Genomic DNA, 57671 nt, shown 5'->3' on the forward strand with positions numbered 1-57671 from the left:
TATCTAGCAACCTAAAGACAGTTTTCATTGAGAGAGATTCACCAACAAAATCTTGGTTTTTATCGCTGCTTTCAACCAAGGGTTGCACTTTGATTTGCTCTTTAGGGGTAAACGCACTTTCAACTGAACTAATAAGTCGTTGACTTGTGAAGGGTTTTTCTAAAAAATCAAAGCCACCTAAACGCATAGCTTCCACAGCAATATCAATAGAGCTATTAGAGGTGATCATGACTACATTGGCTGGATTTTTTTGTTTATTTACAAATTGTAAAACTTCTAGCCCACTTATATCAGGCAAGCATACATCTTGTACTATAACCGCAGGCATTTTTTCTTTAATACCAACCAAAGCAGAATAGCCATCAGCGAAATGCTTACATTCGAAACCTGCTTGCTCAAGCTGACTTGCGTACAAAGCACCACTTGCAATGCTATCCTCAACGATGTAAACGAGGCCTTTATTTATCGTATCTGACACGGCTTTCTCCTAGATAGCTATACTATTACTCATTATTTGATATGCATCCCGGGTTTTATCCAAGTTATGCTTAATAACAAGTGCTGCGTGCAAGTTTTCTTCTGTAGTTGGTGGTGGTGAATCGTGTAACTGTGTTGCCAATGCAGCCAGAGGAGCAGCTCCATATAAAGCAGCCGAGTTTTTTAAAACATGCATCACTTCTTTAATTTTTATAATATCTTCACGAGTAATTGCCGTATCTAATTGGTTCGCCATAGTAACTAATTCATCGATAAATAAGTTTATCAGTCGAGCTAAAACGTTTATTCCAACATCCTTTTCAAGTTGGGTTAATACATTTAGTTCGGTAATACTTTTATCGATAAACTGCTCTGATATAGGCATAGATAACCTTTGTGTAAGTTTAAGCTTCGTACACTAATAACATGTAGGGGTTGTAGTTTAAGAGTAATTTGTTTTTTGCATTTTGCAAATCAAAATGAATATAAACAGTTAAAGAGCCCAGGTATCAATACTTTTGGTTAATGTTTGTGGCTTATCGAGCAAATATCCTTGAGCGATATCACAACCAAGTTGCTCTAATATTTGTAATTGCTCATTCTCTTCAATTCCTTCTGCTACGGTTTGTAAACCCAATCGCTGAGCCATTGCAATTATTGCGCTGCATAGCGTAAAGTCTTCATTATTAGTTGAAATCCCACTAACAAAACTGCGATCAATTTTTAATCCGTCAATATTAAATTGACGAAGCAGACCTAAAGACGCGTACCCGGTGCCAAAATCATCTATCCACACTTTTACGCCTTCTTTATGGAAGTTTTCAAATGCTTTAGCTATTTTTTCAGGGCTATGGATTAGCGCTGTTTCCGTTAATTCTACTTTGATAGCCTGTGGTGGTATTTGATACTTCTCAAGCAAGTACATTACTTTTGAAAAAACATCCCCATCTAAAATTTGTACCGGTGAAATATTCAAAGAAACAGAAATGTCTGTCATACCAAAATGTCGCATATGTTTTAAATCGGATAAACACTGCTCAAAAATCCAGTCACCTAATTCTAAAATCATTCCCGATTGCTCTACATGAGGTATAAATTCATCAGGGCCTACAACTCCAAAACGCGGTGATTGGCATCTTACTAATGACTCAAAGCCGACCAGCTTTCCAGTCCCTAACGATACAAGCGGTTGATAAACCATTTTAAAATAATTATTTTGCATTGCATCAGTCATGATTCTTTCTAACTCATGCCATCTTGCGAGGTTAACTGGACTTTCTGATTCTAGGTATTTAAATGCATTCATGATCTGCTCCGATTTTCACCCTTAGTGACTTGTATAGTTAACAGCAAGTTACAGACCACTTTTCAAAAATAAAACACAAAGTAAAACACAATTAATTCAATTGGTTACATTTTTTGAGTTTAGTCTTAAAATTTTTTACTGTTATTTGCATTTTGCAATTCAGTTTGCAATGCAACTAAATTGATAGATGAGCGTTTATTTAAGCCTAACAAGTAAGAAGGTGGAAGTTGGTTATAATTGACTAAGAATTGGAGTTAATCATTGAAGGTATGCACAAGAGAAGATTCAATAAAATAGGCTAGGTTACATACAATCTAAATTTAAAAACATATAGCTAATTTTATAAGTAGGAACGAAAATTGAAAATGACAGTAAGAAATATAAAAAAACGCAGGCAACAATAAATTATTACCTGCGCAAAAGTCTCTAGTTTGAAAGAGTGTCGTTATTTTCGTTTTTGGATGCTGTTACATTTTGTGCGTAATTTATATTTTGCGAATCAAATGTATTACTCATAGACTGTGCATTTTCAACATCAGCTTGTGTAAAAGTAATAGGCTGTATATCCGCTAACGGCTCTAAAGAAGCGCTGCCACGTAAAACTGTTATACCGATAACTAAAGTAGCAACAAGCAAAATGGACAAAACCATAATTTCAGGTGTAAGTACCCAGTTGTTACCTTTAGGTTGTTGTTTAGCTTTTGTGTTTGTTTGCATATTGCACCCCTTAAAATTTAACTAATTCATCTCGGTTTGATATCTAACTTGTTGCGAAAGCCATGCCAACCAAACAATAATTTATAAAAAAATAAAATAACCAATAAAATTAATCCTTTAAAATAAATTAATAAGCCATACCGGGAACTTAAAAGCAGTTCGGAACATCTTATTTTTATTTTGAATTGCAATTTGCGAATCAAATTGAAAAACCTAAAAAGAAACCATTAAATACTAATAAAAAATTACAAACTACGCTCAAAATACTAGTTTAACTTCTCTATTTATCAAGTTTTATACTACAAAACCTACTTTTTATATTAAGGTCTGTTGATCTTTGCAAATTAAAAGTTGTTCAAACTAGAGGCGGTTTAATCGCGACGTGTGGTTTGTAACCTAGTGGGCTCGATAACTACTCCTGCGTTATTCTACTGGCTTACATCCATGTAATAATAAGTAAAACCGAGCAAAGCTTCCGCATCCTGCTCACGCCCCTTATCTACATCCATGTAAGCAACAAGGAGTAAGTAGCCCCTAGGAAGAACCCTTTGGGTAGCGCCTGTTTGGCATTAATACTACGTTATCGCACATTTAAAGGGAGTACTGCATAGGCTCTGCCTTGCCTAAATACCAAACAGACTACTGCAAATTTAACCCTAAAAGTTCAACAGACCCTAGCTTTCGATTGCTCAACCCAGCTTTTCCCACACTTGCGCTAAACGAGTTAGCTTTAAATCTTTAGGTTCAACAACGTGCTCTGGTGCATATGTATCAAGTAATAGATAAAGCGTTTCACTTACTATTGGTTTAGCTAAATAATCATCCATCCCCGCTTCTATAAATCGCTCTTTATCACCATGAATCGCATTAGCTGTGAGTGCTATTATAGGAGTTTCTATACCTAATTCCCTGATTGCTTTAGTTGCTGAAATCCCATCAAGTATTGGCATTTGTATGTCCATAAAAATAATATCAATTTTATCGTTTTTCGCCTTAGTTATTGCCTCTTGCCCATCGCTAGCAATATGTACCCGGCAACCTTTTTGTTCTAAAAACTCCCTTATTACTATTTGATTATTAGTATTATCTTCAGCAACCAGTACATTGACCCCATTCAACTGAGTTAACCCTGGAGGGCTTTCTAATGCATCTTTTTGTTCGCGATTAGTAAATATAATATCTAAATGAAATAACTGCTCTTCCAATAAACTAATTGCTCGCGGTACATGGGAAACTTTAAATGGGCCATTTAGCCTAAGCTCTCTGTCGTTAATATTTTGCGGTAATAAGCTTTCACCTTGTAAATCTATGAGGAGTAAACACGGTGAATTAAGTGAGTTATATGTGTTTATACGCTCACGTGTTTGGGTTAATATTTGTGGGTTAGTTAATACTATTGCATCTGGAAAGTTATTGTATTCGGGTCTTTTTGGACATATTTCATAGTGTTCAAAAGCAATAGAATACCGTGTGAGCGTGTGCTCCAGCGCTATTTTTAGGACTTGGTTACTACCTATAATCCATACTTTTGGTTTTTTACTTCGTGCTGCAAACCCTTCTCTTAATATTGAATCGGTTGTGTCTATTTGTAATGGATAATTGACGATAAACTCACTCCCTTTATTGAGCTCAGAACTAACTGAAATATCTCCTCCTACCACATCACAGATTTGCTTACATATCGCAAGCCCCAAGCCACTGCCGCCATGTTTTCGAGTAATTGAATTATCGGATTGAATAAAAGGCATAAACATACTTTCAATTTTATTTTTTGCAATCCCCATTCCGGTGTCTTTCACAGATAAATGAAGATTTAAATTATTACCTTTGATGTGAGTGCACCTAACAGTGACCGTTATTACGCCATGCTGAGTAAACTTAATCGCATTGGCTAATAAATTTATAACTATTTGCCTTACACGTGCATGATCACCAATTACTTGAGCGGGGACATCAGGATAAAAATCAAAAATAACCTCAAGCCTTTTTTGCAAAGCGCTTTGGGTAATGATATCGATCGCTTCTTCGATACACGTATCAATACTAAATGGCTGATTATCGAGTGTTATGGCTTGTGCTTCAAAACGCGAATACGTTAATACATCGTCCAATACACTCAGTAGTGCATCAGAGCTTGTTTTAATCATTTGTGTATAACGCATTTGCTCAGAAGTTAAACCGGTATGATGCAAAATATCTGCAGAGCCAATCACAGCATTTAATGGGGTGCGAATTTCATGACTAATATTTGCCATAAATCGGCTTTTTGACTCAGCTAATGTTTCTGCCTGATGTTTAGCTTCAAGTAATATTTGCTCGCTTTCTATACGTTCCTGTATATCAACAAGTGTTGCAGCAATAGATGATAAATCACTTTCATAGCCACCCACAATTGGAGTGAGAGTAATTTCAACCCAATTATTTATACCTTGTGCGTTAATTAAACGTATATCAAAGCGACGTATATCACGCTTACCTTGGTTATAATCAAGCAAAGTACTACTAATTTTTTCTACATCTTCTTTTGCTATAAACTTAATTATAGGCAAGCCAAGGCTCTCATTTACATTGCTTTGCAGGACCCGTTGCCATGCTTGATTTATAAATAGTAAATTGCCAAATGTATCAAGGCGTAAAACAATATCAGGAATATTATCTACGACAGAGTGGTAGTTATATTCTATCTCTGCCATTGCTTGTTCAGCTTTAACTCGTTGCGTAATATTCGTTTCTATAGCGATAAAATGCTTTACTTGGCCTTCATCATCTCGCACCGGGTTTGCATCAATAGCAACCCAATAAACGTTACCATTTTTATCGTAATTTATAGTTTCAACTTGAAAAGGAAGCCCATTTCTTACAGCGTGAGACATAACCTTACGGCTTTTTTCACATGTCTTTGGCCCTTGTAGCAATTGGCCTGGGCTAGTGCCTACAACCTCATCACAGGTGAAACCTGTAAGTACTTCAAAACTTTTGTTAACCCACTCAATTACACCAAATTTATCTGTAATAATTACTAAGTTATTTGTATGGCTCGCTACGAGCGATAAACGTTTTACATATTTTTGTTGTTGGGTTAGCAAAAATTGAGAATCTTTATGGCGTTGTATGTCATAGAACGAGCCTATAAAACCGCTTTTCTCATCATAAACCAATCTCAGCTCAAACCAGTTCATGAGTCCAAGACTATTTTTTATTTGTATTTCTACACTGGGAGCCTGCTTGCCTTCAAGCAGACAGCAACTGTATGCGACAAAATGCATAATATCTTCACAATTCATTAGTTTAGTAATGTTAGAGCCAATTAATGAATCGTTTGAATAACCTAGTTTCTTCTCCCAAGCTTCATTAATATAAGTGAAATTTAAATGCTTATCGCACTCAAAAATACACTCATCTAAAATAGCTAATAACTTTGCCTGACGTCGATTACTATTGGAGAGTTTTTCAACCAGCGCATACTGGATTTGCACTTGTAGTTCATCATTTTTATCCATGCCCTCTCCAATGCTTTATAAAAGTATCACTCTCACAAACACTTGCATAAAGGGGGAAAACCTCTTCACAGTAAAATGTTTGTTCAAAAGGAGTGCGGCTCGATGTGCAGTCGCTTAAAATGGCAACATTAAAACCCAGCTCAACAGCGGTGCGTGCAGTTGAATCAATACAGATAGAAGTCACAGTACCCGCTAAGATTATATTGGTTACGCCATGTTTTTTTAATTTGCTGGCCAAAGCAGTATGTGTAAAAGCATTTAAACCTCTTTTTCCAGGTACAACTTCTATAATATTATTAAAGGGGTCTAGCTGCTCTATTGTTTGAGCGCCATAGGAGCCAGCTTTAAATGCACCTACATCGGCAATTACTTTTAATATACTAATCGGGTTTTTTAGCTCACTGTAATTTTGCGTAAAATGAATAGGTGTATTAACAACTAAAGCAAAATGCTTTGCACAAGAAGTTAATAAAGAGACTGTATTTTCTACAACACCAGTAATTCTTGATGATTCCTCAACCACGTCATATAAAATACCTTTTGGGGAAAAATAGTCATTTTGAAATCCAATTAAAACAAGTGCTGTTGTAGATAAATCATCCATAGCCCTCTCCTTATTAATCAATTTAAGATGCTATCTGCCAAGGTTTAATAAACTTCTCAAGTACTGCTTTTGTCACTGGTTTTTGTAAATAGTGAGTTATTCCTTTTTCAAATAACCCAGCTATTTCATCATCCCCTGTTAGCCCTGTTAAAATAACTTTAGGTGTGTTGTTGTTAGGAGTATTTTCCCTAACTAATTGCTGCGCAACATCACTACCAAACATTCCTGGCATGCGCTCATCTAAAAGCAGTAAGTCAAATGATTCATTCTGGGCGAGGGTCAAAGCGCTAGCACCATTTTCTGCACATGTTACTAAACAGCCCAGCATTTCAAGCATTACCTTTGTAGCAATTTGGCTCGGTAAGCTGTCATCCGCAACCAATACCGACAAACGTGTTTGCGTGTGAAATGTTGTTAAAATAGTAATTAAATCAGTATCAAAAAATGGCCAACCCAATATTTTTTTAGATAATTTATGAGCTTGACTTAACTCATTAATGTCGTTAATTGTGCACAACTTTATGTGTGTATTTAAACTGTCACTATTCAACCTATCTATTAACGCGTTACCACTAAGGTGGCGTAAATCTTCTAGCTGTACCGACTCTCTAAAGTTACTATTAAATAATTTAAAATTTAAACCAAAACGGTTATGAGTATTGGCCGACATTTTTAAGCAGCTTTTAAGTAACGCCTCACAATCAGTTAAAACGTCTACATTCTGGGTAATATCAAGCGCTAAACTAACTGATTCTTTTGTAGCTAAAAGTCCGTGGAAATCGAATATATTTACTTGTTCAGAATCATCAATTTGGTAATGAAAACTAATCCCTTGGATATTTGCTTCAAGCGTAAGTAAAAAGCTCTCTTTTGTAGAAGCCAGCGCCGGTATAAGAAACTCTTCGCATTGCGCAATCATATGCTCAATCGGAATTTGCAAACAGACGTAGTTACATTGCAGCTTATTGATTAAGGTAATAGAGAAATTTCGATTTTGGGTTTCACAATATTTACCTATTATCCCTTGGATAATTTCTAAAACGTGACTATTAATATTCATAAAGTACTCTTGTTAACCCAATGTATGGCTCTATATCATCAAGTTGTGTGCCACAAATTAATTCTTGTAAACACACTTGCATTCATAGACTTAAGTATTAGACAGGCGCGCTTTAGTTCCTCATTCGCATTTTGCAAATCATATTGCTATGCATAATATGATTTATGATTTTATTAGAATGGTGCAATCGATTTTTTTCGCTTTAAATAATTTTTTAATCATTTAAACTGATATTAATCAAATTGAGGAGAAAACTATGCTAACTGTAATTTTTGGCCGTGAAGGCTGTCCATTTTGTGTTCGTGCGAAAGATGTGGCTGAGCAACTATCAAATGAACGTGATGACTTTAAATTTCGTTACATCGATATAATTAAGGAAGGTATAAGTAAAGCCGATCTTGAAAAGTCAGCGGGTAAGCCTTGCCCAACAGTTCCACAAATTTTTGTAGATCAAACACACGTTGGTGGGTTTACCGAATTTGAAGCTTACGCAAAAGAAAACCTAGGCTTGTATAAGTAAGCTTTGTATCAAATTTGTTAACCAGTTTAATAAAGCTCAAATTAGACTGGTTAAATTTCGACCAACATCAAACACATACAAATTAGTTTCAATTTATACAAGCATTTGCCTCGCGAATCCTATATAATGCGCGCCTCTTTAAATTCGTTGAGGCGTATTAATGTCAGAACCAGTCACGTTTGAATCTCTAAATCTTTCTCCTGCAATTTTGAAGGCAGTTGAAGAGTTGGGTTACAAGACACCATCTGAAATCCAAGCTCAATGTATACCGTTATTGCTAGAAAGAAAGGACGTACTGGGACTAGCTCAAACGGGTACAGGTAAAACCGCAGCATTTGCACTGCCATTACTAAATAATATTGACCCGTCTGTGAAACAGCCACAGATCCTTGTACTCACACCAACACGTGAGCTTGCGATCCAAGTTGCTGAGGCATTCGAACAATATGCTAAACATGTTCGTGGTATTGAAGTATTGGCACTATATGGTGGCCAAAGCTACAGTATCCAATTAAGCGCACTTCGTCGTGGCGCTCAGGTTATTGTTGCAACTCCAGGTCGTTTAATCGATCACATTAACCGTGGCACTATCAAGTTTGATGCTCTACAAGCACTTGTACTTGATGAAGCCGATGAAATGTTACGTATGGGCTTTATCGATGATGTAGAAAGCATCATGGAAAAAACACCGCGCGAAAAGCAAACATGTCTTTTCTCTGCGACTATGCCTAAGCAAATTCAAAACATCAGTAGCAAATATATGAACAATCCTGAACAGGTTCATATTTCTGCGCGTAACTCTACAGTATCATCTGTTGAGCAAGTGTTTTGGAATGCAAGCGTACATAAAAATAAAGCGATTGTTCGCTTCTTAGAAGCTGAACAGTATGAAGGTGCTATTGTTTTCGTACGTACGCGTAACGATACAGTACAACTTGCTGAGTTATTAGAGCGCGAAGGTTTCTCTGCAGCTCCACTTAATGGTGACATGAACCAGCAAGCACGTGAACGCACTGTAGAACGCTTAAAAAGCGGCATGCTAAATGTTGTTATCGCAACAGACGTTGCTGCTCGTGGTCTAGATGTTGACCGCTTAAGCTTAGTTATCAACTACGATATCCCACAAGATTCTGAAGCCTACGTTCACCGTATTGGCCGTACAGGTCGTGCTGGTCGTACTGGTAAAGCAATTTTATTCGTAAAACATAACGAACGTTATTTACTTAAAAATATCATTCGTCATACGAAGTCTGAAATTGCACAAGTTGAATTACCAACTGCAAAAATCGTTGAAGAAAAACGTATCGAAGCGTTACAAGCAAAATTAACTATTGCGCTTGAAAACAAAGACATCACGTTCTTCAATGAAGTAGCTACTAACATGGCTGAAAAGCTTGAACTTCCTCTTGAAAGCTTAGCGGGTGCGTTACTGTGTTTAGCACAGCAACAGTCTCCAATTAAAGTTGAAGAAGTTAAGATTCAACCTCGTGAACGTAACGAGCGTAACGACCGTAACCCACGTAATGACCGCAACGATCGTGGACGTCGTAACGAGCGTGGCGGCGAACGTGGTGGTGAGCGCGCTGAGCGTAAACCTCGCGAACGTAACAGCCGTGATGCAGGTCCTATGGATACTTACCGTATCGAAGTAGGTCGTGAACATGGTGTTCAGGTTAAAAATATTGTTGGCGCTATCGCTAACGAAGCTGACATCTCAAGCAAGTTTATTGGTGATATTCGTTTACACGACAATCACAGTACGGTTCAATTACCGCAAAACATGCCTAAAGATGTACTTGATCATTTCCAAAAAGTGTTTATTTGTAAACGTCCTATGGGCTTAACAATTACACAAGATCAAGGTCCTGCTGAACCACGCGGCGAGCGCTCTGAGCGCCCAGCTGGTGACAAAAAACGCAGCTTTAACAAAGATGACAGCGCGCGCGGTGATAAGCGTACCGGTCCTCGTAAAGAACGTCGCCCAGTGAGCTTCACAGCTAAATAAGCAACGACTCTTTAATAAAAAAACCTTGCCACGAAAGTGACAAGGTTTTTTTGTTTTTAAGCTGTTGCTACAATGAAAAAAGATAAACTTTCGCGTCAATTCAATAGCAGCTAGGGATAGTTTTTTTAGCCTGAGTTCGGGTTACTTAATGCCTATAAATACATTTCTCTGATTTTAAAATAACAAAAATTCTGTAAACTAGACAAAAGCTATAATTCACGGACGAATTAAAAATTGAAAAAGATTTACGACAACTTGCTCTTTGTAGCAATAGTACTCCCGATTTTATTATGCATCACTATACCTATTTTAATGGACTTTACAGATCCACCATTCATCTCAAATGAACTATACGACGTTGTTTTCTTTATAACCCTCCCTATTATCTGTTGTGCACTATTTATCTATTTAAATATACTTATATTCAATAAATATAAACGCTGCAGTAAATATAGAGAATCACTCAAATACAATTTCTCAGATACTAAAATGAAATTAGCATCCATTTTCATGTACCCATTACCCCCTTTATTAATCTATGGAATACTTTATATTTTTATCTCTGATCCTATTAAATTATGGGCTTACTACACGCAGGGCGACTATTGGTATAAAGAATACATCCTGACCGATGTACAAGAGTGTGGCACTGAGTATGAAGATAGCTGTACTCGTTTATACTTCAAAGACCCTAAAACGAATAAAATTCATGATTTTAGGTGGTATGACGATAAGTCTACAATAATGAACAACAAAAATGATTATGTGTACATTGTTGGAGAGGCCAGCTTATTTGGCTATATAGTGAGAGATTTAGAGAGGTAACTTAGACTTACTTTTACATTACAGGACTTTTATTTAAAAACCTCACTCAAGTGAGTGAGGTTCATAAAGGTTTAGGTTAAGGTAATGCTGGATAAATGTAGCTTGCATCTAAACCTAAAGGAATACCAAGTGCCCAATAACCTAATAAAAAGATACTCCAGCCAATCATAAAGGCGATTGAGTACGGTAGCATAATAGCAATTAAAGTACCTATACCTGTGCCTTTGACATACTTTTGACAGTACACCACCACTAATGGAAAATAAGGCATTAACGGTGTAATAATATTAGAACTTGAGTCACCTACACGATAAGCGGCTTGAGTTAAGTCTGGCGAAATGCCAAGTTGCATTAACATCGGTACAAAAATAGGGCCAAGTAACGCCCATTTTGCTGAACTTGAACCTACAAACAAGTTAACAAAGCCTGTTAAAAAGATAATGCCCACAACCGTTACTGCACTTGGCAATTCCATTGCCTTTAATAACTGCGCACCTTCGATTGCGAGTAATGCACCTAAATTTGATTTACTAAATGCAGCAATAAATAGCGAACAGAAAAACGCCATGACGATATAATATGCCATGCCACTCATCGCTTTACTCATAGCATCAATCATGTCTTTTGAAGTTTTAAAGGTACCTACCGTAAAACCATATACAGTGCCTGGAATCCAAAAAAGTAAAAATATTAGTGGGACAATTGATTGCATTAAAGGAGAGCTGAAATTAGTAAGGGATCCGTCACTACTGCGCATTGCAGAATCGTCTGGAGCAGATACAAATGCTAATAACGCAAGTCCTGCAATCATTACTGTACTGGCTATATAAAAAGCACGTTTTTCATCACTACGTGCATCTTCAAATACAGGTAAATCCTCTTTAGCGCCATCAACCGCGGTTTTTTGCAAACGTGGTTCAATAATTTTATCGGTAATGTACCAGCCTAATGCCACAATAAATAAGCTAGATGCTGAAGCAAATGCCCAGTTATTTAACGGGTTAATTGTCATTGCAGGATTAATTATTTGCGCCGCACTTTGGGTAAAACTTTGTAGCAATGGGTCGATACCCGATGGAATAAAGTTAGCCCCAAAACCACCACTGACTCCTGCAAATGCAGCTGCAATACCCGCAAGCGGATGGCGTCCTGCGGCGTAAAAAATCACACCGGCAAGTGGAATAACTAATACATAACCTGCGTCAGTAGCGGTATGGCTCACAATGGCCACTAAAATGATTGAAGGCGTTAATAGCTTTTTAGGAGTGACTTTAAGCATTAACTTAAGGCCGGTATTAATAAAGCCCGAATGCTCTGCAACGCCCACACCTAACATAGCCACTAAAACGACACCTAAGGGAGCGAAGCCAGTAAAGGTTTTTACCATAGAGGATAAAAAGGTAGCGAGCGAATCACTTGCCAGCATATTATTAATGATAATCGCTTCACCGGTACGTGGGTCTATTGCATCAAAACTCACGCCTGAAAACCACCACGACAAAAACCAAATTAATAACATTGCAAATAGAAATATTACGGCTGGATCAGGAAGCTTATTTCCTACTCGCTCAACAAAATTTAAAAAACGCGCTACAACCCCTGAAGGTAAAGCGTCTTGATTATTATTCATTCTTATTGTTCCTAAAATTTATTTTAGTAACAATATCGCATAAAAACAAAACAGTAAATTAACATAAAAATCTACTTTAAAGTTTCGGGCACAAAAAAACACGATAGTGATAAACAAATCGTGTTTTTATATTGTGCTAAAAAAGGTGTTAAGCGAGTGCTTTAACTTCTTCCCATAGGCGAGCAACTAATGTTTTATCTTCTTCATTAAGCTCACCGTTGCGATATGCTTTAACTAAGCTTTGCTCTACAGTTTCGTTTAGCTCATCTATACTGATTGTCAGCTTTTCTACTTCGGCATAACCAACTGCAAGATCAAAATGACCTCGTAAATAGCCGCCTGCAAATAACTCATCGTCAGTTGCTTTTATTACTAAATCATCGAAGTACTGCTGGGCTGCATCGATATAGTTCACTAAACTCATTTATTAATCTCCTGGTTTTGCAAAGCACCTGTATTTTCAATGTTGTGGTGCCCTACTGCATACATAATATGGTCGTTAAATCCGGTGGTTACTTTAATATAACCGGTTAATTCATCATCTAATTCGCCATCGCCTGTATCACAAATAAGGGGACGACCATTAAGCGCTTGTAGTTTAGTTTTTGTTGCTACTACAATAATATTTTCTTTGCCAATTGCACGTATAAGCGCAGGGCTCAATTGCTGGTTACCACGGCCAAATATATGCCCTTGCCCGCCAATGAGCGTAATAACTAACTTAGTACTTTGCTCATGAGTAAGCTCAAATAGTTGCTTAGCCGTTAAATCTTGAGCAACTAAGGTTTGATCTTTTATTAAGTCAACACCAAGTAACGTATTCTCAAGCCCCATTTCTTCCATTATGGCTTCAACAGTTGAGCCGCTACCCATTATATAAAATGTGTCTTCATCCATTTGCGACACAACATGCGCTGCAATGTCGGCAAGTACGAGTTCGTCGGTTTCTTTACCGCCATTTTTAACCGCTTGCATATAACGTACTTCGCTAGGTGTTTGCATTTCGCCGTAGCGTTTGGCCTTTACTGTGCCTTGTCTGAAAGCATCTTCATCTATATCCATTACATCTGCATCGGCTAAGGTAACTAACTCACCCTTAACCAGCATTTCAACTACGCGCCCTGCAGCCTTTGGCGTAATAGCGTAAACACCAGAATGAATTTTACAACCTGCGGGAATACCAAGTACGGGAATAGTATCCTCGATTGCATGGCAAATATTACGCGCTGTACCGTCGCCTCCAGCAAATAAAACTAAATCAACACCAAAGTCTTTAAGTACTTTTGCTGCTTGTTCTGTGTCATCTGGGGTTGTTATTACTGCAGAGTTGTATACAACCTCTACCTTAAAGCCCAAAGCTTTTGCTGTTTGCTCACCCATGTCACCGTTAACGGTGTAAATGGTTAAACATTCTTTATAAGGCAATAGCACTTCAAGTGCTGCTTTTGTGCGGCTATTTGCTTTGGGTTCTGCACCTAATTCGATTGCTTTCGCGGCTGTGTGCGCGCCATCACTACCTTTTAAGGCAACTGTTCCGCCTAAACCCGCTACTGGGTTTACAATTAAACCTAATTTAAACGCCATTACAAAGCTCCTTTGGATGTTGCCAATTAAATTGCTGCGCTGTTAATGGCCACGGTGTATTGTAAAAATCACAGAGTGCTCTTAAAAGTGACTCTGTACGGGAGTTAAAACCATTTTCGATTAGCGATAATACCCGTGCATGTACTCGCTGCTGAAAATCAAACCGACACGTTTGCTCACCGTTTAAATTATCCACCGACACATTAAAATTAAACCCTGCTGCGGTGCTTAATAACCACTCAATAGCTTGGGGCTTTACTTCTACGTTTTCAAACTCAGCTTGTTTTTGTTTGTCGCGCCCATCAGGACAATACCAATAGCCGTAATCTTCTAATAACCGACGTGCATCCCCGGCCACCAGCCAGTGTGCTATTTCATGTAATGCACTGGCATAAAAACCATGCGCAAATACAACTTGGTGATATGGCACCTGCTCTGTTGCTGGTAAATACACAGGCTCACAATCGCCTTTTATCAGTCGTGTATTGTGACTTTGATAAAAAGTGCGCTCAAAAATTGAAATTAGATCAGCTATTTGATGCATAAAAATTGATTAATTCGTCTCGGTTACAGCGCCATATTAGCGCACTAAAAACGAGACGAATTGTACGGGCTTTTACAACTAAAGTAAAAATAAGGCGGGATAGTAAAATATAAGCGGATTAATCTTTCACTTTATTGATATTTTTAATAATACCTAAACAGTAAAGCGTATTGGCAAGTTCTTTACGCTGTGTTTTTTCACTTGAGGTTTTATTGGCTAAGCTAGTTAACATATCGTACCGTTTACGTAGAGTTAGTATATATCTGGCATGCTTACGGCATTCAAAACAACGTGTACAGTGTGAATCGACCCAAAAATCAAGTACCTCAAACCAATATTGCTGCTCTTGAGCAAAAAAAATAAATGCCTTAGAGCAAGTCTCGCACTGCACCTCAATATCAACATAGAGTATTCGGGGGTCAATGGCATAGTTTTGCTTTTTTATATCTGCCAATATTACCGTATTAGGGAAGTATTTAAGCCTCGAGTAACGCCAGTGCGCATTCTCTATCGCCTCTATTGTCACTGAGGTAATGGTAGTTATCGGTTTATTGCCATACCTTGGGTGATTTAGATACATGAGCTGCCTAGTTTAAACTTATGATTTTAAGGCATAGAACATGCCATATGAAAAACAATAATTATACAGGCGTTCCTGCTTCATCACACTCTACAATATCGGTTTCGGTTAATGCCTGAATGATCCATACTTGCAATACGGGGCAACGCATAACAAAGTCACAATATTGCTGCGCCTCTGGCGATAACGTAATTTGATAGGTTTTTAAGCGCAGTACAACAGGCACATACATGGCATCAGCAATACTAAAGTCACCAAAAAACCACTCATTTGGAAACACATTTTGTTGCTGTGCAAATATCTCGTCTATACGGGCTATGTCTTTTAGTGCTTCGCTCGATAGTTCTACTTTACGGGTTGCTCTTATATTCATTGGCATTTCACTGCGCAGTGACATAAAGCCCGAATGCATTTCAGCACTTAGCGCACGCGCTTTAGCTCTTTGGGTAATATATTTTGGCCATGCAGCGCCTGATAAGTAAGCATCGTTAATATATTCACAAATTGCTAGCGAATCCCATACCTGTAAATCGCCATCAATTAACGCTGGGACTTTTTGCAAAGCAAAGGTCTTTTTTAGTTCATTGTAAAAGTCAGGGGTGTCGAGTACTAGCTGGTTTTCACTAAACTCAACATCAAATTTACTCATTAAATACCATGCGCGTAATGACCAGCTAGAGTAGTTTTTATTACCGATAAATAATTGCATATTGTAGATACCAAAGTGAATAGACGCTCCTACCTTACTAGGTGATTAAACAAGCAACAACATTTTGTTTAAAGTCTCTTTGCTAACTGTTACTTAAAGCTATAAATTACTCACTTAACTGCTTGTTTAAATGTTTTTTTAATAGTCGAGTATTACGCGTATTGGCTTTAAAAAATGCATCAAATATATCGCCAAAAAATGGCACTAATCCGCCCACAAAGTCAATGAGCATATTGATAATCATCTTAGTCTTTATACGTTTACTCACCCCTAAACGCTGCGCTTCTATAAGCACATAACTTGATAAAATTAGCCCTGCGGCATCACCTATAACGGGAATTAAACCAATTACAGCCTCCAAACCTATATTAAATTTAGTAAAAGGTATGCCAATGCTGCTATCAGTTAACTTACTGAATCGCTCTAAGCGGGCTATTGCAGCTTGGGCTTTTATTTGTGAGTGTTCATTAATATTATCGTTCATGATTACTACCCTCCTTCTTGCAGTATATAGGGCTTACTTGAACAACTCCTGAAAGGCTTCAAACTAAATTACAGACATAAAAAAACGCGGTAGTCCGCGTTTTTTTATAATTATAAATCTTTACACAGAGCCGTTAATTGGCCCGTGTTCGTGATTTACATGTGGATTTTGTCCGCGTTGACGCAGTAAATGGTCCATTAATGTTATAGCCATCATTGCCTCAGCAATCGGGATTGCACGAATGCCCACACACGGATCGTGACGACCTTTGGTGATCATCTCAACCGCTTCGTTGCTTGTATTAATACTTTTACCCGGAATAGTAATGCTCGACGTTGGTTTTAGCGCGATAGAAGCAATAATATCTTGCCCTGTCGAAATACCCGCAAGTACGCCACCCGCATGGTTTGATGTAAAACCTTCAGGGGTTAACTCGTCACGATGCTCAGAGCCTTTTTGCTCAACTACATCAAAGCCATCACCAATTTCCACGCCTTTAACAGCATTAATACTCATTAATGAGTGTGCAAGTTCGGCGTCAAGGCGGTCAAATACTGGCTCACCAAGACCTACAGGTACGTTGCTTGCCACTACTTTTACTTTAGCGCCAACTGAGTCACCTTGCTTTTTAAGGTCACGCATATATTCGTCAAGCGCTTCAAGCTTACTTGCATCAGGAAAGAAAAATAAGTTATTTTCAACTTCATCCCAATCAAACGTTTCCGCCTTAATAGGACCTAGCTGGCTTAAACAAGCTTTAACTTCAATACCATGAAATTGCTTTAAGTATTTTTTAGCGATAGCGCCTGCCGCTACGCGTATCGCGGTTTCACGTGCAGACGAACGACCGCCACCACGATAGTCGCGCAAGCCGTACTTATGCCAATACGTGTAATCGCCATGACCTGGGCGAAATACATCTTTAATTTTGCCGTAATCTTGCGAGCGTTGATCGGTGTTTTCAATTAATAAACCAATGCTAGTACCTGTGGTTTTACCTTCAAAAACGCCTGCTAATATTTTTATTTGATCGCTTTCGCGGCGCTGCGTTGTATAACGGCTTTGGCCTGGTTTTCGGCGATCTAAATCAATTTGTAAGTCGGCCTCTGTGATTTCAAGACCTGCGGGAGTACCATCAACAACGCCGCCTAATGCAACGCCGTGGCTCTCACCAAAGGTGGACACTTTAAATAACTGTCCAATGCTATTACCTGCCATTAACTTTCCTCATTCCTAATGACTACCGATAGCCAAGCACAAGGCTTGGCTATTCATTTTTTTACTTATTTTGAAAAATACTCATCTAGCTGCTTTTTGCTAATTACAAATACACCTAAGCCGCCTTGTTCAAATTCAATCCATTCAAACGGTGCGCCCGGATACAGTGCATCCATATGTACCATAGAGTTGCCAACTTCTACAAATAACAAACCGTTATCAGTTAGATGCTCACTCGCTTCACTTAAGATAGTACGCGTTACGTCTAAACCATCGTGGCCTGATGCAAGTCCAAGCTCTGGCTCATGATGAAATTCACGTGGCAAGTCAGCCATATCTTCTGCATCAACATACGGTGGGTTTGCTACTATTAGGTCGTATTTTTGACCTGGTACACCGCTAAATACATCAGACTGAATGGGTAACACACGGTCAGTTAACATGTAATCGTTAATGTTAATATCTGTCACTTCAAGTGCTTCATACGATATATCTACCGCATCAACTTGTGCTTCCTCAAAAGCTTGCGCAAGTGCAATTGCGATACAACCCGACCCCGTACATAAATCTAATATGCGGTTAACCGATTGTGGCTCTTCAAGCCAAGGTGTAAAGCGATTGCTGATAAGCTCAGCAAACGGTGAGCGAGGTATAAGTACACGTTCATCCACATAAAATGGCATACCCGCAAACCATGCAATGTTTGTTAAGTAAGGTACTGGTGTGCAGTCGTTAATACGTTCTGCAATAAGACCCGCAAGTCGGTTTTTTTCTGTGCTTGTTAAACGCGCGTGCATTAATTCTTTTGGCGCATCAACAGGCAAGCTAAGCGCAGGCAGTAATAAGCTTACAGCTTCATCCCATGCGTTATCTGTACCGTGTCCAAAAAATATACTACTACTTGCAAATTGGCTTGTAGTCCAACGTAACCAGTCATGTAAAGTTGACAGTTCTGCAACGGCTTCTTCGAGTGTTGCTTCTTCTATTTGTAAATCGCTCATATATTTTTACCTGTATTAGCTTACTGACTGTTTTGAGTCTTTAAGACGATTGCATTGCCTATCTGCGCTGGGCAAATTACAATTGCCCCTCATTTAAGTATTGTACCGCCTTTTGCGCTGCGTTTTTACGTTTTTTTGTTTAGGTAATAGTTATGAAAAAAGACACTCCATCACATTCGTCCCTAAGCAATGACGACATAAGCTTATTTCGTCAAACGATCACAGGCGCCAAGGTATTTAAACAAGATACTCATCGTTTTGATACAAAACCTAAGGTGTCACAAGCTAAGCAATTTGCCCAGCAAAAAAAGCAGGCTCAGTCTGAATTTTTTTTCTCAGACGTTTATATTCCCGATATAGATACACATGGCACCGTAAAATATGTAAAACCAGGCCAAGACAGCTTTTTAGCTAAACAGCTTCGCCGTGGTGACTTTGCACCCGATTTGACGCTAGATTTACATGGTTTAAATAAAGAACTTGCTAAAGATGAACTCGCTGGACTCATTCACGAATGTAAAAAGCAGCATTACTATTGTGCATGTGTGGTGCACGGTATTGGCGGCGGCGTACTAAAGCACAAAGTGCCTCAATACTTAGTACAGCACCCAGACGTAATAGCAATGCATCAAGCTCCTCTCGAATATGGTGGTAGAGGTGCAGTACTTATACTAATTAACTTACCGCAAAGTGATGAATTTAGACGCTAACTTTAGATATTACTAGGGTCTGTTGAACTTTGCGGATTAAAATTTGTTCAAACTAGGGGCTATTTAATCGCGGCGCGAGGTTTGTAACCTAGTGGGCTAAGTAAAAACCGAGCAACAAAGAGTAAATAGCCCCTAGGAAGAACCCTTTGGGCAGCGCCTGTTTGGCATTAATGCTACGTTATCGCCCATTTATGGGGAATAACCACACTACATAGGCGCTGCCTTGCCTAAATACCAAACAGACTGCTGCAAATTTAACCTTGAAAGATCAACAGACCCTAGGATGTAACTACGTGCATATTTTTTCAATTATTTTTCCGCTCATTTTCATTGTTGGGCTAGGTTATAGCTGTTGCCGATTAAAATTTTTCGAAAAGCAGCATATTGCAGGCCTGAGTAAGTTTACTTTTTATATTAGTTTGCCTGCTTTTTTATTATTAAATATGTCGCAAATTAACTTACAGCAAAGCATTAGCCTTTTTGCATTTTTGAGCTTTTACATACCTGTTCTGAGTGTATTTGGGGTCGGTATTTTAATTGACCGCTTTTATTTAAGTAAAAAGCATTTAAAAAATTACCAACAACACGGTGTATTTGGACTTGCTTCTAGCTATTCAAATATGGTGTTAGTGGGTATTCCTATTGTTATTGCATCGCTTGGCAAAGAGATGATAGCCATTGCGTTTATGATTATTACTTTTCATAGCACATTGTTATTTGCACTTACTTTTTTAATAGGGGCTAAAGGTAGTAGCGATAAATTTTCGTGGTCGCACTTTGGGAAAAGTATGGTGTTGAACCCAATAGTACTGAGTATCGGGTGCGGGCTTATATTAAACATATTAGGAGTAACACTGTTCACCGACTTGGCAAATAGTTTAGAGCTATTAGCTAAACCAGCAATTGCCTGTGCGTTATTTGTACTTGGTGCAAATTTAGCTTTTTATAAAATAGCAGCAAATTGGCAACCGGCCTTAATAGCATCAATTTTAAAAATATTTTTATTGCCTGCGCTAGTTTTATTGGTAGGTACTTATGTATTCAAACTAGACACGCAAATACTTAACGTATTGGTACTTTTAAGTGCGTCCCCTGTAGGTGTAAATGCTTATCTTATTGCGAGTCAAATAAAGCAGCATGAAGCTACTCTTGCTGGGGCTGTGGTATTGTCTACCATCTTAAGTGTTATTAGTTTTACGTTTTGGCTAGCTTTATTAATTTAGCCTACAAACCGCCGGCTACATCAACAAAACTACCCGTTGTAAAAGAAGCGTGCTCTGAAGCTAAAAAATAAATTGCTGCAGCCACTTCTTCGGGTGTACCGCCTCTACCAAGGGGTAATTTACTTTTAAGCCGATCGACTCGGTCTTTTTCGCCACCATCCCTATGCATATCAGTATAGATGAGCCCAGGTCTAACCGAGTTAACACGAATACCTTTACTTGCTACTTCTTTTGCTAAGCCAATAGTAAATGTGTCCATTGCACCTTTAGATGCTGCATAATCAATGTACTCATTAGGAGAGCCCGTTTTAGCAGCCGCAGAGGACACATTAACAATACTGCCGCCATTTTCCATTCGCTTTAGTGCCTCACGACTACATAAAAAAGCACTGGTAATGTTTGTAGTCAAAACTTCGTTTATGCGCTCAGCACTCATATCTAACAAAGGCATTTGTGGCTTTAAAATACCAGCGTTATTTATTAGTACATCAAGTCGACCAAAGACCTTATCTATATGCATAAATAAAGCTAAAACGTCAGCCTCTAGTGATACGTCGCCTTGAATTACTTCAGCCTCAACGCCTAATTGCTTTACTTTTTCTGCCACCAATATTGCATTAGCTAAATCTGCTTTATAATTAATGCAAACATTATAACCATGCTGAGCAAAATATAATGCTGTTGCAGCGCCAATACCTCGACTAGAGCCGGTGATAAGTACAACGGGGGAGCGAGTCATTAAAGCTATTATTCTTTTAAAGCTGCAACGACTGAAATTTCAACTAGCAGAGCATCACGTGCCATTTTAGCTTCCACACAAGCACGTGCAGGTGCATATCCCTCGGTTACCCATGCATCCCATACCGCGTTCATATCAGCAAAGTATTCCATGCTTTTTACGTAAATAGTTGCGCTAAGCATATGTTCTTTTGAACTCCCTGCCTCATCAAGTAACGCCTCTACTTTATCGAGCATGGTTTGAGTTTGTTCTTTAATACCTTTTTGCGCGTCGGCGCATACTTGCCCACATAAATAAACAGTGCCGTTGTGTTTTACTATGCGGCTCATACGCGCACCTGTTTGTAAGCGTTCTATCGTCATTTTACTTTACTCAATTATTTGTATTTAAACGTTCTCTGGGGCATTTATACTTAAATAACTACTACGCTGGGTTTGCTCATCGTAATTGATTACTGCAACGGCCCCAGTATTAAAAATAGGCATGTTACCTGGGCTTAATTGGTCTACTAAATAACTGACAATAGGCATGTGCGCTACTATAAGCCAAGTATTGCACTTAGGGTGTGCTGCTATAAGCGTTTCGAGGTAGTCGGCTGCAATTTGTGGTTTACCTTCAGGAATAATATCAGATGTGATTTCGCTAAATTTAAATACATTATTTTTAGCCACACCTGCAGCTGTCTGCTGTGCACGAATGTAAGGACTAACTAACAGTGCATCAGGACAATATGCTTTACTGAGCCAAAGGCCCATTTTTTCAGCTTCATCATGCCCTGCTTGGGTTAAATTTCTACCTGCATCATCAGCCTGCATTGGTGTTGCTTCGCCGTGGCGCATTATTAGGATTGTTTTCATAAAAAATCAACCGATTAAAGAATATAAAACAGTAGCCAGTTTGCCCGTTTGTCAGCTATATTAACAACATAAACCTATTTATTTCTAAAATAGTTCTTTCATGAGATTCAGGTAAATCTTTAAGCTGTATTTCGCTTTCCTGAAGCCATCATCTGTTGTTAACAAGTAAACGTTTAGTTTCAGGAGCATCATTTGAATATCAGCCGCAATGATAACAGAGCATACCGCGCGTTTACACTGGACAATGGTCTAAAAGTACTATTAGTGCAAGATAAAGATTCTACAAAAGCTGCAGCATCAATGGCAGTTAACGCCGGACATTTTGACGACCCTCTTGATAGACAAGGCCTAGCACACTTTTTAGAGCACATGCTTTTTTTAGGTACTGACCAATATCCAGATTCAGGTAGTTTTAATAATTTTGTTTCGCAAGCTGGCGGCAACACGAATGCGTGGACCGGCACTGAGCATACCTGTTACTTTTTTGATATTAACAATCAAGAATTTGAACAAGCGCTTACCCAATTTAGCCGCTTTTTTATTGCCCCTCTTTTAAATTCAGCCGAAACAGAAAAAGAACGCAACGCGATTGAAGCCGAGTTTAAACTAAAAATAAAAGACGATGGTCGCCGTATTTATCAAGCCCACAAAGAAACGGTAAATCCAGCTCATCCATTTGCTAAATTCTCTGTAGGTAACTTACAAACATTAGCTGACAGAGAGCGCTGTATTAGTGATGAGCTTCGTGACTTTTTTAATAGCCAGTACCAAGCTCAGTGGATGACTTTAGTTATTTGCGCAAACGAAACACTAGATACACTACAAAGCTGGACTCAAACTTGCTTTGGCGCAATTAACGGCAACAAAAGCCTTAAAAAGCCAGAGATCAGTGAGCCACTTTATCGCAAACAAGACATAGGAAAAATACTTCATATTGAGCCGCATAAGCATATGCAAAAACTTATCATAAGTTTTGCTATGCCTAATATTGACGACTTTTATCGCCATAAAACAGTAAGCTTTATTGCTCATTTACTTGGCTATGAAGGCGCGGGTTCTCTTTATTCTATTTTAAAAGAGCAAGGCTGGATAAACGCGCTTTCAGCTGGCGGTGGTATAAATGGCAGCAACTTCAAAGATTTTAATATTAGCTTAGCGCTTACCGATGAGGGTATTGAATACTTTGAAGATATTATTGAAATGGTGTTTGAATATATTTGTTTAATTAACCATAACACCGAAAAACTACCGCGTTTATACCAAGATAAAAAAAATCTATTACAAATAGCATTCGATAACCAAGAAAAGTCACGCTTAATTGATTGGGTCAGTAATTTAAGCATTAATATGCAGCATTACGATGAAGCAAATTACGTGCAAGGCGACTATTTAATGGAAGGCTTTAAAAAAGCAACCCACGAAATGGCCATGCAGTGGTTAACACCACATAATATGCGCATCGTACTTATACATCCAGATGTAGAGCCTGAACATAAAACTGCATGGTACAACACACCGTATAAAGTAGAACATATTTCACCTAGTTGGCTTGATGCCCTTAGCGAGATAAATAAACCATTGAGCGAAATGCTGCTACCTACAGCTAATCCTTATTTAACAAAAGAAGTCGTGTTATTTAATGTCGTAAAACCACAAACAAAACCCGAGTTATTAGTAAAAGAACCTGGTTTTGACTTTTGGTTTAAACAAGACAACACATTTCGTGTTGCTAAAGGCCATTTTTATTTAGCAATGGATTCTGATTTTGCTGTAAAAGACGTAAAACATATGGCACTCACCCGCTTATTTACCGATTTATTTATGGATAGCGTGGGCGAGCAATTTTATCCAGCAGAACTTGCAGGACTTAGCTACCACCTAACTTCGCATCAAGGTGGGTTAACTTTACATACTGCGGGGCTTTCATCTAGCCAGTTAGAGCTTGTTGATCAATTAATAGATGCTTTATTTAATGTAGAAATTTGTGCAAAACGCTTTGCTGAATATAAAAAACAACTTGTAAGGCATTGGCGAAATAGTAACCAAAACAAACCTGTGAGTGAGTTATTTAGCATTTTAGGTGCAAAAATAATGCCTTGGAACCCACAACCAGAGGAGCTTGCATCAGCATTAAAAAACACCTGTTTTCAGCAATTTAATGAGTTCAGAACAGACTTTTTTAAAGCACTACATGTTGAATCATTTTTACATGGTAACTGGCAGCAAAGTGATGCAATAGCCTTTCAAAAAAAGGTCGCAGATCACTTAAAAAACGCAGCCATAATTGAAGATTTAAGACGCCCTCTTTTTGAAATTAAAAAAGTAACTCGCTACGAGTTAGAACTTCCTTGTAGCGACCATGCAATGGTTATTTACTATCAAGCGCAAACGGATTGCGTGGCCGAAAAAGTAAAAATGATGGCGTTAAATCATTTAATTAACCAAGATTACTTTAATGAATTACGAACTACACAGCAGCTAGGCTACTTAGTAGGCGCAGGTTATGCACCATTTAATACGCGTGCAGGAATAGCGTTTTATGTGCAGTCACCTAAGTTTGATGCAAAAACTTTATTGCATCGTCATAACAGCTTTATTAAAAACTACCTTGATAACATTGATGCACTTGATGAAAACGATTGGCAACAGCAAAAACACGGCCTTAGTACTCATATTGCAGAAAAAGATAAAAACCTGCGCCTGCGCTCACAAAGGTTATGGCTTGCTATAGGCAATAGAGATCATGAATTTCATATGCAGCAGCGACTTTTAGATGCCTTAAATGCGCTAACCCTAAAAGAACTTAAAGTTTATGCACTAAGCCTATTTGATGATAATAGACCAAGATATGAGCTTTTAAGCTCGGCAAAAGTCAATAAATCTCAAAATATGCCCGTTTACTCTCAATCTCTTTGACACTAGGTTTAGCTTGTTTTAAATTATCATTTGTAAATTAGAAGTAATAAAAAAATGATAAAAATAATAATAAAACTAAGCATGCTTGTAGTACTTGCTTACTCATTTGAGCTTTTTGCCTTTGAGTCATCATTTAATTACAACTCCGACAATATACTTATACTAGCAAGCGCCATTATAGCGCTTGCTTTGCCCTACCTGTTATTTGTGATCCACAAACTTAGACGATCACGTCGCCAGCTCCGCCTTTCTGAAAAACGCCTTAAAAGTACTGTAGAAGGTAGTGGCGATACGCTTTGGGACTGGAACATAAAAACAGGCGAAGTTATTCGTATTAACGATAAGTACTTAATGGATTCAACTACCTTAATGGGGTTTCCGCCAAATAAAGGCCTTATTCACCCTCACGATATTAATAACGTTGAGCACTTATTAAAGGTACACTTTGCGCAGCAGTCTGCTTTTTTTGAAGCTACTTACCGGATCAAAGATACATTTGGACGTTGGCACTGGGTACTCGATCGCGGAAAAATAATTGAAAAAGACGCTAACTTATCACCTCTAAGAATGACAGGTACAGTTCGTGATATATCACAGCTAAAATCAACTGAAGAGCGCTTAAACCTGTTTGCTAAATGTGTTGAGTCGCTCACTGATGCCTTAGCAATTTACGATAAAAACTTTAAACTGGTTGATATAAACCCTAGCTTTTTAACCTTGTTTGGTGGCGTACGCGAGCAATACTTAGGAAAAGATTTTAATCTATCTGGGTACGAGCCAAGCTATACAAACAAAATTATTGAAATAGTAAAAGAGCGCGAACATATTCAACAAGAAGTAAAACTTCGTAATAGTGAACGCATTTTATTGCCTATAGAAATATCGATAGATGAAATTAAAAACGATCAAAATCAAATAACCAACTATGTAGTGGTTTATTCCGATTTAACAGAGCGTAAAAAAGCCGAGTCACAGTTACATAATTTATCGAACCGAGATCGCACAACCAGTCTCCCTAACCGAAATTTATTTTTTACCGATTTACATAAACTAGTAAAACTCAACTCACACCACGCATTGCTTGTGTTCGATTTAGATAACTTTAAAAAAATAAATGACTCGTTAGGACATCAGCTAGGTGACAGCTTATTAGCTAAACTAGCAATGCGCTTAAATAAACTAACCCGCGAGAATGATGTATTTTATCGTTTAGGCGGCGATGAGTTTGCTCTGGTAATGTCTGACACTAACGACATTCATGTAATTACACGCATGGCAAAACAGTTTTTAGCGGCCATTGCTACACCATTTAAAATGGCTGGCCACGAACTAGCAATCACCTCAAGTGTGGGTATTGTATTATTTCCAGAAGACGGCAATACGCCTGAACTGCTCTTAAAGAATGCAGATACCGCGATGTATCATGCTAAAAAGAAAGGTAATAGCTACCTATTTTTTAACGACACGATGAACCGCCAAGCCGTTAAACGACTGCAAATAGAAAACCTTATGCGCTTTGGTTTAAAAGAAGATCATTTTGAAGTGTACTACCAACCAAAAATGAATATTCGCACAGGTAAGCTAACCGGAATGGAAGCATTAGTGCGCTTTATTACGCCTAAAAAAGGTATTATTAGCCCGGGCGTGTTTATACCTATAGCCGAGGAAACTGGCCAAATAATTGAAATTGGTGAAGTGGTATTAAACAAAGCCTGCAGAGACGTAAAAGAATGGCTAGATAGCGGTTTGTTTAGCGGTCGAGTAGCTGTTAACTTATCAGCAAAGCAATTCAGCCTCCCCGATTTAACCTCTCGTATTGACGTTATTTTGCAAAAAAACGAATTACCTTCTTACTTTTTAGAGCTTGAAATAACAGAAGGTACAGTAATGGACGACCCTAAAGAAGCCATTGCAATTATGCGTTCGTTAAGTGCCCGAGGTATTCATTTAGCAATGGATGATTTTGGTACTGGTTATTCATCATTAGCGTATTTAAAGCAATTTCCGCTTAATACACTTAAAGTAGATAAAGCATTTATAGATGACATGACCAACGAACGTGGGCGAAATATGGTCGACTCAATAGTCACTATTGCGCATAACCTTGATTTGCATGTAGTTGCTGAAGGTGTAGAACAAGCTCATCAAATTGATATACTTAAAAAGCTTAATTGCGAAACAGTACAAGGTTATTACTATTCTAAGCCACTATCAAAAAGTGAATTTACTGAATTTTTAAGGCAGCAACAAACTAAAGCAGCTCCAAGCTTAATTAGAAAAAATAAAAAAGTAGCGTCGATAAATTAAGGGCGCCATATACATGCATTTACTCCTACATTTCTAACTAAAGCACGACGATAATGTAGATTAAACAAGCACCAGGCCACAGGCCCAAGTAAACCGCCTAAAATAAGCCATCGCTTAATTGGCATACCTTTTTTAATGGCTTCTAAATACATTAAAGCTATAAATGTAATGCTTAGTAAAAATATAAACAAAGTCACCTCTTAGCGTTGCTCAAAAATACGGCGCTTATTTTAACGCTAACGTGATTAAATTTAAAGCAACAAATCCCCCCACGCACAAAAAAACCGAACCTGTAAAACACAGATTCGGCTTTTAAAATTATAATTTATACCAATCTGCTTATATATGGGGTCTATTTAACGTTAAGAAAATTACGCTAGAACTAGGGCCTGTTGACCTTTCAGGATTAAAATTTGTTCAACCTAGGGGCTATTTAATCGCGGCGTGAGGTTTGTAACCTAGTGGGCTAAGTAAAAACCGAGCAACAAAGAGTAAATTGCCCCTAGGCAGAACCCTTCGGGCAGCGCATGTTTGGCATTTATTCCACGTTATCGCCTATTTATGGGGAATAACCACACTACATAGGCTCTGCCTTGCCTAAATACCAAACACACTGCTGCAAATTTAACCTCGAAAGATAAACAGGCCCTAGGCAAAAGTTTTTATATCTAGTTGTTCTCGGCAATTGCTCCCTGCATTGCTCTACCTCCTGCATCCATGCAGTCGTAAATAAAAAACTTTTAACGACGTTATAGTGCAATTTAATTCGTTAAATTGATCAAAGATTTATGCAGGTTGGTATTACAAGTTACTTTTCAGCACGACCCATAAATTTGTGTTCAACAGTATTAATACGAATACGATCACCTGTTGAAATATGCTCTGGCACAGAAATATTTAAGCCAGTAGACATACGTGCAGGTTTTGAACGAGCACTCGCAGATGCACCTTTAATAGAAGGGTCTGTTTCTTCAACAACAAGTTCAACACTTGACGGTAAATCAAGCCCTACTGGCGCGCCATCAATAACAATTACGTGTACGCCTTGCGTTTCTTCGTTAACAAATAAAATTTCTTCGCTAATAGCATCTTTGCTTAAGTTGTAAGGCGTGTAATCTTCATTATCCATGAACACATACTCGTCGCCATCAATGTACGATAGCATTACTTCACGGCGTGTTAAATCAGCCAGCGTTAGCATGTCACTGTCTTTGAATGTTTCGTCAACTTTACCACCGGTTACCACATCGTATAAACGCATACGGTATAAACTACCACCAGCACGTCCTTGCGGCACAGAGCGCACTATATCTTTTACAACTAAAACGCGGCCATTGAAGTCAATAGCAGTACCTTTTTTAACATCACTCGCCTTTGGCATGTGTGAATTCCTATTATTTTTTTGATTGCCAGAAACATACCACGAACTGGATTTTGTTCAACTAAAATTACGTTGGTTTTACGCTACATGTTGTATTAGCTTATAAAATTTTAATTTATACTAAAATACATATAATCAAATGTGAAAAAAACTGCTATTGTAGCTTTACCGAGTATGACTTCAAGGAATGGATCATGGACCAGAAAAAAGTACATGAGTATTTAGTTAAAAAACCACTTGTTCAGGTTACAAAACCATTTGCGCAAGAGGTTGATGTATATAAAGTGAATCATAAAATGTTTGCGACTCTTGCTATTGGCAATGACGGTGAAACTAATGATGATGGTGAAGTTATTTGGTGGCTTAACTTAAAGTGCGATCCTGACGAAGCAATATCATTGCGTGATATTTTCCCGGCAGTGATCCCAGGTTACCATATGAATAAACGCTTATGGAATACAGTAATTTTAGACGGCACAATTGCACAAGGTGAAATTGAGAGAATGATTGATAACTCATTTAATTTAGTCGTAGAAAACATGCCAGAAAAAGACCGACAAGCTATTTTACTTCACTTGTAAACACATTTTGGGCTAGGCTACTAGCCCATTAAAACCCTACACCTTAAGCGTATAAATTAAATCGTCGTATAACTTTTCGCCTATTGTATGCACTTTAAAAAGTGTATCGGTATGGGTTAAGCCGCACTTACTAAGCACCCTTTCAGAACCAATATTGCCACGCGTTACGACTGCTTTAAACTGCCTAATACCACACTCTTTCCAAGCCCAGTCAATCACAGCTCTTAGGGATTCTGTCGCGTAGCCTTTATTAAAATACTCTGGCAATAATAAATAACCAAGCTCTGCGGTTTCTCCGTCATAGGCAAAACCTGTAACACCCACAGGTTGTTTTGTTTGATTATTAATAATGAGTAAACACAGTGGATGCCGTGATTTAGCATTCCACTTAGGTAAGCGTATTTCAAAACGGTTTCTTACCAGTGACTCCATTGGCATATCAAAACAATACTTAAGGACTTGAGGATCGCGATGAAGCGCTAGAAAAAGAGGCCAATCAGACTCTTCTATTTGGTACATGCTCAATCTTTGTGTAAATAATGTCATTAAGCTCCTCATTTATTTATAAAAACTATAAAAAAACCGCATTTAAATGCGGTTTTTTTTAGATAGCAGAAACTTTATTCTTTCGTTTCAATCTCTTTAGTAATTTCAGGCTCAATTACACTTTGCTCTTGTGGCTCAGTGCTTTGTACTTCAGGAGCTACAACCTCAACAGGCTTTGTGTTATAAAAAGTAGCACCAGAGCTTGCCATTGTTACCAGTGATTCACACGGCTCAAAGTTAGCGTTATTGTTAGCCAATGTAGACATATCAGAGCTTATTTTACTTGCGCCTAATTTATCCATGTAGCTAAATGGGCCACCTAAAAATGGTGGGAAACCAATACCAAATATTGCACCAATGTCGCCATCACGTGGGCTGGCAATAATGCCATCATCTAAACAGCGTACTGCTTCGTTAAGCATTTGCGACACACAACGCTTAGCAATTTCGCTCTTGTTTAAACGTGGAGCCGGGGTAACACCCAATAGTTCGTAAACTGACTCATCAACCTTTTTGCCTTTTTTATCGTATTCATAAAAACCACGACCAGACTTACGGCCAAGGCGTTTTGAATCAATCATACGCATAAATGCATCAGGGCCTTTAAAACGCTCACCTAATTCTTTTTCAAGAATAGGGGCAATTTTAGAGCCAATATCAATACCTACTTCATCAAGTAGAGCCAGCGGTCCTACCGGAAAGCCAAACTCAACAAGGGCTGCATCAATCTTTTCAATTGGCTCACCCGCAAGCATCAAATTAGCAGCTTCGTTTAAGTAAGGCGCTAAAATACGGTTCACATAAAAACCGGCCATGTCCTTTACAACAATTGGCGTTTTACCTTGCTTACGTGCAAAGTTAACAACGCGGGCAATGGTCTCTTGAGATGTACCTTCGTGTGGAATAATTTCCACTAATGGCATTTTTTCTACAGGCGAGAAGTAGTGCAAGCCAATTACATTTTCAGGGCGTGCTGCCTGCGCTGCAATTTGCGATATTGGTAATGATGACGTGTTACTTGCAAAAATTGTATTTGCTTGGCATTGCTGCTCTACGTCTGCAACCATACCTTGCTTAAGTGCAAGATCTTCAAACACCGCTTCGATTACTAAATCAATGTGTTTAAAGCCACTGTAGTCAGTTGTGCCTGTAATACGGTTCATTGTTAACTGCACATCAGCTTTAGACATAATACGACGTTTAAGGCGTTTATCTAAAATTTTGTAAGTGTAGCTCATTGCATTACTAATGCCCTGCTCTGCTACATCTTTAATACGTACCGGCACTTTAGCTTTAACAGCACTTACGTGCGCAATGCCTGCGCCCATTAGTCCACCACCTAAAACAGCGGTTTTGCTAATTGCTGGTGCGTCATCATTGCGCCACTCTTTTTTCATTTCAGTGGTTGCAAAGAAAATACCGCGAAGCGCTTTAGATTCATCACTCATTACAAGTGTTGCAAAGCTTTCAGCTTCTGTTTTATACGCTTTTAGCTCATCAAGCTCTACACTAGCTCGCACTGCTTTAATAATAGCTAGTGGTGCTGGGTAATGCCCGCCCGTTTTTTTAAGTACGTTTTCTTTAGCTTTTTTAAAGATAAAGTTACGACCAAACGGGTTAGATTCTAATAATTTACTAATATTGTCGAGCTTTGGCTCTTTTGCTTGTGGCTTTTTCTTCGCGGCAAATTCTTTTGCTACTTTTAAAAGTACACTGTGCGGTACACAATCATCAAGCACGCCTGCTTTTTTAGCTTGCTTAGGACGAATTTGCTTACCTGTTAGCATCCACTCTAGTGCTTTTTGAATGCCTACAATTTTAGTTAAACGCTGCGTACCGCCACCACCTGGTAATAAGCCAAGTTGTACTTCAGGTAAGCCAATTTTTGTTAAATCGCTGTCGGTACCAATACGGTAATCACACGCTAAAGCAAACTCTAAACCACCACCTAATGCAGCGCCATGAATGGCACTTACTGTTGTGTATGGCAGTTTTTTCATATCAAAAAACGCTTGATGACATAGCTCGCTAATCGCTAAAGCATCTTCACGCTTTTGCACGCTATCAAGCATTTTTACATCGGCGCCTGCGATAAAGTTATCGCTTTTACCACTTATAAATACCATGCCTTTTACGTTTTGCGATTTAGCGTCTTCTAATAACGCTTTTAAGTCGTCGGCAAAACTACTGCGCAGGGTATTCATTTTCTCACCCGGTACATCAATAGTCACAATGGCGATTTTGTTTTCATCTACCGCTAAATTAAATACTGAATCTGTCATTACGCGCTCTCCAATACAAAGGCTGCACCTAAACCACCAGCAGCACACGCTGTTGTTAATGCTAAACCGCCACCACGACGTTTAAGCTCGTGTAAGCTTTGCGTAATTAAGCGTGCACCTGTTGCTGCAAATGGGTGACCATATGCTAAAGAGCCGCCGTTAACGTTAAACTTATCCATGTTAATTTCGCCAATTGCTTTGCTGCGACCTAAATGCTCTTGTGCAAATTTGTCTGAAGCAAACATTTTCATATTGGCAAGTGTTTGCGATGCAAACGCTTCGTGCATTTCAATTAAATCTAAATCAGCAAGCGTAATACCCGCTCTATCTAGTGCAATAGGCGTTGAATGAGCAGGACCCATTAACATGTCTTTTTCTACACCAATTGCCGAAAATGCAAAGCTACGTACGTAACCTAGTATTTCGTAGCCAAGTGCTTTTGCTTTGCTTTCGCTCATCATAAGTACGGCCGCTGCACCATCAGTTAATGGTGTTGCATTTGCTGCGGTAACAGTACCGTGCTGACGGTCAAACACCGGTTTAAGCTTTGCGTAGCCTTCAACCGTTGAATTTTTACGAATGTTGTTATCTTCTGAAATAAAGCTTTTATATGGCGGTAAATGCGCCGTCATAACTTCATCTTTTAACTTTCCATCAGCCCATGCTTGCGTTGCAAGTGAGTGAGAACGATGCGCTAATGCATCTTGATCTTCACGGCTAATATTATGTGTTTTAGCCATTTGCTCAGCAGTTTGCCCCATCGAAAGGCCTGTTGAGTACTCTGCAACTGCAGGTGGCACTGGTAATAAGTCTTTTAAACGTAGTTTTGAAAATATTTTTAAGCGTTGACCAAGCGTACGCGCTTTATTTAAATCAACTAAGCTGCCTGCTAGCTTTTTACTAACACCAATTGGCAGTACTGATGACGAATCTGCGCCGCCTGCAATACCTACGCTTACAGATCCCGCCATAATAGACTCAGCTACATTGGCAATTGCCTGAAAGCTGGTAGCACATGCGCGCGATACAGAATATGCATCAACCGATACTGGCATACCTGTGCCCAATACAATTTCACGTGCAATATTTGGCGCTTCTGGCATTTGTACTACTTGACCAAATACAAGTTGATCAATTTCTGATTTGTTGAAATTTAATCTCTCAAGCATTTCGTTAACCACCAACTTACCCATATCAAGTGCAGGTACATGGTGAAACGCTGTTGCTTGCTTTGCAAAAGGTGTACGTAAGCCGCTAACTATGGCAATACGGTCGCCCTTTGGTGTTTTTAGTATGTTTTGCTCAGACATTTATGCTCTCCCGCTGACAGGTCTGACCTGTTTGTTTTCCTCGATTCTAAACAACCCGTGTGCTAAAGCCAATAGAAAAACACAAATTTATATAAACAGTGTTTAATTACGACTATCACAATAGGCTTTTTTAGACGCATTTACAAAGTTTTGTGGTACGCTAAAAATCGTTAAAAAATAACGAACTATTTTAAAAAATAAAGTCTAACTCTTGAGTTACCCAATTATAAACCTTATAAATAGGTCTGTATTTATCACCTAACACTATTAGGTACAAACCCAGCTGACGAGGACAGTCCACTTATTATGGCAGCTAACGCATTTTCACAATTAAAAACGTACTTAGATACACAAATTATTGGCCAGCCAGAGCTTACTCAAGCGCTACTTATTGCAATTTTAGCTGATGGTCATTTATTAGTAGAAGGCCCCCCTGGTCTTGCAAAAACACGTGCAGTTAATGCACTTGCAAAAGGCATTGAAGGCTCGTTTCAGCGTGTACAGTTTACGCCAGACTTATTACCTGCTGATGTAACAGGTACCGATATTTACCGCCAACAAACTAGTGAGTTTGTATTTGAAAAAGGCCCTCTTTTTCATAACCTAATTTTAGCTGACGAAATTAACCGCGCACCAGCCAAAGTACAATCAGCATTATTAGAAGCAATGGCTGAACGCCAAGTTACCGTAGGTAAAAACACCTATCCGCTTAGCGAGCTGTTTTTAGTTATGGCTACACAAAACCCGCTAGAGCAAGAAGGGACTTACCCGTTACCAGAAGCACAGCTGGATCGTTTTTTACTGCACCTAAGTATTGGTTACCCTGGCGCAGAGCATGAGCTTGATATACTGCGTTTAACGCGCGGCGAAGCACTTAACGAGCAACAGCCGGTATTGCAAAAAATTAGTCAAAGCGATTTATTCGCAGCGCGAAAAGAAATACTAGGCCTTTATTTAGCTGAGCCGCTTGAGCAATACCTAGTACAACTTATTATTGCCACCCGTGAAGGCGCTAAATTAGATGCGCAACTAGGTAGCTGGATTGAGTTTGGTGCAAGTCCGCGTGCAACAATAGCACTTGATAAATGTGCTCGTGCTCATGCATGGCTTCAAGGTCGCGACTTTGTAGCACCTGACGACATTCAAGCTGTTGTGCATAACGTACTGCGTCATCGCATTATTTTAAGTTACGAAGCCCAAGCCGATGGCATTACTAAAGATCAAGTAATAAGCCGTATAGTTGAACTTGTAGCCGTACCATAAGTTATGCAAAAACAATTAGAATCCCAAGCATGGCTCAAACAGAGCCATAGCCACGGTGTTAATTTAGCACTCAAAGAGCTGATGTATTACAAAGCCAAAGCGCAATTGCTTGAACTTGCCCCTAAGGTAAAAATAAAAAATACCTTAACAGGGCAATACCTTGCACCGCACAAAGGCCGAGGAATGGAATTTGCCGAAGTGCGACATTATCAGCAAGGTGACGATATTCGATCTATTGATTGGCGAGTCACTGCGCGTACCGGCGAGACTCACACAAAGCTCTTTCAAGAAGAAAAAGAGCGCCCTGTGTTTGTATTTACTGATTTTTCAAACTCAATGCTGTTTGGCTCAAAGTTACTATTAAAGTCGGTGCAAGCGGCGCACATAAGCGCCCTTGTTGCATGGTCGGCGTGTCAGCGCGGCGATAGAATTGGCGGTATAGTGTTTAATCAGCACTCGCATTTGGAGCTAAAGCCCAGCGCCCGTGAAAAAGCCGTGCTTAAGCTTTGTCATAATTTATGCGACAACCACCAGCAAGCGCTCAACAATATTGATAAAACAGCCACTAACAACTTTAGCGATAACCTAAAGCGCCTTAATCATTTAGCAAAACCTGGCAGCTTAGTGTATTTGGTGTCTGATTTTAACGCTCTGGATGATGCCAGCTTTAAGCAACTCGAAATATTAAGCCGTCACTGCGAGCTTATTGGTTGCCACATAAGCGATCCGTTTGAGCATCAGTTACCTGCGTTTAAGCAAGCTGTCACCGTTAATGCAAATGGTCAAGACTTTGCCCTACCATTAATGGATAACAACTTTAGAGAACGCTTTGCTAAAAATGCTGAGCAAGCATTTAGTACGCGCTTTAATCGCTTAACTAAATCGGGTCTTAATTTAATATCATTCAATGCAGCAACACCGCTTGAGCTGCAATTAGTGAGAAAATAACCATGCAAACCAATCCACTCGATGGCCTGCACGATATAATAGCGCCAAGCCAAGTTAATTGGTGGCCACTCGCCCCTGCTTGGTGGGTTATTATTGCACTGCTGTTTTTAGCACTGTGCGCAGCTATTTATATATTTTACAAAAAACATAAATTTAAAAAGCCTAAACGCTATGCAATACAATTAAGCCAAAGTGAGCAAAGCCCTCAGCAACTGCATATTATTTTAAAACGTTTAGTGATTGAATATTACGACAAGCGCCTTGCTGCGCAATCTACCTCTAAATGGTGCACAACACTTACTACGCTTACCGGTTTAAGCTTTAGCGAACAAGAAATACTAAGCTTGTATAACCCCAGCCAAAAAGATACAACACTGTGCAATAAATTTCGCCAAGGTATTAAGCAATTTAAAATAAAGGAGTCAGTAAATGTTTGAATTTAGCTGGCCATGGTTATTTTTATTACTACCTTTGCCTTTATTACTTTTACTATTAAAACCCGCTGCAAGTAATGCCAGCACGCGTTTACATATACCCAGTTTTGCAAAGCACAATTTAACCAGCCAAAGCATTGAGCCACATGCACGACGTTTAAATCCTTTTGAGTGGGTAATTTGGTTATTACTTGTTACTGCCGCTGCTAATCCAACATGGTTAGATGAGCCAATCTCATTGCCAAACGAAGGCCGCGATATAATGTTAGCAGTTGACTTATCAGGCTCGATGACCGAACAAGACATGGCTTACAACGGCCAATATGTTGACCGCCTTACCATGGTAAAAGCCGTACTTAGTGACTTTATAGAGCAGCGCCAAGGTGACAGGCTTGGGCTGATATTATTTGGCGATACCGCGTTTTTACAAACCCCGCTCACGCGCGACGTTAAAACAGTAAGTAAAATGCTCAGTGAAGCGCAAATTGGTTTAGTGGGACGCGCAACAGCCATTGGTGATGCATTGGGTCTTTCGGTAAAACGCTTTGCCAATAAAGATGAAAGTAACCGTATTGTGGTGCTATTAACCGACGGACAAAATACCGCAGGCAATCTAAATCCAGAAGATGCACTACTGCTAGCTCGCGAAGAAGGGATTAAAGTGTACACCATTGGTGTTGGCTCAGATAATCCGCGCGGCTTTAGTCTCTTTAATATGGGTGGCTCTAGTGGCAGTAATTTAGATGAAAGCTTACTTAAAAAGATTGCCGAGCAAACTGGCGGGTTATACTTTAGAGCTAAAGATGTAGCAGGCCTTCAACAAATTTACGCAGAGCTTGATAAACTTGAACCTATTAGCGCTGATGAACAAACATTTCGCCCACAAAGTTCATTATTTTACTACCCGTTACTTATTGCCATTTTACTTATTAGCTTAAAAGTAATGCTTAGTACAATGCGTGCATTAAAGGAGCCAAACTAATGGATTTTGAATTTATTCGCCCTGCTCTTTTATGGTTACTCATACCTGCTATGGCATTATTTTTTGTCGCCTTAATTAAGCATAAAAAAACGACTAGTGAGCAGCTAATTGCACCGCATTTGGCACAATTTATAATGAGCGAAGCAAACACTAAAGCCAGCCAGCCACTTTGGTTAGTTGCTTTGTTTTGCAGCCTTGGCATTTTATTTAGTGCAGGGCCTAGCTTTGAGAAAAAACAAGTTCCTGTATTTCAAAGTAAAAGTGCCCGTGTAATTGTTATGGATATGTCGTACTCAATGTACAGCACCGATATTTTACCAAATCGTTTAATGCAATCACGCTTTAAAGCGCTTGATATGATTGAGCTGTTTAAAGAAGGTGATACCGCGCTTGTAGCTTACGCAGGCACGGCCTACATAATATCGCCGCTAACAAATGACGCCACAACACTTAGTAATTTAATTCCAAGCTTAAGCCCTGAAATAATGCCAGACAAAGGCTCAAACGTTTTAGCCGGTCTTGATATGGCCAAAGAGCTATTAACGCAAGCGGGTTATATTGATGGCGACATTATTTTAGTGACCGACGGTATTGACCAACAAGAACAAAGCGACGTAAGTAGCTTTACCAGTAACACCCAATATAGATTAAATATATATGGCGTAGGCACCGCTCAAGGCGCTCCAATTAAGTTACCTGAAGGTGGGTTTTTGAAAGACAGATACGGCCAAATTGTAGTACCTACACTTAATGCCAGTCAGCTTAAAAATTTAGCATCGAGCAGTGGTGGTAAATTTGCTAGTTACCAACCTAGCAATAACGACATAAATACGTTTGCTCCAAATGCACAGAGTGAATTATTGAAAGACGAAAAACAAAGCCATGCGCTTTGGCGAATAGATGCAGGTATATACGGACTCTTGTTATTACTGCCATTTGGCTTGTATTTATTTAGACACGCTGCCTTGTTAGGCGCATTTTTAGCTTTTGGCTTTTTACCGCAGCAAAATGCGTATGCCGTAGAGCTCCCCACTCTTTTGCAAAATGCAGATCAGCGTGCATTAGAGGCTTACAATAATAAAGAATACGATGCAGCAACACAGGCTCAATCGAGTGAGTTAAAAGGCGCTGCGCTTTACCAGCAAGGTAATTTTGATGCTGCACTTAGTGAGTTTAGTAATGATAAGTCGGCTAGCGGTTTATACAACTACGGTAATGCCCTCGCCAAAGCTGGCAAGCTTGAGGAAGCAATTGAAGCTTACAAACAAGCCCAAACCTTACAAGACGACTTTACACAAGCAGCTGATAACCAAGCTTTAGTTGAACAATTACTAAATCAACAAGAGCAACAAAACCAGCAAGATCAGCAAAGCGACGGCGACGACTCTCAAGACCAAGAAGATAGCCAGAAAAAAGATGAGCAAAACCAAGGGCAAAATTCTGATGAGTCAAAACAGGATCAGCAACAAAATGGTGATAAAAGCGATTCTGAAAAAGGCGAAAACGAGAGTCAAAACCAAAGCGATGAAAAATCTGATAAAGAATCAGATAAAGAGTCTGAACAATCAAAAGATCAACAAGGTGAGCCAGGCGAGCAATCAGAAAAGCAAAATGAACCTGATATGCAAGCTCAGCCACAAAGTGAGCAAGGGAAAAATAAAGACGCTGACCAACCTAAAGAAGACGAGCAGCAACAAAGTAAGCCACAAGCAATGAATGAGCAACCTGCCACTGATGAGCAAAAACAAAATGCTCAGCAACAAGCCATGCAAGCCCAAGCAAGTGAGCTCACTAATGAAGAAAAAGAAAAAGCACAACAGCTTAATCAACTACTGAGAAAAGTCCCGGACGATCCGGCTATTTTATTACGGAATAAAATGCAATTAGAAGCCCAAAAAAGACAATATAAACGTCGCCCTACAGGAGTCGAAAAATCATGGTAATGCGATTATTTTGCTGTTTATTGCTATTAAGTGCGATGCCTTCGTGGGCTGCCACCAAATTAGAAGCCAGCGTAGATAAAAACCCTGTTTTAGCGGGTGAATTTTTTATGCTTAATATATCGGTGGACGATACAGTTAAAGGCGAGCAACCAGATACCTCATCGCTGTTAAAAGACTTTGTTGTAGGGCCTACTAGCTTAAGCTCTCGTACCAACATTATTAATGGCAGCATTAATAAACAAACCACGTGGTCAGTTAAATTAATGACCCGTGCAGAGGGCGATTACACAATTCCGGCATTTAACGTTGCAGGGTTAACCTCACAGCCTATTAAATTAAAAGTGGCAAAACGCTCAGTTGATGCAGATAAAAATAACGAAATATTTTTAAAAACGTCGCTCTCAAGTAATTCACTATTTGTCCAAGAAGCCGGTGTTTATACTATTAAGCTTTACCTTGCCAAAGAACTGCTTGATGGCAGCTTAAGCACACCAAGTATGGAAGATGCTCAACTAACCCAATTAGGTAAGCAAACTGAGAGCTATGAGCTTGTTGATGGTAAACGCTACCTCGTTATTACTCGCGAGTATTTGATTCAGCCACAAAAAAGTGGTGCGTATACTATTGCAGGCCCCGCTTTTCAAGGACGTGTACAACAAAATTATCGTCAGTTAGAAGTGTCAGCTCTTGGCGACGATCAGCAAATAGAAATAAAACCAATTCCGGGTGATTACAAGGGCGCATGGTTACCAAGCGAGCTGGTTAATCTTGATGAAGAATGGCAACCTAATGACAACACCGTAGAAGTAGGTACACCTATCACACGTACTATTACGCTTACCGCGCTTGGGGTTACAAAAGAGCAATTACCTGAAATCTCTATGCCTACCATTGATGGCATACGCAACTACCCAGATAAAAAAGAAAATAACAATGCAGTACGTGACGGGCGAGTTGTATCGCAGCAAACTGCATCGTATGCATTACTGCCGCAAAAGCCAGGTACTTACACTTTACCTGAAATAAAGCTGCCTTGGTTTAATACTAAAATGAACCGTATTAGTATAGCTACATTACCAAAGCGAACTATAACGGTAACACCAAGTAGTACCGCACCTAATACCGCTGTGGTACCCCCTCAATCAAATCCAGATAATTTACCTGCTATTGAAAATATTTCGAATGAAGCGACAGGCACACAACCTATTGAAACTAAAAGTGATACTCCTCTTTGGTTAATAGTTGTTGCCGCTTTAGGGTATATTTTATGGATTGCTACTGTAATTTTTTACTTAATGAGCCGTTCTACTAAAAATACGACTGAAAAATTACAGCTAAATACCCGTGGTACTTCTCAGCCAAGCTTAAATGAGCTTAAAGCATTAGCCAAAACACACGATGTGAAAGCCTTTTACACCGCATTAAATAACTTTTCTGTAAAGGTGACCCATAAAAATGTTGGCGCGATTGATGAGCTCTGCATCCGCGTAAACAGCAGCGAGCTTAATGGTCTCATTAGCCAATTGCAGGCACAACTTTACAGTAATAAAGGCGCAAACACGGATCTTAATGCTATTATTAAAATTCTTGAGAACTATCAAACTCAGGCATCAAAGTCGCAACAAGCTGTATTAAAAGACCTTTATGATTAATAATTACGATACTCAGGTCTTTTTTTGCAATAACTAATAATTTTTAATTAAAAAAGTGCTTATGCTTGGAAAGAAAAAATCAAACAATCAGGTCTTAATCGATATGGCAGAGAAACAAAAGCGTTATGAAGCCTTGGTCCACGTTTACAATAAAGAGCTTTATCGCTTTGCTTATTGGTTATGCCGTGATCCGCACATAGCAGATGATTTAGTACAGGAAACGTTTTTACGCGCATGGCGTTCACTCGACTCTTTACTTGATCAAAAGGCAGCTAAACCCTGGCTGCTTACTATATTACGAAGAGAAAACGCACGCCGATTTGAACGTAAACAGTTTGATTACAGCGACGTAGAAAACGATACGCTTGTTGATGAAACCAGCCATTCATTAGATGATGAAATGGAGCAAACGGTTATCCAACGACAGATTGCACTACTATCTGATGAATACCGAGAGCCATTATTACTGCAAGTTGTAATGGGCTGCTCTGGTGAAGAGATTGCAGGCATACTTAATTTAAATAAAAACACGGTAATGACTCGTTTATACCGTGCCCGAAATCAACTTAAAGAGGCTTTAAGCCGTGATGATGAACAACTTAAAGGGGCATCAAAATAATGGATGAACTTGAGTTTCGTCGCCGCACTATTGCGCAGCCAAACGACATTGACAAGGAGCTTATGGAGTTTGCTGACAATAACCCAGAGCGACAAAGTTTTATTAACGATATGAAAGATTTTGATAAATTTTTACAAGATTCTTTAGATATACCTGTACCTGAAAACCTTGCAGACCGCATTCTTTTAAACACATCTTTAAAAGAAAAAGCGCTACAAGAAGAACAAGCAACAGGAAAAAATGTAGTTGATGCCCGCTCGCGTTTCAAGCTTGATCGCGTACACCTTGCATTAGCAGCATCTTTTGTAGTGGCGATTAGTGCCTTCTTTTTTAGTACAGAGCAAAATATTGCACACGAAGCAGGTGAGCATGCGCTTGCCCATGTGTACTACGAAATTAATGCGCTTGATAAAAAAGACCCCATTAGCCTACAAAGCGTTAACGATAAATTAGCTGTTTTAGGTGGTCACATTGATGAACTTCCAGGCGATGTAACGTACGCTATGTTTTGTGATTTTAAAGGCGAAAAAGGACTGCATTTGATATTTGAGTCTGACTTTGGTCCTATGACGGTATTTATAGTACCTTCTGAAAATAAATCATTTGGTTTTGGCGATGATAATTTCAAAGACGAGCGCTTCGAAGGTCATATTAACCGAGGCTCACAAGCAGATACTATTTTAGTGGCAAGTGTTGGAGCACCTCTAAATACTTATAACGAACGCGTTACTGGCGCTATACGCTGGTTATAGCATATATGCCGCTTAGTACTTACTAGGCGGCTTATTTATTATCAATTTCTTCTTCACCGAATTTAAAAAACGATTGATTTACCACGCCCTGTAGCTTCAGAGGCAGCATCTAATTGACCCTCTTTATTAATAATAACGTGTAAATCACCAAAGTGATTCTCATCTATGGTGTAACCCATCTTTATAAGTTCTGCTTTTATACCATCGGCTAAGCCTATGTGCGTTCTAATTATATTTTTAGGCCACAGTTGATGATGAAAACGGGGACTATTTACAACCTGCTCTGCAGTCATATCAAACTCTACCGCATTTAAGATAGATTCGTACACAGAGCTAATAATGGTTGTACCACCAGGCGAACCTGTCACCATTTTAACGGTGTTGTCTTTAAGTAGTATTGTAGGAGTCATAGAACTCAACATACGCTTGTGTGGCTGTATTTCATTAGCTTTACCGCCTATTGCGCCAAACACATTCATAACGCCTGGTTTGGCGCTAAAGTCGTCCATTTCATCATTTAAAATAAATCCCGCACCTTCAACAACGACACCGCTACCAAACCCTAAGTTTATTGTGGTGGTATTTGCTACAGCGTTACCCATTTTATCAACGATTGAAAAGTGCGTAGTTTGCTCACTTTCTTTAAGGCCCGGTTTAATATTTTCGGTAGTAGAGATAGCAGTTAACGAAATGCCATTACTGCGCTCTTTAAGGTAGTTAATATTAGTTAACGCGTTTACTGGTACATCAAAAAAGTCAGGATCGCCTAAATACTCTGCTCTATCTGCAAATACACGTTTACCTATTTCAGAAAGTAAGTGCACATACTGAGTAGAGTTATGCGCTAAGCCTGCATCTGGTTTTTGTAACTCATACATTTTGAGCCACTGTAAAATAGCAATACCACCTGAACTCGGCGGTGGTGAAGTAAGTACTTCATAACCATTCCAACTTGCTTTAATGGGGGTACGTGATTTAGCTGTATAATTTTTTAAATCATCTTGATTAATAATACCACCATGCTGGTGCATAAATTTAGCAATAATATTTGCAGTTTCGCCTTTATAAAATCCATCTTGGCCGTTATCACGAATACGCTTTAGCGTAGCCGCTAACTCTGGTTGCTTAAAGACTTTATTGGCTTTTACATCAGCAAAATATTTTTCAAAGTTTACATTTATTTTTTGCTCTTTTAGATGGGCAATATAACGGCTAACACCTTTTGCTAACTTAGGCGGAACAACAAACCCTTGCTCAGCCAACGTTACAGCAGGCTGTACTAGTGCTTCCCACTTTAAAGTCCCGTGCTTTTGATGGGCAAGCCACATACCCGCTACACTGCCAGGTACACCGCTTGCGTGAATGCCATATATTGATTTGTTTGCAATAACATTACCTTGCTCATCTAAATACATATCACGATGAGCCGCTGTAGGCGCTGTTTCACGATAATCTATAAAATCGCCTTTGCCATCTTTTTGAATAAGCATAAACCCCCCGCCGCCAATATTTCCGGCTTCAGGAAGCGTCACTGCAAGTACAAATTGTGCCGTAATAGCCGCATCAACAGCATTACCGCCTTGCTCTAATATACTTTTAGCAGCATCGGCACTGAACGAGTCAGGCATTGCGACCGCGCTTTGCGCTAAAGGCTGCGCCAAAACACTAAAAGTAGTGAACTGTAAAACCAGTACACTTTTGACGATTAATTTACGTGGTGAAAAAAACAATCCCATACAACATCCTTAATTTATTATTTTTGTTGCCCATATTAATGCACGTCATTTAAGGACAGGTCAATCTTTATACTGTTGATATTTAATCATCTTCAAACGTTTTTTGAATAAAGCATCGCGGGTAAGTCGCCTTGCTCATCTGAATGTGTATAATTTTTTATAAATTGCAGGCCTAACTTTTTCATTATTGTTATAGACGCTGTATTATCTTTTAGTGCGGTTGCGCTTATCGCCTTAACGTCATCTTGCTTAATAAGTTCATCACATAATGCTAAAGCCGCCTCGGTTGCATAACCATGCCCCCAACTCGCTTTTTTAAAGCGCCAACCTATTTCAATATCGCTATAATTTGGTGCATTACTAAAGAAATCCATAGGCCTTATTAATACCCAGCCAATAAATGTATTGCTTTGCTTTATAGTGATACTCCATAGCCCCCAGCCTTTTAACTCATTTCGATATGCGAGCATACGAGGCACTCCCTCATTTTTTATTTGCTCTAAAGAGGTAGGCACACCTCGCGTTAAATACTGCATTACGGCGGGGTCTTGGTCGAGTTCAAATAATTGAGGCCAATCGTGCTCACTCATTAATTTAAAATTTAATCGTTTTGTTACGGGGGCGTTCATTTTCATTGTTGTATAGTCTGCCTCGAATTAATTATCAGTCTCTAAAGGAGATAGCACATGAATAAATTAGCAGGTTTAGCTTTATTAGGCACTTTAATTACATTAACTGGTTGTGAAGATGCCAACGAAGTAAAAGAAGATGCAAAAGATAAAAGCGCACAAATGCAAGAAAAGCTTGGTGATGCATGGAACGACGTTAAAGAGACAACTAACGATCTTAAAAATGATGAGTCTTTAAACGAGCTATTAGAGCAAAGTAAAGCAATGGGCTTAGACATGTACGACGACGGCAAAGAGATTGCAGTTGATGCATGGATTAAAAGCAAAGAAACTGCTGGCGAGTTAACTGAAAAAACTAAGCAGAAAGCGCAAGAAATTGCTGACGAAATTGAGCAAGCGCGTAAAGAACATAACGAAGGTTAATTTAACTTTCGATAATAAAAAAGGAAAGCCTCGGCTTTCCTTTTTTGTTTTAAGCTATTTAGCCCTAAATATGTGTTTACATATTTGGGGCTTATAAGCTCAAATTAACCTTTGTACTTACTCATAACTAAAGTCGCGTTTGTGCCACCAAAGCCAAAGCTATTAGACATTACAGTATTTAACTCAACATCACGACGTTCAGTAATAATATCTAAACCTGTCGCTTGCTCATCTAGCTCATCAATATTAATTGAAGGCGCTACAAAGCTGTGCTCTAGCATCAATAATGAGAAGATAGCTTCGTGAACACCTGCAGCACCGAGAGCATGACCCGTCATTGCTTTAGTTGCGCTGATCATTGGTGACTTACCACCAAACACTTCTTGAATCGCACCTAGCTCTTTAACATCGCCTACAGGCGTTGATGTGCCGTGCGTATTTAAGTAATCAATACTGTCTACATCTTGCATAGCTTGGCGCATACAACGTGCTGCACCTTCGCCAGATGGAGCAACCATGTCGTAGCCATCTGATGTTGCACCGTAGCCAACAATTTCAGCGTAAATATGCGCGCCACGTGCAAGTGCATGTTCAAGTTCTTCAACTACAACAATACCGCCGCCGCCAGATATAACAAAACCATCGCGATTTGCATCGTATGTACGAGATGCTTTTTCTGGTGTTTCATTATACTTAGTAGAAAGTGCGCCCATAGCGTCAAATTCCATTGCCAATGTCCAGTGCAGTTCTTCACCGCCACCAGCAAAAACAACATCTTGCTTACCTAATTGAATTTGCTCTACTGCATTACCAATACAATGTGCAGATGTTGCACATGCAGAGCTAATTGAATAGTTAACACCTTTAATTTTAAAGGGTGTTGCTAAACAAGCCGATGTAGTGCTCGCCATAGTGCGTGGCACCATATAAGGCCCTACACGTTTTACGCCTTTTTCACGTAAAATATCAGCCGCTTCTACCTGCCATTTCGACGAACCACCACCAGAACCAACAATAATACCCGTGCGCTCATTTGATACCTGGTCGTCAGACAAACCTGAGTCTTCAATTGCTTGAGTCATCGAAATATAAGAATATGCAGCAGCATCGCCCATAAAGCGCATTGCTTTGCGGTCAACATGTGCTTTAACGTCAATATCAATTTTACCCGATACGTTACTACGTAACTTATAATCGGCAAATTCTTGGTTAAAAGCGATACCGCTTTTGCCCGTTTTTAACGATTCTAATACTTCTTCTTTGTTGTTACCAATGCTTGATACAACACCGATACCTGTAATTACAGCTCTTCTCATGGGTAATTCCCTTAGCTTAATACTTAATTGCATTCTATTTTACGCGAATTTAATCACCTAAGTGGTCAGCTTTCTAGCGTACACTTGTACTCTGAACTGCTAGCTTATAAATAACGCCAGACTATTACAAAGAAAACCCGTAAAATAATTAAAAATATATCTATAAATTTAAAAAATATGATTAAAAACGCACATAGTCACATTAATAATTTAGGTACACCTTTGACTAATAACTCCGGTGATATTTATTTTTCTAATGACGATGACTTAGCTCAATCGAATTGTGTGTACTATGAGCAAAATAATATAGATGCACGATTACAAAATCATGACCAATCACATTTTGTTATTGCCGAAACCGATTTTGGCACCGGTTTAAACTTTTTAAATACGTGGCAACGCTTTAAAGACCACCTTGAGCGGATGCAAGTTCAAAATGAATGTGAAAAAAGCGTAAAACGCCTACACTATATTTCGTTTGAAAAGTATCCCTTAACATTAACTGACTTAAAAAAAGCATTAACCGCTTGGCCTACCTTAAGTTATTTTAGTAAGCAATTAACAGTAAACTACCCAATTAATTTAGAAGGATGCCACCGGCTCGAATTTAATAATGGCAGTGTTGTTCTCGATTTATACTTTGGTGATGCGCTTGAATCAATAAAAGCAATGAGCTATCCACAAACAGGTATTGTTGATGCTTGGTATTTAAATGGGCTTGAGCCAAGTAAAAATCCTGATATGTGGCAGCAAAGTTTATTTAACTCCATGGCTGATATATCAAGAGCTAATGCAACCTTATCGACTTTTACTGCCGCTGACTTTGTTCAACGAGGATTAATAGAGGCTGGCTTTAGCACTAAAAAAGCCAAAGATTTTAATCAAAGAGAAGATATGCTTATTGGCCAACTTAAACATGTTAATAACGCTCAATCACCCCCCGTTTATTTTAATCAAGATAGCAGCACTTTAAAAAACGTAGCGGTCATTGGCGGTGGTATTGCCAGTAGCTGTATTTTATACAGCTTGGCTAAACGAGGCATAACCAGCCACTTATTCTGCCAAGATGAAAAGCCTGCAATGGGGGCATCGCACAATGTGCAAGGCGCTATTTACCCTCACCTACAGGCTAAAAACTCGCCGCACAGTGAATTGTTTGCACATAGCTTTTTATACGCCAAACGCCTATATAACAACTTACTTAGCAGTGGTTTTAGTTTTGATTATGATTGGTGCGGCGTATTACAACACGCAGTGAAAAAACCTCTAGCTGATAAGCACGAAAACTTAGCACAAAAGCAACTGTGGCCAACGCAGCTAATGCGTAACGTAACCGCAGAGCAAGGCGATGAAATAGCCGGCGTAACGACAGGTTATTCAGGTGTGTATTTTGAACAAGGCGGCTGGGTTAACCCGCCGCAATTAGTAAACGCTATGCTAAGCGCTGCAAATAGCATAACCCCATTCAAAAGCGTATTTAACTGCAATATAAAGCAGCTTAAAAAAACTGATAGCGGTTGGTTTTTATTAACGAATGATGAGCAATTAGGCCCGTTTAGCGATGTAGTTATTTGTGCAGGTGAGCACAGCGATGCATTTGAGCAAACAAAAGCGCTACCTATAGTGGGCGTACGCGGTCAGGTTTCACATATTGAGGCAAGTGAGCAATCACGCAAACTTAAAACAGTGCTATGCCATAAAGGATATTTTACACCGGCTTATTTAGATCATCACTGTATGGGTGCCACGTTTGAAAAAAACACTAAAAGCCGCCAAGTTACAGCGATCGACAACCAATTAAACCAAGAGCAACTACTTAGCTTTTATAAGCAAAGTGAATTTGCCTCCACCCTCGGCAATATAACCTCGGCAAAAGCGGCTGTTCGCTGCACATTTATAGATCACCTGCCAATGGCAGGGCAATGGTGCGAGCAAAGTGATTATATAATGGCTTTTGCTAATCTACGTTTAGGTAAACGCTACCAATATGAGCAACTTAATAAACCACAACAAGGCCTGCACATTTTTACCGGTTTTGGCGCACGCGCGTTGTGTAGCGCACCGTTAAGTGCAGACCACCTCGTAAGCTGTTTAAATAACGAACCCCGCCCATTAAGCGAACGTGTAAGCCAAGCGATTCACCCTGCACGGTTTATAGTGCGAGATTTAATTCGTAATAAAATTTAAATGACATCGGTGCTTATTGAGGTAAAATAAGTACCAATAAAAGGAATTTATTACTCAAAGGACTCTAATGAAAACTTTAGCATTTTTAATAATATTGCTATGCACTCAATCGTTTAACGCACTCAGCCAAAACGTCACTGAAATCCCACTTCCTGAAGAATTTGTTACAACGATGGACGTAGCAAGCGAATACCCAATGGTACGCACTGGTTATTTAACGGATTCAATTTCTGATATCACTCGCTTTTATCAGCAAAAATTGGGGGAACCTTTAAAAATAAATGGCAATAATACATATCGCACTTTGTTTTATAATTACCAAGAACGTAAAGTACGTATTAGTCTATACCGCCGTAGTTATGTGACCGAGGTGAGTATAATGGTTGAATAAAAAGGTCTAAAAAAACACTCCCAGAGCAGCTAATTTTAATACTCAGTTAAGCATCGCACTTTAATTAAAGTATTTTTTGAAATTAGCTCATTTAAACTCTTTTTTACCCTTTAAAAATAATCCCCTACCCCAAGGTCTGTTTGTAAGCACATTACTTTTACTATTTATTGGAAGGAGTTAATTATGAGTAAGACCCTAATTATTGGCGCAAGCGGACAAATAGGTAAAATGACAACTGAGCTACTTTTAGAAAATGAGCAAAATGTTGTGGCATTAGTGCGCGACAAAAATAAGCTAAGCGATTTAAACAGCTCTTTTTTAACTATTGTTGAGCAAGATCTTGAAGGCGATTTTGGTGATGCAATGAAAGGCTGTGACCAAGTGATTTTTGCTGCTGGTTCTGGTGGAAGTACAGGCGATGATAAAACTGTACTCATTGATTTATGGGCTGCAACAAAAGCAGCTACATTCGCTAAAGAGCACGGCGTTAACCACTTTATTATGGTCAGTTCAATTGGTGCTGACGATCCAGATTCGATTCAAGGTGATTTAAAACCTTACTTAGTTGCTAAGCACATGGCTGATGAGCACCTAATAAATAGTGGTTTAAATTATACCATTGTTCGCCCAGGTACTTTGACTGACGATAGCGCTTCAATGCAAGTAACTACGCAGCAACCAAGCGATCGTTCAGAAGCTAAAATTAGCCGCGAAAATGTAGCCAATGCATTATTACATATTGCGACCAACTCATTTATTAGTAACCGCATTTTTAAGTTGTTCGACGGCGACAAGCCAATTAAAGCTGCTGTAAAATAAACGTTATTATTTAACGACGATTACTCCACTTTTACTAGTGGAGTAATACTTTTACACCTTGCCAACCAAGTTGCAGGGTTAATAACGTTAAAACGACTCTAAAAATACGCTTAAATTTATCCCCAGACATACTTTTAAGTAATTTAATTCCTGACCAAGTTCCTACAGCGCCACTTATTACCATAGCGATTACAAGCGGTATCCATTGCCAAAAACTAAAACCAACAGCGCCATAAATTATCGCTTTTAATAAATGCTGCACACTCATAATGCTCGAAAACGTTGCCGTAAATTTTAACTTTTCGTAATTATTTATATATAAACAGCTACCAACTAATGGTCCACTTGCCCCGACAAACATAGAAATAAAAGTAGTTATTCCACCGGCGACCATACGCCACACCTTAGAGGTTAATTTTATAGGTGGCTTTTTACCCCACAGTAAGTAAATAACAAAAATAGCGACCACTAACTTCATGGCATCAAGCGATATATCATCAATTACAAAACTTGATAACCCCGCCCCTACTAAGCCGCCTAACGCAAAATATACAAACATGCTTTTATCAATATGCTTAAAGCTGAGTAAAAGTCTATTTGCATTAGAGCCAAGCTGTACTAAACCATGCACTGGCACAACAACTGCCATAGGCATAAACGACGCCATAACAACAAGCAGCATTAATCCGCCACCAGCACCAAATGCAGCAGATATAAAAGAAGTAAAGCCAGCGGTGATCATTAACAATAAAAACAAAAATAAAGACATGCTGTCGGGAAATAAAAAATCCATAAAACTCCATTGCCTATTTAAATACTTATAAGTCGCAGTATTTAAATAATAAAAAAGGTACTACACACATTTATAGCCACTTTATCAGCCTCTATCTCAGGCTATGTACTATGTTGCGTTGTTTTTGCACTTTGTTTGCACATTTAACAAATATTATACATTCAACTTCATTACCGGATATTTTTGATGAAAAGATTTAACACACCAATTTTAACACCACTTGCAGTGTGTATACTCACACTGAGTTTAGCCGCCTGTAACGGTAGCGATGCTGAAAGTACAGTTGTAACTGAAACAACCACCGATGAGGGAACTACAACAGATACTTCAACTGATTTTGTTGTAGAAGTCGACCCTTTTAACTTTGAAAGCGATGCGCTCATTTCATCAATTACCACTCAAACATGTACGCTAAGTAACGGCGATGAAGCCTCATGCTATAAAATTGATATAGCAGGTGCGCCTTCAAATTACGAGATTGGTGTATTTTGCCCTCGAAATATCACGTCAACAGCTGACGAAGCTGGTATTTGGTTTGATGGCACCGGTGAGGTTTACGATATAACCGGTGACTTTATTTTAAATCTACCAACATTATATAACGATAGTCATTGGCAGCTATACGACGAAGGTACAGGCCTTGTAAATGTAACCGACACACAAGAATCGTGTGATGGCGCTGCACGCCCAAACGTAGAAGAACAATACCAAAACCACTGCGTAGAATGCTCTATTGATTATGTGGATGGCGGTATATCAGAGTCATTTTTAATTCCAATAACGCCTGTTGCAACCACTCAAAATAGCAGTATTGGTAACGCCAATGTGGGTGTTGCTCTCAATGGTGTTGTACTTGCTGCACCCGCCCCTGTTGATGCTATTTTAGGCGCATACACTATTGCCGCTTTTGATGATTGCGCTGGGCATATTAACTTAGTAGCAGGTTATCACTACCACGGTGAAGCAGGTTGTAGCCAAACACAAATTCAATCAGACGGTCATGCCGCCATGATGGGTTATGCACTCGATGGATTTGGTATATTTGGCATGCTAAACGAAGATGGATTAGAACCCACTGATTTAGACGAATGTAGAGGCCACACCGACGATACACGCGGTTACCACTACCACGCAGCCGATGTATCTGAAAACATGTTTATTGGTTGCTTTAAAGGTGCTACCGCAAGATAAGTCGCATTCTGGCTAAATAATTAACTGAGATACTAATGAAAATATTTAACGTAATAAAAGCACTAACCACTGGCTTTTTACTTGCTACCTCATGTTCAGCGCTAAGTCATGCAGGCCACGGTTCAAACGCGCCTTGGGAAGCATGTGAAGCAAAAGCCATTAACGAAGATTGCAGCTACACAAGCCATGATAAAAAAGCGACAGGCACATGCCAAGCAATGAACAAAGTACTTATGTGCGTTCGAAATAAGCCACTTGAAACATTAATAGACAAAGCAACCCAACCAGCAAGTGCTCAAAAGCAATCAGTTAAATCACTCGCTAAACTATAAAGTAAAATAACAGCTACACGCCAAAGCCTTAACGCTGTTTGTTAAGGCTTTTTTAATTACAAATTATTAGAAAGCATCACCTTTATCTGTTAAATTAACTTTGTGTATCAAATAATAAAAATAAAATTCCAAAAATGGAATTACACAAGCAAGGTACCAACGTGAGCGCCACATTTAAAATTGTTTTTAATGGTCAGTTATATCAAAATACTGACCTTACCTCTGCCCAAGAACAACTCAGCCAACTTCTTAATATTCCTCATAATATTGTTGTTCAGTTATTTGATGGAAAAGCTTACGCTTTAAAAAAAGACTTATCGAGTATTGATGCTGTTAAAACAGAATCCTCACTTAAAAAGCTAGGTTTGATTACTAAAGTAGAACCTCAACTAATTACTGTAATCTCTCAATCTCAAAATAATCAAATAGCACTCACTGAGCACAGTAAAAATACAGATAAACACATTAGTGAAAGTACTGAAGGCAAAAGTATCTCAGTACAAAGTGAACGCCTAGATACGGGCAAAGCCCCAAATACAGCTGCCGCTATTAAGCAAAGTTATAATAAATATAAACTACTGCGTAACACTTTAAAAAGCGCATTGTACTTTTGCTATAGCGCACTTTGTATTATTACCTTAATAGGCGTAGTGATCAGTGTTAATGCACTGAAAAACAACTTTGGCATTCTAAATAACGGAACTACAAACAACTTAAGTTACCAAAATTATAAACAATATTTGATTGATCAAAATAGCCTAAATCAACCAGCACAAAAAGTAACAAACGAGCGAACAGCTAACCCTACACAGCAAAAAAGTAATGAGTACTTTAGACGCTTTTCATCGCTAATAAATAGCTACGCGCAAAGTACCGGGCAAGCTGATATAAAAACGATGGGGGGTGACAAATTACAACAGCACCTGCAAGAGATAGACGACCTAGGCCCTAAAAATGAATTTTGGCAGCAACTGATACAACTTTCAAAAAGCTTAGATAACGATAAGCACGCAATAGGGATGCTCAATAATACTGACCCCGCCAAAGTACAATGGATAAACGCGGTAGATTGGATCAGCCAAAGCTATATTAGGCAACATCAAAACTCGCAAACTATAAACAACTCTCCTGTCGCTACCTACGAGCCAAGTAACCCTATACTTAATCTAACGTTGTTAATAAGTATGCTGTCGTTATTCAGTATTTTTATAATTGCGATAAAAATGAAGTTACGCGCAATTAGAAATACTTAAACTTTATTTTATAAATTCCATAAAAAAACCCGCAAATTTGGATTAACAAATTTGCGGGTTTCTTATGGTTTTCGAATAACGAGTTCAAAAACCTTTATTGGTGGAGCTGGGGGGATTTGAACCCCCGTCCGAAAAGCCTCGACCGTCGGTACTACATGTTTAGTATTGTCATTTAATTAACCTTTAAGTCCCGGACAAACACGGTAAATAAAGGCGAGGCCGCTTAATTTTAACGCTTCAACCCCGGCCAGGGTTTCCGTCGCGATCAGGTGTTAGGGTGACACTCCAAAATCCAGTCCACAAGAATACATGGAAGGAGCGCTAGCCAGCCTAAGCTGCTAGAGAGTAGTTATCGTCGTTTGCGATTACTTTAGGTTGCGGCTGTTTAACGAGGCAAACCGCACCTCGACATGCACCTTGGGCTTCTTGAATTCCGTCGAATCCTAATCAGCCCCTGAATTAGTAACTCAATTCAGAGCGTGCAAACAGTATAACTGAGTAAAGTACTGATACTCAAGGCCTAGTAACGCTTTATTTTAATTGTATGTGCCAATCGCGTGTTAAGTAACCAAAATTTAGTTTATGCAAGCCTATATAAACATTTACTTAACAATGTGTTTAACCTGTGTTCAAATGAGGAGTTAAGGTTTTTGCTATTTCTAAACCTTTAGTTGTAAAAAATAAAAATAATAACAGGCATAGAGTAGGGAATTAATAAATGTCGGTTTTTTCATTTGATAAAAGTACAGGGTTTGTCTCTTTAGAAAGTCACCCTATTGATAGTGGTTTTCCTGTTACAAGTACTCAGTTAACGCAAATGCTAGAGCAATCTGAGTTTAGTGAGTACGAAGCTGTTATTGCCAATATTGGAAAGCTTTTTGCGCCAACTAAAAATTATCAGGAAGTATCGCTTGTCGTTGCTAGAGCTGTAGATGCTTCAATTGTCATTAATATTGATGAAAAAAACATGGTCGCAGAAGCAACATTAACTACCGCTAAAGGTGGCGCACTTTTGTCTATGGAAGGCGCGCAAAAAGCACTTGCTGGTGCAGGTATTAAAAAAGGAATAAGTCCTCGTGCGCTTGATACCTTTTTAGGCCAGCAGTTTGAGCAACCAGCAGGAAGCTCTTACAGTGCCATAATTGCACATGGGCGCAACCCTAAAGAGGGCCGCGATGCTAAATTTGTGCGTTTATGCTCAACAGCCCAAGACCGAGTACTCAGCCCACAAGCTAAAGAAGGCGGTAAGGTTGATATGAAAAACCTTGGCGCTATTATCACCGTAAAACCTGGCACTCCCTTAATGCAGCGTATTGCAGCTACCCCTGGAGAAGAAGGCTATACGGTATTTGGCGATTCAATTAGTGCAAAACCAGGTAAAGATCACCAACTCCAGCCTTTCGAAGGTACAAAAGTAGATCCTAATAATCCTAATATGCTTATTGCCGACTGCAAAGGTGTGCCCGTTGCCCTACCCCGTGGTATGCGTGTAGATGACGTTTTATGCTTTGATAACGTAGATGTAAGTACAGGCCATGTTGATTTTGATGGTAGCGTAATTATTACTGGTGATATTAAAGACGGTATGCGTGTAAAAGCCAATGGTGATATTACGGTACTTGGTTTTGTAGAATCAGGAACTGTTGAAAGTAAAAGTGCGGTAACCATTATGCTTGGCGCAATTGGCCGAAAACGTGAAGGCGAGGAAGCATTTACATGCTCTATAACCGCTCAGCGAACTATTTCGATTGGTTATGCCCAGTACTGCAATATTAAATCCGAACAAGATTTATTTATTGAACGCCAAGCTCTGCATTGTGATTTGAGTGCTAGGCGATTAATACGTGTAGGCAAAGCAAATGACCCGCGAGGTAAAATTATTGGCGGTAATATTTTAGATGCTATGCGCATTGAAACAGGTGAGCTAGGCGCGCCAGCCGGTACTAAAACACGCGTATTTTTAGCACAACTCTGGTTTGAGCTTCGCCAAAAGCAAATACAAATCACCGATTTTGAAAAAGTACTTGCGACTAAAGTAACCGCTTTACAACAGGCTCGTGAAAAAGCGAGTAAAATTGCGAGTGCTGCTCAGCGCCAGCAATTCATGAATAAAATAACTGAAAATGAAAAGCATATAAAAATACGCTCTGCGCATATTCATCGTCAAAAACTACTTATTAAGCAAAAAATAGTGCAATTACTTGCCAGTAGTCGTTTAAAAGTAAATGAATTAATGCACCCTGGTGTGGAACTTAAAATAGCGAAAGATTCTAAACAATTTTCGCGTATTTACCCGCCCCACCTAGTTAAGCTAACTGAGGGTAAAATTACTCAGACGTTTTAGTTTCTTCGTCATTTTTTGTTTCAGTGTCAACTTCGGCATCAGCGTCGCCATCATCTAGCGGCGCTAATGGCCAACCACCTAATTGCTGCCAGCGGTTTACTATTAAACAATAAAGCTCAGCTGTACGTTCTGTGTCGTAAAGCGCTGAGTGCGCTTGGCTGTTATCAAACTCGATACCAGCCGCTCTACATGCTTTTGCTAATACAGTTTGCCCTAACGCTAAACCCGCTAAAGATGTTGTATCAAAGCTTACAAACGGGTGAAATGGCGTACGCTTAATGTTATTACGCTCTATTGCTGCATTTAAAAAGCCATGATCGAATGCGGCATTATGTGCCACAATAACTGAACGTTGGCACCCAGCAGCCTTTTGCGCTTTGCGTACTACTTTACATATTTCTTTAATGACTTCGTCTTCAGGTACTGCGCCACGTAATGGTGAAAACGGGTCTATACCGTTAAAGTCGATGGCTGCTTGCTCTATATTAGCGCCTTCGAATGGCTGAACATGAAAATGAACAGTATGATCTATGCTGAGCAGTCCTTCGTCATCCATTTTTAAAACAGAGGCTGCTATTTCTAACAAGGCATCTGTTTCTTTGTTAAAACCTGCAGTTTCAACATCAATAACAACAGGAAAAAATCCACGAAAGCGTTTTGCGAAAGGTGTTTGCTCAGTATTTGCCATAGTCTTCTTTGTTTATACGTGTAAGCTGACTATTATGTCAAAATTGATGCCCCCTAGGCTAGGGGATTTAAGTATTTATTGCTTTAAAATTGTAGGCACATAACTTGCTTTAACTTATAAGTTAGTTACGTAGAGAACAAACTAATCATTGCAGTCGTAAATTTGCCAAATTATTGGCATTCCCGGATAGCTGGAGAGCACCATGAAGTATAAGTTGTTATTTATTAGCCTTAGTATAAGTGCAGTGCTTTACAGTACTCACTCGCAAGCTGCTATGCGCCAATACACAGCAACCCAAGACAACTCCAACTGGGAAGTAGTTAAAACAACGCGCTTACAATGCCAATTAAATCATGAGGTTCCTTATTACGGTGAAGCTATATTTAAAGCTTCTGCAAGTAAAAATAAAAACTTAACATTTAATTTAGATATGGTTGTACGCCCAGATAACTACGCAATTGCAGGTTTAAAAGCAGTGCCACCTACATGGCGTGCAGGGTTGCCCGCTCGCGATATTGCAAATATGAAATTACTTAAAAAGTTTGATGGCGAGCTAGGCAATAAAACCGCATGGGAAATGCTTACCGAGCTTGAAAAAGGCTACTACCCTACTTTTTATTATCAAGACTGGCAAAACAGTGCCGATAAAATTGCCGTTGGTATATCGAGCGTAAACTTTAAACAAGCTTACTGGGCTTTTTTACAATGCCGTGATGAGCTACTCCCTTACAGCTTTGAAGATATTTCGTTTACTGTAATGAACTATCAATCTAACAGCAGTAAATTAACTAAATCCTCGCAACAGCGTCTTGATAAGATTGCTGAGTATTTAAAAAATGATGCAAGCATAGAGTCCATTAGTATTGACTCATACACAGATAGTTATGGCGGACGCTGGAATAACTTAGATTTATCGCGCAAGCGCGCCAAAACTATAAAAGATTATATGGTGAGCTTGGGTGTTGATGAAGCCAAAGTACAAACAACCGGTTTGGGCGAAAAACGCTTTGTTGATAATAACGATAACATTTTAAGCCGAGACAAAAACCGTCGTTTAATTATTCAAATAGAGAAAATGTAGTAAAGCTAATTTGTGTTTACTTTCTTTCGCTTTAAAAACTTATCACCAAATTGGAAAAAACCTAGACTAATTAAAATAATAACCGCACCAATTATTAGTTCTTGGCTTAATGACTCATTATTTAGCCAAGCCCCCAAGCCTAACGCAAAGCTAGGAGTTATAAGTGTAGTAAGTGATACCGTGCTTGCATTTAGGTTTTGCAGCACATGAAAATACGCCAAAGCCCCTACTAAAGATCCAAATATTCCTAGATAACCAATAGCCCACAATGATTTTGCA

Annotated in this window: 55 protein-coding genes and 1 other RNA gene (2 of these 56 running past the window's edge); 25 read left to right on the forward strand and 31 right to left on the reverse strand. The window is 39.1% G+C overall.

Translation table 11 applies throughout. From position 1 onward, the window contains the following. From WNY79_RS06270 to WNY79_RS06300, 7 genes are all read right to left on the reverse strand, one after another. On the reverse strand, window positions 1–478 hold the 5' end (the start) of the coding sequence (locus tag WNY79_RS06270) for a sigma-54 dependent transcriptional regulator (RefSeq protein WP_342875404.1). 920 nt of this gene lie to the left of the window's left edge; the window shows 478 of its 1398 coding nt (coding positions 1–478); it begins with the start codon at window positions 476–478; the stop codon falls past the left edge of the window. Window positions 479–487: 9 nt separating this feature from the next. Beyond that, on the reverse strand, window positions 488–862 hold the full coding sequence (locus tag WNY79_RS06275; protein WP_002958476.1) for an Hpt domain-containing protein: 375 nt from the start codon (window positions 860–862) through the stop codon (window positions 488–490). 108 nt (window positions 863–970) lie between these two features. Further along, window positions 971–1783: an EAL domain-containing protein gene (locus WNY79_RS06280; protein ID WP_231616766.1), complete on the reverse strand. Its 813-nt coding sequence runs from the start codon at window positions 1781–1783 to the stop codon at window positions 971–973. Window positions 1784–2209: 426 nt separating this feature from the next. After that, entirely contained in the window at window positions 2210–2500 is a 291-nt protein-coding gene (locus tag WNY79_RS06285) for a hypothetical protein (RefSeq protein ID WP_002958474.1), read from the reverse strand. Between the two features lie 689 nt (window positions 2501–3189). Continuing rightward, complete coding sequence (locus WNY79_RS06290; protein ID WP_342875405.1) at window positions 3190–6000, reverse strand: PAS domain S-box protein; 2811 nt, start codon at window positions 5998–6000, stop codon at window positions 3190–3192. Next, complete coding sequence (locus tag WNY79_RS06295; RefSeq protein ID WP_342875406.1) at window positions 5993–6604, reverse strand: isochorismatase family cysteine hydrolase; 612 nt, start codon at window positions 6602–6604, stop codon at window positions 5993–5995. Before WNY79_RS06295 ends, WNY79_RS06290 begins: the two co-directional genes overlap by 8 nt. A 22-nt stretch (window positions 6605–6626) precedes the next feature. Continuing rightward, window positions 6627–7664, reverse strand: a complete 1038-nt coding sequence (locus tag WNY79_RS06300; protein ID WP_076924791.1) for a response regulator — start codon at window positions 7662–7664, stop codon at window positions 6627–6629. Window positions 7665–7920: 256 nt separating this feature from the next. Between WNY79_RS06300 and WNY79_RS06305 the strand changes: the two genes are divergently transcribed. From WNY79_RS06305 to WNY79_RS06315, 3 genes are all read left to right on the forward strand, one after another. Then, the gene (locus tag WNY79_RS06305; protein ID WP_002958470.1) at window positions 7921–8184 is read left to right on the forward strand and encodes a GrxA family glutaredoxin; all 264 of its coding nucleotides are present in this window, start codon (window positions 7921–7923) and stop codon (window positions 8182–8184) included. 160 nt (window positions 8185–8344) lie between these two features. After that, a complete protein-coding gene (locus tag WNY79_RS06310) occupies window positions 8345–10189 on the forward strand; it encodes a DEAD/DEAH box helicase (RefSeq protein ID WP_342875407.1) in 1845 nt (614 codons plus the stop codon). 489 nt (window positions 10190–10678) lie between these two features. Next, on the forward strand, window positions 10679–11014 hold the full coding sequence (locus tag WNY79_RS06315) for a hypothetical protein (RefSeq protein ID WP_342875408.1): 336 nt from the start codon (window positions 10679–10681) through the stop codon (window positions 11012–11014). Window positions 11015–11090: 76 nt separating this feature from the next. On the opposite strand, the gene WNY79_RS06320 is transcribed toward WNY79_RS06315, so the two are convergent. The 9 genes from WNY79_RS06320 to prmB all read right to left on the reverse strand — a co-directional run bounded on the left by WNY79_RS06320 (window position 11091) and on the right by prmB (window position 18764). After that, on the reverse strand, window positions 11091–12644 hold the full coding sequence (locus tag WNY79_RS06320; RefSeq protein ID WP_024598189.1) for an AbgT family transporter: 1554 nt from the start codon (window positions 12642–12644) through the stop codon (window positions 11091–11093). A 148-nt stretch (window positions 12645–12792) separates the two neighbouring features. Then, window positions 12793–13068: a YfcL family protein gene (locus WNY79_RS06325; RefSeq protein ID WP_002962183.1), complete on the reverse strand. Its 276-nt coding sequence runs from the start codon at window positions 13066–13068 to the stop codon at window positions 12793–12795. Further along, entirely contained in the window at window positions 13065–14228 is a 1164-nt protein-coding gene (locus tag WNY79_RS06330) for an ATP-NAD kinase family protein (RefSeq protein ID WP_342875409.1), read from the reverse strand. Before WNY79_RS06330 ends, WNY79_RS06325 begins: the two co-directional genes overlap by 4 nt. After that, complete coding sequence (locus WNY79_RS06335; protein ID WP_342875410.1) at window positions 14218–14772, reverse strand: elongation factor P hydroxylase; 555 nt, start codon at window positions 14770–14772, stop codon at window positions 14218–14220. The genes WNY79_RS06330 and WNY79_RS06335 overlap by 11 nt, the downstream gene beginning before the upstream one ends. 118 nt (window positions 14773–14890) lie before the next feature. Then, window positions 14891–15352 carry a zinc-ribbon domain containing protein gene (locus WNY79_RS06340; RefSeq protein WP_342875411.1) on the reverse strand — a complete coding sequence of 154 codons (462 nt, stop codon included), beginning with the start codon at window positions 15350–15352 and terminating at the stop codon, window positions 14891–14893. 61 nt (window positions 15353–15413) lie between these two features. Further along, entirely contained in the window at window positions 15414–16061 is a 648-nt protein-coding gene (locus WNY79_RS06345) for a glutathione S-transferase family protein (RefSeq protein ID WP_342875412.1), read from the reverse strand. Between the two features lie 106 nt (window positions 16062–16167). Continuing rightward, window positions 16168–16545 (reverse strand): DUF4112 domain-containing protein, encoded by a 378-nt coding sequence (locus tag WNY79_RS06350; protein WP_076925502.1) that lies wholly within the window; start codon window positions 16543–16545, stop codon window positions 16168–16170. Window positions 16546–16665: 120 nt separating this feature from the next. After that, the gene (gene aroC / locus WNY79_RS06355) at window positions 16666–17763 is read right to left on the reverse strand and encodes a chorismate synthase (RefSeq protein WP_007377744.1); all 1098 of its coding nucleotides are present in this window, start codon (window positions 17761–17763) and stop codon (window positions 16666–16668) included. A 65-nt stretch (window positions 17764–17828) separates the two neighbouring features. Next, entirely contained in the window at window positions 17829–18764 is a 936-nt protein-coding gene (gene prmB / locus WNY79_RS06360) for a 50S ribosomal protein L3 N(5)-glutamine methyltransferase (RefSeq protein ID WP_076925501.1), read from the reverse strand. 152 nt (window positions 18765–18916) lie between these two features. On the opposite strand from prmB, the gene smrB reads away from it, so the two are divergent. Then, window positions 18917–19474 carry an endonuclease SmrB gene (smrB, locus tag WNY79_RS06365; protein WP_024598396.1) on the forward strand — a complete coding sequence of 186 codons (558 nt, stop codon included), beginning with the start codon at window positions 18917–18919 and terminating at the stop codon, window positions 19472–19474. A gap of 293 nt (window positions 19475–19767) precedes the next feature. Continuing rightward, complete coding sequence (locus WNY79_RS06370; protein ID WP_024598397.1) at window positions 19768–20697, forward strand: AEC family transporter; 930 nt, start codon at window positions 19768–19770, stop codon at window positions 20695–20697. Between the two features lies 1 nt (window position 20698). On the opposite strand, the gene WNY79_RS06375 is transcribed toward WNY79_RS06370, so the two are convergent. From WNY79_RS06375 to sixA, 3 genes are read right to left on the reverse strand one after another with little or no spacing between them, the layout of a single operon-like run. Beyond that, entirely contained in the window at window positions 20699–21436 is a 738-nt protein-coding gene (locus tag WNY79_RS06375) for an SDR family oxidoreductase (protein ID WP_342875413.1), read from the reverse strand. Window positions 21437–21444: 8 nt separating this feature from the next. Then, the gene (locus WNY79_RS06380; RefSeq protein WP_076925499.1) at window positions 21445–21798 is read right to left on the reverse strand and encodes a RidA family protein; all 354 of its coding nucleotides are present in this window, start codon (window positions 21796–21798) and stop codon (window positions 21445–21447) included. A 24-nt stretch (window positions 21799–21822) separates the two neighbouring features. Further along, window positions 21823–22293 (reverse strand): phosphohistidine phosphatase SixA, encoded by a 471-nt coding sequence (gene sixA / locus WNY79_RS06385; RefSeq protein WP_342875414.1) that lies wholly within the window; start codon window positions 22291–22293, stop codon window positions 21823–21825. A gap of 192 nt (window positions 22294–22485) precedes the next feature. On the opposite strand from sixA, the gene WNY79_RS06390 reads away from it, so the two are divergent. Continuing rightward, window positions 22486–25209 (forward strand): insulinase family protein, encoded by a 2724-nt coding sequence (locus tag WNY79_RS06390; protein WP_342875415.1) that lies wholly within the window; start codon window positions 22486–22488, stop codon window positions 25207–25209. A gap of 54 nt (window positions 25210–25263) precedes the next feature. Continuing rightward, the gene (locus WNY79_RS06395; protein WP_024598402.1) at window positions 25264–27516 is read left to right on the forward strand and encodes an EAL domain-containing protein; all 2253 of its coding nucleotides are present in this window, start codon (window positions 25264–25266) and stop codon (window positions 27514–27516) included. Here the strand turns inward: WNY79_RS06395 and WNY79_RS06400 are convergent. Together WNY79_RS06400 and yeiP are read right to left on the reverse strand one after the other, a co-directional pair. After that, a complete protein-coding gene (locus WNY79_RS06400) occupies window positions 27513–27707 on the reverse strand; it encodes a hypothetical protein (protein WP_076925495.1) in 195 nt (64 codons plus the stop codon). The genes WNY79_RS06395 and WNY79_RS06400 overlap by 4 nt on opposite strands. Window positions 27708–28324: 617 nt before the next feature. After that, window positions 28325–28897 (reverse strand): elongation factor P-like protein YeiP, encoded by a 573-nt coding sequence (yeiP, locus tag WNY79_RS06405; RefSeq protein ID WP_007580599.1) that lies wholly within the window; start codon window positions 28895–28897, stop codon window positions 28325–28327. Window positions 28898–29091: 194 nt separating this feature from the next. Between yeiP and WNY79_RS06410 the strand changes: the two genes are divergently transcribed. Beyond that, the gene (locus tag WNY79_RS06410) at window positions 29092–29478 is read left to right on the forward strand and encodes an MmcQ/YjbR family DNA-binding protein (protein WP_024598404.1); all 387 of its coding nucleotides are present in this window, start codon (window positions 29092–29094) and stop codon (window positions 29476–29478) included. Between the two features lie 36 nt (window positions 29479–29514). Here the strand turns inward: WNY79_RS06410 and WNY79_RS06415 are convergent, their stop codons facing one another. From WNY79_RS06415 to fadI, 3 genes are all read right to left on the reverse strand, one after another. Next, window positions 29515–30024 carry a GNAT family N-acetyltransferase gene (locus WNY79_RS06415; RefSeq protein ID WP_170072108.1) on the reverse strand — a complete coding sequence of 170 codons (510 nt, stop codon included), beginning with the start codon at window positions 30022–30024 and terminating at the stop codon, window positions 29515–29517. Between the two features lie 74 nt (window positions 30025–30098). Then, window positions 30099–32306: a fatty acid oxidation complex subunit alpha FadJ gene (gene fadJ / locus WNY79_RS06420; RefSeq protein WP_342875416.1), complete on the reverse strand. Its 2208-nt coding sequence runs from the start codon at window positions 32304–32306 to the stop codon at window positions 30099–30101. Next, window positions 32306–33616, reverse strand: coding sequence for an acetyl-CoA C-acyltransferase FadI (gene fadI / locus WNY79_RS06425; protein ID WP_004335629.1), 1311 nt, complete (start codon window positions 33614–33616; stop codon window positions 32306–32308). The genes fadJ and fadI overlap by 1 nt, the downstream gene beginning before the upstream one ends. 306 nt (window positions 33617–33922) lie before the next feature. Between fadI and WNY79_RS06430 the strand changes: the two genes are divergently transcribed. The 8 genes from WNY79_RS06430 (at window position 33923) to WNY79_RS06465 (ending at window position 42209) form a co-directional block, all read left to right on the forward strand. Continuing rightward, on the forward strand, window positions 33923–34879 hold the full coding sequence (locus WNY79_RS06430) for a MoxR family ATPase (protein ID WP_024598407.1): 957 nt from the start codon (window positions 33923–33925) through the stop codon (window positions 34877–34879). Window positions 34880–34882: 3 nt separating this feature from the next. Then, entirely contained in the window at window positions 34883–35827 is a 945-nt protein-coding gene (locus WNY79_RS06435) for a DUF58 domain-containing protein (protein WP_024598408.1), read from the forward strand. Window positions 35828–35829: 2 nt separating this feature from the next. After that, complete coding sequence (locus WNY79_RS06440; RefSeq protein ID WP_076925493.1) at window positions 35830–36264, forward strand: DUF4381 domain-containing protein; 435 nt, start codon at window positions 35830–35832, stop codon at window positions 36262–36264. Then, window positions 36257–37243: a VWA domain-containing protein gene (locus WNY79_RS06445; protein WP_342875417.1), complete on the forward strand. Its 987-nt coding sequence runs from the start codon at window positions 36257–36259 to the stop codon at window positions 37241–37243. Before WNY79_RS06440 ends, WNY79_RS06445 begins: the two co-directional genes overlap by 8 nt. Further along, window positions 37243–39186, forward strand: coding sequence for a VWA domain-containing protein (locus WNY79_RS06450; protein WP_342875418.1), 1944 nt, complete (start codon window positions 37243–37245; stop codon window positions 39184–39186). The genes WNY79_RS06445 and WNY79_RS06450 overlap by 1 nt, the downstream gene beginning before the upstream one ends. Next, window positions 39180–40838, forward strand: a complete 1659-nt coding sequence (locus WNY79_RS06455) for a BatD family protein (protein ID WP_342875419.1) — start codon at window positions 39180–39182, stop codon at window positions 40836–40838. The genes WNY79_RS06450 and WNY79_RS06455 overlap by 7 nt, the downstream gene beginning before the upstream one ends. A 61-nt stretch (window positions 40839–40899) precedes the next feature. Beyond that, window positions 40900–41457: a sigma-70 family RNA polymerase sigma factor gene (locus WNY79_RS06460; RefSeq protein WP_032827217.1), complete on the forward strand. Its 558-nt coding sequence runs from the start codon at window positions 40900–40902 to the stop codon at window positions 41455–41457. Further along, entirely contained in the window at window positions 41457–42209 is a 753-nt protein-coding gene (locus WNY79_RS06465; RefSeq protein ID WP_342875420.1) for a DUF3379 family protein, read from the forward strand. Before WNY79_RS06460 ends, WNY79_RS06465 begins: the two co-directional genes overlap by 1 nt. Window positions 42210–42271: 62 nt before the next feature. Here WNY79_RS06465 and ggt read toward each other — a convergent pair whose 3' ends face one another. Together ggt and WNY79_RS06475 are read right to left on the reverse strand one after the other, a co-directional pair. Next, window positions 42272–43945 carry a gamma-glutamyltransferase gene (gene ggt, locus WNY79_RS06470; protein WP_342875421.1) on the reverse strand — a complete coding sequence of 558 codons (1674 nt, stop codon included), beginning with the start codon at window positions 43943–43945 and terminating at the stop codon, window positions 42272–42274. A gap of 92 nt (window positions 43946–44037) precedes the next feature. Beyond that, the gene (locus tag WNY79_RS06475; RefSeq protein WP_342875422.1) at window positions 44038–44580 is read right to left on the reverse strand and encodes a GNAT family N-acetyltransferase; all 543 of its coding nucleotides are present in this window, start codon (window positions 44578–44580) and stop codon (window positions 44038–44040) included. Window positions 44581–44631: 51 nt separating this feature from the next. Here WNY79_RS06475 and WNY79_RS06480 point away from each other — a divergent pair, with 51 nt between their 5' ends. Continuing rightward, window positions 44632–44997 carry a hypothetical protein gene (locus WNY79_RS06480; protein ID WP_024598416.1) on the forward strand — a complete coding sequence of 122 codons (366 nt, stop codon included), beginning with the start codon at window positions 44632–44634 and terminating at the stop codon, window positions 44995–44997. 104 nt (window positions 44998–45101) lie between these two features. On the opposite strand, the gene fabB is transcribed toward WNY79_RS06480, so the two are convergent. Then, window positions 45102–46313 (reverse strand): beta-ketoacyl-ACP synthase I, encoded by a 1212-nt coding sequence (gene fabB, locus WNY79_RS06485; RefSeq protein ID WP_004335606.1) that lies wholly within the window; start codon window positions 46311–46313, stop codon window positions 45102–45104. A 177-nt stretch (window positions 46314–46490) separates the two neighbouring features. Between fabB and mnmC the strand changes: the two genes are divergently transcribed. The 3 genes from mnmC to WNY79_RS06500 all read left to right on the forward strand — a co-directional run bounded on the left by mnmC (window position 46491) and on the right by WNY79_RS06500 (window position 49710). After that, a complete protein-coding gene (gene mnmC / locus WNY79_RS06490) occupies window positions 46491–48500 on the forward strand; it encodes a bifunctional tRNA (5-methylaminomethyl-2-thiouridine)(34)-methyltransferase MnmD/FAD-dependent 5-carboxymethylaminomethyl-2-thiouridine(34) oxidoreductase MnmC (protein WP_342875423.1) in 2010 nt (669 codons plus the stop codon). A gap of 67 nt (window positions 48501–48567) precedes the next feature. After that, window positions 48568–48891: a hypothetical protein gene (locus tag WNY79_RS06495; protein ID WP_342875424.1), complete on the forward strand. Its 324-nt coding sequence runs from the start codon at window positions 48568–48570 to the stop codon at window positions 48889–48891. Between the two features lie 183 nt (window positions 48892–49074). Further along, a complete protein-coding gene (locus tag WNY79_RS06500) occupies window positions 49075–49710 on the forward strand; it encodes an NAD(P)-binding oxidoreductase (protein ID WP_007581997.1) in 636 nt (211 codons plus the stop codon). A 34-nt stretch (window positions 49711–49744) separates the two neighbouring features. Here WNY79_RS06500 and WNY79_RS06505 read toward each other — a convergent pair whose 3' ends face one another. Then, window positions 49745–50503: a sulfite exporter TauE/SafE family protein gene (locus WNY79_RS06505; RefSeq protein ID WP_342875425.1), complete on the reverse strand. Its 759-nt coding sequence runs from the start codon at window positions 50501–50503 to the stop codon at window positions 49745–49747. Between the two features lie 186 nt (window positions 50504–50689). Here WNY79_RS06505 and WNY79_RS06510 point away from each other — a divergent pair, with 186 nt between their 5' ends. The 3 genes from WNY79_RS06510 (at window position 50690) to WNY79_RS06520 (ending at window position 53279) form a co-directional block, all read left to right on the forward strand. Beyond that, entirely contained in the window at window positions 50690–51694 is a 1005-nt protein-coding gene (locus tag WNY79_RS06510; RefSeq protein ID WP_076925482.1) for a YHYH protein, read from the forward strand. Between the two features lie 35 nt (window positions 51695–51729). Further along, window positions 51730–52026 carry a hypothetical protein gene (locus WNY79_RS06515; protein WP_076925481.1) on the forward strand — a complete coding sequence of 99 codons (297 nt, stop codon included), beginning with the start codon at window positions 51730–51732 and terminating at the stop codon, window positions 52024–52026. A 161-nt stretch (window positions 52027–52187) separates the two neighbouring features. After that, complete coding sequence (locus WNY79_RS06520; RefSeq protein ID WP_342875426.1) at window positions 52188–53279, forward strand: hypothetical protein; 1092 nt, start codon at window positions 52188–52190, stop codon at window positions 53277–53279. Window positions 53280–53377: 98 nt separating this feature from the next. Here the strand turns inward: WNY79_RS06520 and ssrA are convergent. Next, window positions 53378–53734, reverse strand: a transfer-messenger RNA (tmRNA) gene (gene ssrA / locus WNY79_RS06525). Window positions 53735–53997: 263 nt separating this feature from the next. Here ssrA and WNY79_RS06530 point away from each other — a divergent pair. After that, window positions 53998–55623 carry a FapA family protein gene (locus WNY79_RS06530; protein ID WP_342875427.1) on the forward strand — a complete coding sequence of 542 codons (1626 nt, stop codon included), beginning with the start codon at window positions 53998–54000 and terminating at the stop codon, window positions 55621–55623. On the opposite strand, the gene rnt is transcribed toward WNY79_RS06530, so the two are convergent. Continuing rightward, window positions 55607–56311 carry a ribonuclease T gene (rnt, locus tag WNY79_RS06535; RefSeq protein WP_024598424.1) on the reverse strand — a complete coding sequence of 235 codons (705 nt, stop codon included), beginning with the start codon at window positions 56309–56311 and terminating at the stop codon, window positions 55607–55609. The genes WNY79_RS06530 and rnt overlap by 17 nt on opposite strands. Before the next feature lie 202 nt (window positions 56312–56513). Here rnt and WNY79_RS06540 point away from each other — a divergent pair, with 202 nt between their 5' ends. Further along, window positions 56514–57392 carry an OmpA family protein gene (locus tag WNY79_RS06540; RefSeq protein WP_007581990.1) on the forward strand — a complete coding sequence of 293 codons (879 nt, stop codon included), beginning with the start codon at window positions 56514–56516 and terminating at the stop codon, window positions 57390–57392. 5 nt (window positions 57393–57397) lie between these two features. Here the strand turns inward: WNY79_RS06540 and WNY79_RS06545 are convergent, their stop codons facing one another. Continuing rightward, on the reverse strand, window positions 57398–57671 hold the 3' portion of the coding sequence (locus WNY79_RS06545; protein ID WP_182195387.1) for a DMT family transporter. Its footprint extends 620 nt past the window's final position; only the last 274 of its 894 coding nucleotides appear in the window; its start codon lies beyond the right edge, outside the window; it ends in the stop codon at window positions 57398–57400.

This window comes from Pseudoalteromonas sp. AS84 (assembly GCF_038900255.1).
In the GTDB taxonomy this organism is placed as follows: Bacteria; Pseudomonadota; Gammaproteobacteria; order Enterobacterales; family Alteromonadaceae; genus Pseudoalteromonas.

Coding starts and splice junctions, on each gene's coding strand:
- WNY79_RS06275 (WP_002958476.1), bottom strand. CDS start 862: ATGCCTATATCAGAGCAGTTTATCGATAAAAGTATTACCGAACTAAAT.
- WNY79_RS06280 (WP_231616766.1), bottom strand. CDS start 1,783: ATGAATGCATTTAAATACCTAGAATCAGAAAGTCCAGTTAACCTCGCA.
- WNY79_RS06285 (WP_002958474.1), bottom strand. CDS start 2,500: ATGCAAACAAACACAAAAGCTAAACAACAACCTAAAGGTAACAACTGG.
- WNY79_RS06290 (WP_342875405.1), bottom strand. CDS start 6,000: ATGGATAAAAATGATGAACTACAAGTGCAAATCCAGTATGCGCTGGTT.
- WNY79_RS06295 (WP_342875406.1), bottom strand. CDS start 6,604: ATGGATGATTTATCTACAACAGCACTTGTTTTAATTGGATTTCAAAAT.
- WNY79_RS06300 (WP_076924791.1), bottom strand. CDS start 7,664: ATGAATATTAATAGTCACGTTTTAGAAATTATCCAAGGGATAATAGGT.
- WNY79_RS06305 (WP_002958470.1), top strand. CDS start 7,921: ATGCTAACTGTAATTTTTGGCCGTGAAGGCTGTCCATTTTGTGTTCGT.
- WNY79_RS06310 (WP_342875407.1), top strand. CDS start 8,345: ATGTCAGAACCAGTCACGTTTGAATCTCTAAATCTTTCTCCTGCAATT.
- WNY79_RS06315 (WP_342875408.1), top strand. CDS start 10,679: ATGAAATTAGCATCCATTTTCATGTACCCATTACCCCCTTTATTAATC.
- WNY79_RS06320 (WP_024598189.1), bottom strand. CDS start 12,644: ATGAATAATAATCAAGACGCTTTACCTTCAGGGGTTGTAGCGCGTTTT.
- WNY79_RS06325 (WP_002962183.1), bottom strand. CDS start 13,068: ATGAGTTTAGTGAACTATATCGATGCAGCCCAGCAGTACTTCGATGAT.
- WNY79_RS06330 (WP_342875409.1), bottom strand. CDS start 14,228: ATGGCGTTTAAATTAGGTTTAATTGTAAACCCAGTAGCGGGTTTAGGC.
- WNY79_RS06335 (WP_342875410.1), bottom strand. CDS start 14,772: ATGCATCAAATAGCTGATCTAATTTCAATTTTTGAGCGCACTTTTTAT.
- WNY79_RS06340 (WP_342875411.1), bottom strand. CDS start 15,352: ATGTATCTAAATCACCCAAGGTATGGCAATAAACCGATAACTACCATT.
- WNY79_RS06345 (WP_342875412.1), bottom strand. CDS start 16,061: ATGCAATTATTTATCGGTAATAAAAACTACTCTAGCTGGTCATTACGC.
- WNY79_RS06350 (WP_076925502.1), bottom strand. CDS start 16,545: ATGAACGATAATATTAATGAACACTCACAAATAAAAGCCCAAGCTGCA.
- aroC (WP_007377744.1), bottom strand. CDS start 17,763: ATGGCAGGTAATAGCATTGGACAGTTATTTAAAGTGTCCACCTTTGGT.
- prmB (WP_076925501.1), bottom strand. CDS start 18,764: ATGAGCGATTTACAAATAGAAGAAGCAACACTCGAAGAAGCCGTTGCA.
- smrB (WP_024598396.1), top strand. CDS start 18,917: ATGAAAAAAGACACTCCATCACATTCGTCCCTAAGCAATGACGACATA.
- WNY79_RS06375 (WP_342875413.1), bottom strand. CDS start 21,436: ATGACTCGCTCCCCCGTTGTACTTATCACCGGCTCTAGTCGAGGTATT.
- WNY79_RS06380 (WP_076925499.1), bottom strand. CDS start 21,798: ATGACGATAGAACGCTTACAAACAGGTGCGCGTATGAGCCGCATAGTA.
- sixA (WP_342875414.1), bottom strand. CDS start 22,293: ATGAAAACAATCCTAATAATGCGCCACGGCGAAGCAACACCAATGCAG.
- WNY79_RS06395 (WP_024598402.1), top strand. CDS start 25,264: ATGATAAAAATAATAATAAAACTAAGCATGCTTGTAGTACTTGCTTAC.
- yeiP (WP_007580599.1), bottom strand. CDS start 28,897: ATGCCAAAGGCGAGTGATGTTAAAAAAGGTACTGCTATTGACTTCAAT.
- WNY79_RS06410 (WP_024598404.1), top strand. CDS start 29,092: ATGGACCAGAAAAAAGTACATGAGTATTTAGTTAAAAAACCACTTGTT.
- WNY79_RS06415 (WP_170072108.1), bottom strand. CDS start 30,024: ATGACATTATTTACACAAAGATTGAGCATGTACCAAATAGAAGAGTCT.
- fadJ (WP_342875416.1), bottom strand. CDS start 32,306: ATGACAGATTCAGTATTTAATTTAGCGGTAGATGAAAACAAAATCGCC.
- fadI (WP_004335629.1), bottom strand. CDS start 33,616: ATGTCTGAGCAAAACATACTAAAAACACCAAAGGGCGACCGTATTGCC.
- WNY79_RS06430 (WP_024598407.1), top strand. CDS start 33,923: ATGGCAGCTAACGCATTTTCACAATTAAAAACGTACTTAGATACACAA.
- WNY79_RS06435 (WP_024598408.1), top strand. CDS start 34,883: ATGCAAAAACAATTAGAATCCCAAGCATGGCTCAAACAGAGCCATAGC.
- WNY79_RS06440 (WP_076925493.1), top strand. CDS start 35,830: ATGCAAACCAATCCACTCGATGGCCTGCACGATATAATAGCGCCAAGC.
- WNY79_RS06445 (WP_342875417.1), top strand. CDS start 36,257: ATGTTTGAATTTAGCTGGCCATGGTTATTTTTATTACTACCTTTGCCT.
- WNY79_RS06450 (WP_342875418.1), top strand. CDS start 37,243: ATGGATTTTGAATTTATTCGCCCTGCTCTTTTATGGTTACTCATACCT.
- WNY79_RS06455 (WP_342875419.1), top strand. CDS start 39,180: ATGGTAATGCGATTATTTTGCTGTTTATTGCTATTAAGTGCGATGCCT.
- WNY79_RS06460 (WP_032827217.1), top strand. CDS start 40,900: ATGCTTGGAAAGAAAAAATCAAACAATCAGGTCTTAATCGATATGGCA.
- WNY79_RS06465 (WP_342875420.1), top strand. CDS start 41,457: ATGGATGAACTTGAGTTTCGTCGCCGCACTATTGCGCAGCCAAACGAC.
- ggt (WP_342875421.1), bottom strand. CDS start 43,945: ATGGGATTGTTTTTTTCACCACGTAAATTAATCGTCAAAAGTGTACTG.
- WNY79_RS06475 (WP_342875422.1), bottom strand. CDS start 44,580: ATGAAAATGAACGCCCCCGTAACAAAACGATTAAATTTTAAATTAATG.
- WNY79_RS06480 (WP_024598416.1), top strand. CDS start 44,632: ATGAATAAATTAGCAGGTTTAGCTTTATTAGGCACTTTAATTACATTA.
- fabB (WP_004335606.1), bottom strand. CDS start 46,313: ATGAGAAGAGCTGTAATTACAGGTATCGGTGTTGTATCAAGCATTGGT.
- mnmC (WP_342875423.1), top strand. CDS start 46,491: ATGATTAAAAACGCACATAGTCACATTAATAATTTAGGTACACCTTTG.
- WNY79_RS06495 (WP_342875424.1), top strand. CDS start 48,568: ATGAAAACTTTAGCATTTTTAATAATATTGCTATGCACTCAATCGTTT.
- WNY79_RS06500 (WP_007581997.1), top strand. CDS start 49,075: ATGAGTAAGACCCTAATTATTGGCGCAAGCGGACAAATAGGTAAAATG.
- WNY79_RS06505 (WP_342875425.1), bottom strand. CDS start 50,503: ATGGATTTTTTATTTCCCGACAGCATGTCTTTATTTTTGTTTTTATTG.
- WNY79_RS06510 (WP_076925482.1), top strand. CDS start 50,690: ATGAAAAGATTTAACACACCAATTTTAACACCACTTGCAGTGTGTATA.
- WNY79_RS06515 (WP_076925481.1), top strand. CDS start 51,730: ATGAAAATATTTAACGTAATAAAAGCACTAACCACTGGCTTTTTACTT.
- WNY79_RS06530 (WP_342875427.1), top strand. CDS start 53,998: ATGTCGGTTTTTTCATTTGATAAAAGTACAGGGTTTGTCTCTTTAGAA.
- rnt (WP_024598424.1), bottom strand. CDS start 56,311: ATGGCAAATACTGAGCAAACACCTTTCGCAAAACGCTTTCGTGGATTT.
- WNY79_RS06540 (WP_007581990.1), top strand. CDS start 56,514: ATGAAGTATAAGTTGTTATTTATTAGCCTTAGTATAAGTGCAGTGCTT.